This window comes from Pseudomonas phoenicis (genome assembly GCF_047302395.1).
In the GTDB taxonomy this organism is placed as follows: domain Bacteria; phylum Pseudomonadota; class Gammaproteobacteria; order Pseudomonadales; family Pseudomonadaceae; genus Aquipseudomonas.
Window position 1 is genome coordinate 2806858 of the sequence record NZ_CP154852.1, and the last position, 55160, is coordinate 2862017.

55 protein-coding genes (2 of these 55 only partly in view) are annotated in these 55160 nt (G+C 65.3%); 24 read left to right on the plus strand and 31 right to left on the minus strand.

Annotation, left to right across the window (positions count from 1 at the left end; all coding sequences use genetic code 11):
* From rapZ to AA0Z93_RS12630, 9 genes are all read right to left on the minus strand, one after another.
* Positions 1 to 364: the beginning of an RNase adapter RapZ gene (rapZ, locus tag AA0Z93_RS12590; RefSeq protein WP_413048631.1), read on the minus strand. It extends 491 nt beyond the left edge of the window; 364 of the gene's 855 nt are visible here — the first part of the coding sequence; the start codon lies at positions 362 to 364; its stop codon lies beyond the left edge, outside the window.
* Positions 365 to 366: 2 nt separating this feature from the next.
* Complete coding sequence (gene ptsN / locus AA0Z93_RS12595; RefSeq protein ID WP_413048630.1) at positions 367 to 831, minus strand: PTS IIA-like nitrogen regulatory protein PtsN; 465 nt, start codon at positions 829 to 831, stop codon at positions 367 to 369.
* A gap of 12 nt (positions 832 to 843) precedes the next feature.
* On the minus strand, positions 844 to 1152 hold the full coding sequence (gene hpf / locus AA0Z93_RS12600; protein WP_296263151.1) for a ribosome hibernation-promoting factor, HPF/YfiA family: 309 nt from the start codon (positions 1150 to 1152) through the stop codon (positions 844 to 846).
* Positions 1153 to 1228: 76 nt separating this feature from the next.
* Positions 1229 to 2722 carry an RNA polymerase factor sigma-54 gene (locus tag AA0Z93_RS12605; protein WP_413048629.1) on the minus strand — a complete coding sequence of 498 codons (1494 nt, stop codon included), beginning with the start codon at positions 2720 to 2722 and terminating at the stop codon, positions 1229 to 1231.
* Between the two features lie 176 nt (positions 2723 to 2898).
* Complete coding sequence (gene lptB, locus AA0Z93_RS12610) at positions 2899 to 3624, minus strand: LPS export ABC transporter ATP-binding protein (protein WP_296263155.1); 726 nt, start codon at positions 3622 to 3624, stop codon at positions 2899 to 2901.
* A complete protein-coding gene (gene lptA, locus AA0Z93_RS12615; protein ID WP_296263156.1) occupies positions 3624 to 4148 on the minus strand; it encodes a lipopolysaccharide transport periplasmic protein LptA in 525 nt (174 codons plus the stop codon). Before lptA ends, lptB begins: the two co-directional genes overlap by 1 nt.
* Positions 4135 to 4710 (minus strand): LPS export ABC transporter periplasmic protein LptC, encoded by a 576-nt coding sequence (gene lptC, locus AA0Z93_RS12620; RefSeq protein ID WP_413048628.1) that lies wholly within the window; start codon positions 4708 to 4710, stop codon positions 4135 to 4137. Before lptC ends, lptA begins: the two co-directional genes overlap by 14 nt.
* Before the next feature lie 8 nt (positions 4711 to 4718).
* Positions 4719 to 5243 carry a KdsC family phosphatase gene (locus tag AA0Z93_RS12625; RefSeq protein WP_413048627.1) on the minus strand — a complete coding sequence of 175 codons (525 nt, stop codon included), beginning with the start codon at positions 5241 to 5243 and terminating at the stop codon, positions 4719 to 4721.
* The gene (locus AA0Z93_RS12630; RefSeq protein WP_413048626.1) at positions 5243 to 6217 is read right to left on the minus strand and encodes a KpsF/GutQ family sugar-phosphate isomerase; all 975 of its coding nucleotides are present in this window, start codon (positions 6215 to 6217) and stop codon (positions 5243 to 5245) included. Before AA0Z93_RS12630 ends, AA0Z93_RS12625 begins: the two co-directional genes overlap by 1 nt.
* 242 nt (positions 6218 to 6459) lie before the next feature.
* Here AA0Z93_RS12630 and AA0Z93_RS12635 point away from each other — a divergent pair, with 242 nt between their 5' ends.
* From AA0Z93_RS12635 to AA0Z93_RS12695, 13 genes are all read left to right on the plus strand, one after another.
* Positions 6460 to 7269: an ATP-binding cassette domain-containing protein gene (locus tag AA0Z93_RS12635; RefSeq protein WP_413048625.1), complete on the plus strand. Its 810-nt coding sequence runs from the start codon at positions 6460 to 6462 to the stop codon at positions 7267 to 7269.
* Positions 7269 to 8063: a lipid asymmetry maintenance ABC transporter permease subunit MlaE gene (mlaE, locus tag AA0Z93_RS12640; protein WP_413048624.1), complete on the plus strand. Its 795-nt coding sequence runs from the start codon at positions 7269 to 7271 to the stop codon at positions 8061 to 8063. The genes AA0Z93_RS12635 and mlaE overlap by 1 nt, the downstream gene beginning before the upstream one ends.
* Complete coding sequence (mlaD, locus tag AA0Z93_RS12645; protein WP_296263167.1) at positions 8063 to 8548, plus strand: outer membrane lipid asymmetry maintenance protein MlaD; 486 nt, start codon at positions 8063 to 8065, stop codon at positions 8546 to 8548. The genes mlaE and mlaD overlap by 1 nt, the downstream gene beginning before the upstream one ends.
* 9 nt (positions 8549 to 8557) lie before the next feature.
* On the plus strand, positions 8558 to 9211 hold the full coding sequence (locus AA0Z93_RS12650; RefSeq protein WP_413048623.1) for a phospholipid-binding protein MlaC: 654 nt from the start codon (positions 8558 to 8560) through the stop codon (positions 9209 to 9211).
* Positions 9208 to 9513 (plus strand): lipid asymmetry maintenance protein MlaB, encoded by a 306-nt coding sequence (locus AA0Z93_RS12655; protein WP_413048622.1) that lies wholly within the window; start codon positions 9208 to 9210, stop codon positions 9511 to 9513. Before AA0Z93_RS12650 ends, AA0Z93_RS12655 begins: the two co-directional genes overlap by 4 nt.
* 114 nt (positions 9514 to 9627) lie before the next feature.
* Positions 9628 to 9867 carry a BolA family protein gene (locus AA0Z93_RS12660; protein ID WP_296263173.1) on the plus strand — a complete coding sequence of 80 codons (240 nt, stop codon included), beginning with the start codon at positions 9628 to 9630 and terminating at the stop codon, positions 9865 to 9867.
* Between the two features lie 23 nt (positions 9868 to 9890).
* Positions 9891 to 11156 (plus strand): UDP-N-acetylglucosamine 1-carboxyvinyltransferase, encoded by a 1266-nt coding sequence (murA, locus tag AA0Z93_RS12665; RefSeq protein WP_314488059.1) that lies wholly within the window; start codon positions 9891 to 9893, stop codon positions 11154 to 11156.
* Between the two features lie 92 nt (positions 11157 to 11248).
* Positions 11249 to 11884, plus strand: coding sequence for an ATP phosphoribosyltransferase (gene hisG, locus AA0Z93_RS12670; RefSeq protein ID WP_314488061.1), 636 nt, complete (start codon positions 11249 to 11251; stop codon positions 11882 to 11884).
* A 123-nt stretch (positions 11885 to 12007) separates the two neighbouring features.
* A complete protein-coding gene (hisD, locus tag AA0Z93_RS12675; RefSeq protein WP_413048621.1) occupies positions 12008 to 13333 on the plus strand; it encodes a histidinol dehydrogenase in 1326 nt (441 codons plus the stop codon).
* A gap of 2 nt (positions 13334 to 13335) precedes the next feature.
* Complete coding sequence (hisC, locus tag AA0Z93_RS12680) at positions 13336 to 14382, plus strand: histidinol-phosphate transaminase (RefSeq protein ID WP_413048620.1); 1047 nt, start codon at positions 13336 to 13338, stop codon at positions 14380 to 14382.
* 412 nt (positions 14383 to 14794) lie between these two features.
* Positions 14795 to 15442 carry a FadR/GntR family transcriptional regulator gene (locus AA0Z93_RS12685; RefSeq protein ID WP_413048619.1) on the plus strand — a complete coding sequence of 216 codons (648 nt, stop codon included), beginning with the start codon at positions 14795 to 14797 and terminating at the stop codon, positions 15440 to 15442.
* Positions 15443 to 15454: 12 nt separating this feature from the next.
* On the plus strand, positions 15455 to 16735 hold the full coding sequence (locus tag AA0Z93_RS12690; RefSeq protein ID WP_413048618.1) for a CynX/NimT family MFS transporter: 1281 nt from the start codon (positions 15455 to 15457) through the stop codon (positions 16733 to 16735).
* Between the two features lie 84 nt (positions 16736 to 16819).
* Positions 16820 to 17287, plus strand: coding sequence for a nuclear transport factor 2 family protein (locus AA0Z93_RS12695; protein ID WP_413048617.1), 468 nt, complete (start codon positions 16820 to 16822; stop codon positions 17285 to 17287).
* A gap of 6 nt (positions 17288 to 17293) precedes the next feature.
* On the opposite strand, the gene AA0Z93_RS12700 is transcribed toward AA0Z93_RS12695, so the two are convergent.
* The gene (locus AA0Z93_RS12700) at positions 17294 to 18166 is read right to left on the minus strand and encodes a hypothetical protein (RefSeq protein ID WP_413048616.1); all 873 of its coding nucleotides are present in this window, start codon (positions 18164 to 18166) and stop codon (positions 17294 to 17296) included.
* 55 nt (positions 18167 to 18221) lie between these two features.
* Here AA0Z93_RS12700 and AA0Z93_RS12705 point away from each other — a divergent pair, with 55 nt between their 5' ends.
* The gene (locus AA0Z93_RS12705) at positions 18222 to 18527 is read left to right on the plus strand and encodes a GIY-YIG nuclease family protein (protein ID WP_413048615.1); all 306 of its coding nucleotides are present in this window, start codon (positions 18222 to 18224) and stop codon (positions 18525 to 18527) included.
* On the opposite strand, the gene yejK is transcribed toward AA0Z93_RS12705, so the two are convergent.
* A complete protein-coding gene (gene yejK / locus AA0Z93_RS12710; RefSeq protein WP_413048614.1) occupies positions 18508 to 19515 on the minus strand; it encodes a nucleoid-associated protein YejK in 1008 nt (335 codons plus the stop codon). The two genes, AA0Z93_RS12705 and yejK, sit on opposite strands and share 20 nt — an antisense overlap.
* 389 nt (positions 19516 to 19904) lie before the next feature.
* Here yejK and AA0Z93_RS12715 point away from each other — a divergent pair, with 389 nt between their 5' ends.
* Positions 19905 to 20186 carry an HU family DNA-binding protein gene (locus AA0Z93_RS12715; RefSeq protein WP_296263191.1) on the plus strand — a complete coding sequence of 94 codons (282 nt, stop codon included), beginning with the start codon at positions 19905 to 19907 and terminating at the stop codon, positions 20184 to 20186.
* 46 nt (positions 20187 to 20232) lie between these two features.
* Here AA0Z93_RS12715 and rlmF read toward each other — a convergent pair whose 3' ends face one another.
* The 9 genes from rlmF to AA0Z93_RS12760 form a co-directional block, all read right to left on the minus strand.
* Complete coding sequence (gene rlmF / locus AA0Z93_RS12720; RefSeq protein WP_413048613.1) at positions 20233 to 21186, minus strand: 23S rRNA (adenine(1618)-N(6))-methyltransferase RlmF; 954 nt, start codon at positions 21184 to 21186, stop codon at positions 20233 to 20235.
* 123 nt (positions 21187 to 21309) lie between these two features.
* Positions 21310 to 24156, minus strand: a complete 2847-nt coding sequence (locus AA0Z93_RS12725; RefSeq protein ID WP_413048612.1) for a valine--tRNA ligase — start codon at positions 24154 to 24156, stop codon at positions 21310 to 21312.
* A gap of 255 nt (positions 24157 to 24411) precedes the next feature.
* Positions 24412 to 25509: a DUF1513 domain-containing protein gene (locus AA0Z93_RS12730; protein ID WP_413048611.1), complete on the minus strand. Its 1098-nt coding sequence runs from the start codon at positions 25507 to 25509 to the stop codon at positions 24412 to 24414.
* A gap of 2 nt (positions 25510 to 25511) precedes the next feature.
* The gene (locus AA0Z93_RS12735) at positions 25512 to 26576 is read right to left on the minus strand and encodes an imelysin family protein (protein ID WP_413048610.1); all 1065 of its coding nucleotides are present in this window, start codon (positions 26574 to 26576) and stop codon (positions 25512 to 25514) included.
* A gap of 20 nt (positions 26577 to 26596) precedes the next feature.
* Positions 26597 to 28018 carry a di-heme oxidoredictase family protein gene (locus tag AA0Z93_RS12740; protein WP_413048609.1) on the minus strand — a complete coding sequence of 474 codons (1422 nt, stop codon included), beginning with the start codon at positions 28016 to 28018 and terminating at the stop codon, positions 26597 to 26599.
* A 350-nt stretch (positions 28019 to 28368) separates the two neighbouring features.
* The gene (locus AA0Z93_RS12745) at positions 28369 to 29709 is read right to left on the minus strand and encodes an imelysin family protein (RefSeq protein ID WP_413048608.1); all 1341 of its coding nucleotides are present in this window, start codon (positions 29707 to 29709) and stop codon (positions 28369 to 28371) included.
* Positions 29710 to 29855: 146 nt separating this feature from the next.
* A complete protein-coding gene (locus AA0Z93_RS12750) occupies positions 29856 to 31907 on the minus strand; it encodes a putative bifunctional diguanylate cyclase/phosphodiesterase (RefSeq protein ID WP_413048607.1) in 2052 nt (683 codons plus the stop codon).
* Between the two features lie 275 nt (positions 31908 to 32182).
* A complete protein-coding gene (locus tag AA0Z93_RS12755; RefSeq protein ID WP_413048606.1) occupies positions 32183 to 32779 on the minus strand; it encodes a superoxide dismutase in 597 nt (198 codons plus the stop codon).
* A gap of 192 nt (positions 32780 to 32971) precedes the next feature.
* Positions 32972 to 33571: a LysE/ArgO family amino acid transporter gene (locus tag AA0Z93_RS12760; RefSeq protein ID WP_413048605.1), complete on the minus strand. Its 600-nt coding sequence runs from the start codon at positions 33569 to 33571 to the stop codon at positions 32972 to 32974.
* 126 nt (positions 33572 to 33697) lie between these two features.
* Between AA0Z93_RS12760 and AA0Z93_RS12765 the strand changes: the two genes are divergently transcribed.
* From AA0Z93_RS12765 to AA0Z93_RS12775, 3 genes are all read left to right on the plus strand, one after another.
* Positions 33698 to 34588, plus strand: coding sequence for a LysR family transcriptional regulator ArgP (locus AA0Z93_RS12765; protein ID WP_413048604.1), 891 nt, complete (start codon positions 33698 to 33700; stop codon positions 34586 to 34588).
* A 49-nt stretch (positions 34589 to 34637) separates the two neighbouring features.
* Positions 34638 to 35624 carry an NAD-dependent epimerase/dehydratase family protein gene (locus tag AA0Z93_RS12770; RefSeq protein ID WP_413048603.1) on the plus strand — a complete coding sequence of 329 codons (987 nt, stop codon included), beginning with the start codon at positions 34638 to 34640 and terminating at the stop codon, positions 35622 to 35624.
* 145 nt (positions 35625 to 35769) lie between these two features.
* Entirely contained in the window at positions 35770 to 36591 is an 822-nt protein-coding gene (locus tag AA0Z93_RS12775) for an ATPase (protein WP_413048602.1), read from the plus strand.
* A 138-nt stretch (positions 36592 to 36729) separates the two neighbouring features.
* Here AA0Z93_RS12775 and AA0Z93_RS12780 read toward each other — a convergent pair whose 3' ends face one another.
* From AA0Z93_RS12780 to AA0Z93_RS12805, 6 genes are all read right to left on the minus strand, one after another.
* Complete coding sequence (locus tag AA0Z93_RS12780; protein ID WP_413048601.1) at positions 36730 to 37764, minus strand: HlyD family secretion protein; 1035 nt, start codon at positions 37762 to 37764, stop codon at positions 36730 to 36732.
* Positions 37761 to 39857: a hypothetical protein gene (locus tag AA0Z93_RS12785; RefSeq protein WP_413048600.1), complete on the minus strand. Its 2097-nt coding sequence runs from the start codon at positions 39855 to 39857 to the stop codon at positions 37761 to 37763. Before AA0Z93_RS12785 ends, AA0Z93_RS12780 begins: the two co-directional genes overlap by 4 nt.
* A gap of 16 nt (positions 39858 to 39873) precedes the next feature.
* Complete coding sequence (locus AA0Z93_RS12790) at positions 39874 to 41202, minus strand: glycosyltransferase (RefSeq protein WP_413048599.1); 1329 nt, start codon at positions 41200 to 41202, stop codon at positions 39874 to 39876.
* Positions 41199 to 42584: a diguanylate cyclase domain-containing protein gene (locus AA0Z93_RS12795; RefSeq protein WP_413048598.1), complete on the minus strand. Its 1386-nt coding sequence runs from the start codon at positions 42582 to 42584 to the stop codon at positions 41199 to 41201. Before AA0Z93_RS12795 ends, AA0Z93_RS12790 begins: the two co-directional genes overlap by 4 nt.
* 292 nt (positions 42585 to 42876) lie before the next feature.
* On the minus strand, positions 42877 to 43926 hold the full coding sequence (locus AA0Z93_RS12800) for an alkene reductase (RefSeq protein WP_413048597.1): 1050 nt from the start codon (positions 43924 to 43926) through the stop codon (positions 42877 to 42879).
* Positions 43927 to 43968: 42 nt separating this feature from the next.
* Positions 43969 to 44271: an ArsR/SmtB family transcription factor gene (locus tag AA0Z93_RS12805; protein ID WP_413048596.1), complete on the minus strand. Its 303-nt coding sequence runs from the start codon at positions 44269 to 44271 to the stop codon at positions 43969 to 43971.
* A 146-nt stretch (positions 44272 to 44417) separates the two neighbouring features.
* Here AA0Z93_RS12805 and AA0Z93_RS12810 point away from each other — a divergent pair, with 146 nt between their 5' ends.
* Positions 44418 to 45002: an ACP phosphodiesterase gene (locus AA0Z93_RS12810; protein WP_413048595.1), complete on the plus strand. Its 585-nt coding sequence runs from the start codon at positions 44418 to 44420 to the stop codon at positions 45000 to 45002.
* A 47-nt stretch (positions 45003 to 45049) separates the two neighbouring features.
* Here AA0Z93_RS12810 and AA0Z93_RS12815 read toward each other — a convergent pair whose 3' ends face one another.
* Positions 45050 to 45838, minus strand: coding sequence for a lysophospholipid acyltransferase family protein (locus tag AA0Z93_RS12815; RefSeq protein WP_413048594.1), 789 nt, complete (start codon positions 45836 to 45838; stop codon positions 45050 to 45052).
* Positions 45838 to 46593 carry an L-ornithine N(alpha)-acyltransferase gene (olsB, locus tag AA0Z93_RS12820; protein WP_413048593.1) on the minus strand — a complete coding sequence of 252 codons (756 nt, stop codon included), beginning with the start codon at positions 46591 to 46593 and terminating at the stop codon, positions 45838 to 45840. Before olsB ends, AA0Z93_RS12815 begins: the two co-directional genes overlap by 1 nt.
* Before the next feature lie 248 nt (positions 46594 to 46841).
* Between olsB and AA0Z93_RS12825 the strand changes: the two genes are divergently transcribed.
* On the plus strand, positions 46842 to 47423 hold the full coding sequence (locus AA0Z93_RS12825; RefSeq protein WP_413048592.1) for a YceI family protein: 582 nt from the start codon (positions 46842 to 46844) through the stop codon (positions 47421 to 47423).
* A 1-nt stretch (position 47424) separates the two neighbouring features.
* Complete coding sequence (locus AA0Z93_RS12830) at positions 47425 to 48576, plus strand: phospholipase D-like domain-containing protein (RefSeq protein WP_413048591.1); 1152 nt, start codon at positions 47425 to 47427, stop codon at positions 48574 to 48576.
* A 14-nt stretch (positions 48577 to 48590) separates the two neighbouring features.
* On the opposite strand, the gene AA0Z93_RS12835 is transcribed toward AA0Z93_RS12830, so the two are convergent.
* Positions 48591 to 48989 (minus strand): ketosteroid isomerase-related protein, encoded by a 399-nt coding sequence (locus tag AA0Z93_RS12835; RefSeq protein ID WP_413048590.1) that lies wholly within the window; start codon positions 48987 to 48989, stop codon positions 48591 to 48593.
* A gap of 115 nt (positions 48990 to 49104) precedes the next feature.
* On the opposite strand from AA0Z93_RS12835, the gene AA0Z93_RS12840 reads away from it, so the two are divergent.
* Entirely contained in the window at positions 49105 to 49695 is a 591-nt protein-coding gene (locus AA0Z93_RS12840; RefSeq protein WP_413048589.1) for a GNAT family acetyltransferase, read from the plus strand.
* Between the two features lie 401 nt (positions 49696 to 50096).
* On the opposite strand, the gene AA0Z93_RS12845 is transcribed toward AA0Z93_RS12840, so the two are convergent.
* Complete coding sequence (locus tag AA0Z93_RS12845; protein ID WP_413048588.1) at positions 50097 to 51620, minus strand: fumarate hydratase; 1524 nt, start codon at positions 51618 to 51620, stop codon at positions 50097 to 50099.
* A gap of 229 nt (positions 51621 to 51849) precedes the next feature.
* On the opposite strand from AA0Z93_RS12845, the gene AA0Z93_RS12850 reads away from it, so the two are divergent.
* On the plus strand, positions 51850 to 52770 hold the full coding sequence (locus AA0Z93_RS12850) for an iron-sulfur-binding ferredoxin reductase (RefSeq protein ID WP_413048587.1): 921 nt from the start codon (positions 51850 to 51852) through the stop codon (positions 52768 to 52770).
* Between the two features lie 582 nt (positions 52771 to 53352).
* On the opposite strand, the gene pyk is transcribed toward AA0Z93_RS12850, so the two are convergent.
* Positions 53353 to 54807: a pyruvate kinase gene (pyk, locus tag AA0Z93_RS12855; RefSeq protein WP_413048586.1), complete on the minus strand. Its 1455-nt coding sequence runs from the start codon at positions 54805 to 54807 to the stop codon at positions 53353 to 53355.
* A 232-nt stretch (positions 54808 to 55039) separates the two neighbouring features.
* Here pyk and AA0Z93_RS12860 point away from each other — a divergent pair, with 232 nt between their 5' ends.
* Positions 55040 to 55160: the 5' portion of a tetratricopeptide repeat protein gene (locus AA0Z93_RS12860; RefSeq protein ID WP_413048585.1), read on the plus strand. It continues 266 nt past the right edge of the window; the window shows 121 of its 387 coding nt (coding positions 1-121); its start codon is at positions 55040 to 55042; its stop codon lies beyond the right edge, outside the window.

Sequence of the window (55160 nt, forward strand, 5' to 3'; positions counted from 1 at the left end):
GAATGGCTTCGGCCAGCGAGCGGTCCGCGGTGGTCAGCGGGTGGCGGCGACGGGTCTCGGAAAAGCGCTTGAGCAGGATGTCTTCGTCGGCATCCAGGTACACGACGTTGCACTGGATGTGCTTCGAACGCGCATCCTCGAGCAAGGCGGGGAAGCGCGACAGGTGGCCCGGCAGGTTGCGCGCGTCGATGGAGACGGCAACTTTGGGCTGCTGCAGTTCGGCCTTGAGCAGGACGTTTTCCGTCAACTGCGGCAATAGGCCGGCTGGCAGGTTGTCGATACAGTAAAAGCCGTGGTCTTCCAATACATCCAGGGCGGTGCTCTTGCCGGAGCCGGAGCGACCGCTGACGATGATCAGGCGCATGGTCAGGCCTCGTTCTGAACGTCCAGGACAACCTGGTACAGGGCCTCGCTGGTGGTGGCCGCGCGCAGGCGTTCGCGCACTTCTCTACGGTCCAGCATGCTGGCGATCTGGCGCAGCAGCTCGAGGTGGGCATCGGTGGCCGCTTCCGGGACCAGCAGGACGAACAGCAGATCCACCGGAGCGCCGTCGATGGCATCGTAGTCGATGGGCGCGTCGAGGTGCAGCAGGGCACTGACCGGTGCGGTACAACCGGGCAGGCGACAATGGGGAATGGCGATACCGTTGCCGAAACCGGTGGAGCCCAGCTTTTCACGGGCCACCAGCTTTTCGAAGATGTCGTGCATCTCCAGTTCCGGCACCTGTTCGGCGATGAGTGTGGCGACCTTTTCCAGGGCGCGCTTCTTGCTGCCGCCCGGCACGTTCGCGAGCGAGCGGCCGGGGGTCAGGATGGTTTCAAGTCGGATCATGGATGGGGGGTGTCAGCGGGCCGCTGCGCCTTGCAGCAGGCTTTGCTGTTTTTCCTTGTGTTTTTTCAGTTGGCGATCAAGCTTGTCAGCCAGCGCATCGATCGCTGCATACATGTCTTCGTGTTCGGCGTTGGCAACCACTTCACCACCAGGAATCTGCAGCGTCGCTTCGACTTTTTGCTGCAGCTTCTCGACTTTCATAATGACCTGCACGTTGGTGATCTTGTCGAAATGACCTTCCAGACGTTTGAGCTTCTGCTCCACGTAATCGCGCAGGGGTGGGGTGACTTCTACATGGTGTCCACTGATGTTGACTTGCATACAGCTTCTCCTTATTGCCGTGCATAAAGAGGCAGGTGTTGCACCTGCCACTGAAACGCTGTGGCACATCCAGGCATTACATCAGCCGCTTGCGTTCGCTGGAGGGCGCAATGCCCAGCGACTCGCGGTACTTGGCGACGGTACGACGTGCTACCTGGATGCCTTGAGCCTCCAGTAAACCAGCGATCTTGCTGTCACTCAATGGCTTTTTCTGATTTTCCGCCGCCACCAGTTTCTTGATGATCGCGCGGATTGCGGTGGACGAGCATTCCCCACCTTCGGCCGTGCTGACGTGACTGGAGAAGAAATATTTCAGCTCGTAGATACCGCGTGGCGTATGCATGTATTTCTGCGTGGTGACCCGGGAGATGGTCGACTCGTGCATGCCCACGGCTTCGGCGATGTCGTGCAGGACCAATGGCTTCATGGCCTCGTCGCCCAGGTCGAGGAAACCGCGCTGGTGCTCGACGATCTGCGTGGCCACCTTCATCAGCGTTTCGTTGCGGCTTTGCAGGCTTTTGATGAACCAGCGCGCTTCCTGCAACTGGTTGCGCATGAAGGTGTTGTCGGCACTGGTGTCGGCGCGGCGCACGAAGCCCGCGTACTGGGCGTTGACCCGCAGGCGCGGCACCGCTTCCTGGTTCAGTTCCACCAGCCAGCGCTCGTTGTCCTTGCGTACGATGACGTCGGGCACCACGTATTCGGGTTCGCTCGATTCGATCTGCGAGCCTGGGCGTGGGTTGAGGCTCTGCACCAGCTCGATGACCTGGCGCAGTTCGTCTTCCTTGAGCTTCATGCGGCGCATCAGCTGGCTGTAGTCGCGGCTGCCGAGCAGGTCGATAAAGTCGCTGACCAGACGCTGCGCTTGCGCCATCCACGGTGTGTTGGTCGGCAACTGGCGCAGTTGCAGCAACAGGCATTCGCCCAGGCTCGTGGCACCGACGCCGGCAGGTTCGAATTGCTGGATGCGGTGCAGCACCGCCTGCACTTCGTCGAGTTCGATGTCCAGTTCCGGGTCGAACCCTTCGCAGATCTCTTCGACGGTGTCTTCCAGGTAACCCTGAGGGTTGATGCTATCGATCAGGGTGACGGCGATCATGCGATCGACATCCGACATCGGTACCAGGTTGAGTTGCCACAGCAGATGGCTTTGCAGGCTTTCCCCTACCGACGTGCGGGTGGTGAAGTCCCACTCATCGTCATCGTTGCTGGGCAGGCTGCTGGCGCTGGTCTGATAGATGTCTTCCCAGGCCGTGTCGACCGGCAGCTCGTTGGGAATACGCTCGCCCCAATCACCTTCTTCGAGGTTCTCGACCGTGCTGGTGGTTTCCTGGAAGGAGGTGTCGTGCGCTTCGCTGGCAGGCTTGCTCTCGGCGTTGTCGGCCATCGGATCGCTGTTGTCGAAGTCTTCGCCTTCTTCCTGGCGCTCGAGCATCGGGTTGGATTCCAGGGCCTCCTGGATTTCCTGCTGAAGATCCAGAGTGGAAAGCTGGAGCAGACGAATGGCCTGTTGCAACTGCGGGGTCATCGTCAGTTGCTGGCCCATTTTTAGGACGAGCGATGGTTTCATGGCTGGGGCTGATTACCTTGTTCGCCGGCGCGTGAGCGCCATCCACTACACGAGGGCGCCGCGGCGCCAATTTTAAGCAAGTTATATGCCTGAAACTGTAACGTTTGCCTAGGGCGCTGTGTCAAATAAAGTGCGATCCAGCCTCGAGCGCTGCGGCGGGCACGCCCGCCGAACATTCAGAGCCTGAATTCGTGGCCCAGGTAGACCTCTTTCACCAGATCGTTGGCCAGGATGGTAGCCGAATCGCCCTCGGCGATCAGCTGACCGTCGTTGACGATGTATGCCGTTTCGCAGATGTCGAGCGTTTCACGCACGTTGTGGTCGGTGATCAGCACACCGATGCCCTTGGCCTTGAGGTGATGGATGATCTGTTTGATGTCGCCCACGGAAATCGGGTCGACCCCGGCGAAGGGTTCATCGAGCAGTATGAATTTCGGCGCGGTCGCCAGCGCGCGGGCGATCTCCACGCGGCGACGCTCACCGCCCGACAGGCTCATGCCGAGGTTGTCGCGGATGTGGGTGATGTGGAATTCCTGCAACAGGCTTTCCAGCGCCTGGCGCCGGCCGTCGCTGTCGAGTTCCTTGCGGGTCTCGAGGATGGCCATGATGTTGTCGGCCACCGACAGCTTGCGGAAGATCGAGGCTTCCTGCGGAAGGTAGCCGATGCCGGCCTTGGCGCGACCGTGCATGGGCTGATGGCTGACGTCGAGGTCGTCGATCAGTACGCGGCCCTGGTCGGCCTGGACCAGGCCGACGATCATGTAGAAGCAGGTGGTCTTGCCCGCGCCGTTGGGCCCGAGCAGGCCGACGATCTGACCGCTGTCGATGGACAGGCTGACGTCGCGCACGACCTGCCGGCTTTTGTAGCTCTTGGCCAGATGTTGGGCTTTGAGGGTTGCCATCACTCGGCCTTCTTCTTCGGCTGGATCACCATGTCGATACGCTGGCGCGGTGCGGTGACGTTGCCGCCGCGGCCGGCTGTGGCGATCTGCGACTTGGTGTTGTAGACGATCTTCTCGCCTTCGGTGGTGTTGCCTTCGTTTTCCACCTTGGCGCGATCGGTGAGCACGACCAGGTCTTTCTGCGCCTGGTACTGGATGGTCACCGCCCAGCCTTTCATCTTGTCGGGCTTGGCGGCGCTCTGTTGCTGCTCGAAATACGCCAGGTTGCCCACCGAGGTGAGCACGTCGATGTCGCCGGACGCCGCCCGGGTGATGGTCACGGTATTGCCTTTGATCATCATCGAACCCTGGGTGATGATGACATCGCCGGTGTAGGTGGCCACGCCTTGCTTGTCGTCCAGGTGCGCGTTGTCGGCCTGGATGCGGATCGGCTTGTCGCGATCGGTCGGCAGGGCCCAAGCGCTCGCGCTACCCAGTGCTGCGCTCAGGCTGAGCAAAAGGGGAAGGGTTTTAACGAGCCTCATACTGTCCTCTTACGTTGGACAGCAGGTCCATCCTGCCGTCTTTCAAGTACGCCTTCATGCCTGTGCCCGTAGTGGTGCCACCGGCGCCGTCGATTCTAACGGCTTGCTCGGTCTGCGCATATTGCTTCTGCGGGAACACGGTCATGCGGCTGCTGGTGATCAGCGTGTCGCGGTTCTTTTCATCGGTGCGGGCGATCCTGACCGAATCGATCAGCTCCACCTCGGTGCCATCGGGATTGACCTCGGCGCGCTCGCTCTGGATGTGCCAGGGAAAGGCGGTACCGCGGTACATCTGCAGGTCCGGCTGGGCGACCAGCGTGACTTCGCTGGCCTTGACGTGCTCGATCTTGTCAGCGGTCATTTCGTACTGGCGCTTGCCGTCGGGCAGAAACTGCACGCTGTGGGCATTGATCGCATAGTAGTCGATCGCGTCCTCGTCGACCTGGGCCTGCGGCGTGTCGTCGAGAAAACTTTCCGGGCTCAGGTTCCAGTAGCCCACGGCGCCCAGCAGGGCGGCGATCACGCTGAACAGAACGATGTTCTTGGCTTTTTTGCTAAACATGTGCAGCTCTACAGGTAATGGGCGTGGGCGGTGTCCAACGTGTCCTGAGCCTGCATGATGAGTTCGCAGAACTCCCTTGCGGCGCCTTCGCCGCCGCGCGCGAGCGTGATGCCGCGCGCGTGCTGGCGCACGAACGGCGAGGCGTTGGCCACCGCCATGCCGAGGCCGACGCGACGAATCGGCGGCAGGTCGGGCAGATCGTCTCCCAGGTAGGCAACCTGTTCGTAGTTCAGGTTCAGTTCCGCTAGCAAACCGTCGAGCACCACCAGTTTGTCTTCGCGGCCTTGGAACAGGTGGTCGATACCCAGGTTGCGGGCGCGCCGTTCCACGACCGGGCTGGAGCGACCGGTGATGATCGCGGTCATCACGCCGCTGGCACGCAGCATCTTGATGCCTTGCCCGTCGAGGGTGCTGAACGACTTGAACTCGCTGCCGTCGGCGAGGAAATACAGGCGACCGTCGGTCAGCACGCCATCGACATCGAAGACAGCCAGCTTGATCGCTTTACCGCGTTGCAGCAGATCCGGGTTCATCACATTACTCCAGCGCGCAGCAGGTCGTGCATGTTGAGGGCGCCGACGGGGCGGTCGTGAGCGTCCACCACCACCAGCGCATTGATTTTGTAGTCTTCCATGAGCTTGAGCGCCTGGGCCGCGAGCATCTGTGCGGTGACGGTCTTGCTGTGGGTGGTCATCACCGCCTCGATGGGCGTGGCATGCACGTCGATGTTGCGGTCCAGCGCACGGCGCAGGTCGCCGTCGGTGAAGATGCCGGCCAGGGTGCCGTCGGCTTCCAGCACCACGGTCATGCCCAGGCCCTTGCGCGACATTTCCAGCAGCGCGTCCTTGAGCGGGGTGGAGCGTTCTACCACCGGCAGCGCGCTGTCGCCATGCATCACGTCTTCGACCTTGACCAGCAGGCGACGGCCCAAGGCGCCACCTGGATGCGAGAAGGCGAAGTCTTCGGCGGTGAAGCCACGTGCTTCGAGCAGCGCGATGGCCAGGGCGTCGCCCAGCACCAGGGCTGCGGTGGTGGAAGACGTCGGCGCCAGGTTGAGCGGGCAGGCTTCGTGCTCGACGCGGGCGTCGAGCCTGGCGGCTGCGGCCAGGGCCAGGGTCGATTGCGGATTGCCGGTCAGGCTCACCAGGGGCGTGCCGAGGCGCTTGATCAGCGGCAGCAGCATGACGATTTCGGCCGTGGTACCGGAGTTGGACAGGGCCAGGATCACGTCGTCGCGGGTGATCATGCCCATGTCGCCATGGCTGGCTTCGGCCGGGTGTACGAAGAACGCAGGCGTGCCGGTGCTGGCGAGGGTGGCGGCGATCTTGCTGCCGATGTGCCCTGACTTGCCCATGCCCAACACGATCACGCGGCCCTTGCTGGCCAGGATCAGTTCGCACGCACGCACGAATTCGCCATCGATACGGGCTTGCAGGCCCTGTACGGCTTCAAGCTCGAGACGCAACGTGCGCTGGGCGGAATGGATTAGCTCGCTGGATTGGCTCATGGTCGAACGTATGGCTTGCGGGAAAGGCGGCGATTATAGCCGCAATGCACAAAACCCTCACCTTTGATCGTCAAACTGAAACTTTCCTTTACTGTCGATAGCCTGAATGCTCGGGCAGTAGCCTTGGGAAGGGCTTCGGCGCGATGGTATAGTTCGCGGCTAACCGGCCCGCCCGTGATGCTTGTGTCTTCCTGATGAGGACGCGCGTCCATGAACACTGGGCTGTATCGCAAGGAGTCTAGATGAGTGGGGATAGCGCCTACGCGGTCGAGTTGAAGGGCCTGTCCTTCCAGCGCGGCTCGCGCAATATTTTCAGCAACGTCGACATACGCATTCCCCGTGGCAAGGTGACCGGCATCATGGGCCCTTCGGGCTGCGGCAAGACCACGCTGCTGCGGCTGATGGGCGCACAGCTGCGCCCGGCCAAAGGCGAGGTGTGGGTGGCTGGACAGAACCTGCCGAGCCTGTCGCGCGCCGACCTGTTCGATGCGCGCAAGCAGATGGGTGTGCTGTTCCAGAGCGGTGCGCTGTTCACCGATCTCGACGTGTTCGAGAACGTCGCGTTTCCATTGCGTGTGCATACCGAACTGCCCGAAGAGATGATTCGCGACATCGTGTTGATGAAGCTGCAGGCCGTCGGTCTGCGCGGCGCCATCGGCCTGCGCCCGGACGAGCTGTCCGGCGGCATGAAGCGCCGTGTGGCGCTGGCCAGGGCCATCGCCCTGGACCCGCAAATCCTCATGTACGACGAACCCTTCGTCGGCCAGGACCCGATCGCCATGGGCGTGCTGGTACGCCTGATCCGTCTGCTCAACGACGCGCTGGGCATCACCAGCATCGTGGTTTCCCACGACCTGGCGGAAACCGCCAGCATCGCCGACTACATCTATGTCGTGGGCGACGGCCAGGTGCTCGGCCAGGGCACCCCGGACGAACTGATGAACTCCGACAATCCGCGCATTCGCCAATTCATGAAGGGCGATCCGGACGGCCCGGTGCCTTTCCATTTTCCTGCGTCCGACTATCGCGCCGCTCTGCTGGGAGCGCGTTGATGCGCAAGACATCCATTCTCGAACGTATTCGCCTGTTCGGGCGTGCGGCCATCGACATCGTCGCCATCCTCGGGCGTTCCTGCCTGTTCCTCGGCAACGCGCTGATCGGCCGTGGCACGGGTGGCAGCTTCCAGTTGCTGGTCAAGCAGCTGTATTCGGTGGGCGTCATGTCCCTGGCGATCATCGCCGTGTCGGGCGTGTTCATCGGCATGGTGCTGTCGTTGCAGGGTTACAGCATCCTCACCAAGTACGGCTCCGAGCAGGCAGTGGGGCAGATGATCGCCCTGACCTTGCTGCGCGAACTGGGGCCGGTGGTCACCGCCTTGCTGTTCGCCGGGCGCGCGGGTTCGGCGCTGACCGCCGAAATCGGCAACATGAAATCCACCGAGCAGCTGTCGAGTCTGGAAATGATCGGCGTCGACCCGCTCAAGTACATCGTCGCACCACGGTTGTGGGCCGGTTTCATTTCCCTGCCGCTGCTGGCGCTGATCTTCAGCGTCGTAGGCATCTGGGGCGGCTCGTGGGTCGCCGTGGACTGGCTCGGCGTCTACGAGGGCTCGTTCTGGGCCAACATGCAAAACAGCGTGTCGTTCACCGACGACGTGCTCAACGGGGTGATCAAAAGCCTGGTGTTCGCCTTCGTGGTCACCTGGATCGCCGTGTTCCAAGGCTATGACTGCGAGCCCACGTCCGAGGGGATCAGCCGTGCCACGACCAAGACCGTAGTGTATGCCTCGCTGGCAGTCCTGGGTCTGGACTTCATCCTGACCGCCCTGATGTTTGGAGACTTCTGATGCAAAACCGCACCCTGGAAATCGGTGTCGGCCTGTTCTTGCTGGCCGGGATTCTGGCATTGTTGCTCCTCGCCCTGCGTGTGAGCGGCTTGTCGGCCAGCCCCGCGAGCGATACGTACAAGGTCTACGCCTACTTCGACAACATCGCCGGCCTCACCGTACGTGCCAAGGTCACCATGGCCGGCGTCGCCATCGGCAAGGTCACCGCCATCGACCTGGACCGCGACAGCTTCACCGGCCGCGTCACCCTCGAACTGGAGCAGGGTGTGAACAACCTGCCGACCGACTCCACCGCTTCGATCCTCACCGCCGGCCTGCTGGGCGAAAAATACATCGGCATCAGTGTCGGTGGCGAAGACCAAGTGCTCAAGGACGGCGGAACCATCCATGACACCCAGTCGTCATTGGTGTTGGAAGACTTGATCGGCAAGTTCCTGCTCAATTCGGTTGGTAAAGACGCTAAAGAAGCCGCCCCGGCTAATTAAGGAGTTTCCATGATTTCGATGCTGCGACGTGGCCTGCTGGTCATCCTGGCCTGTCTGCCGATGCTGGCGACGGCCGCCCCCGGACAGTCGGCCCATGATGTGATCAAGAGCACCACCGACGCGCTGCTCTCGGACCTGCAAGCCAACAAGGCGCGTTACAAGTCCGACCCGCAGGCGTTCTACAACGCCCTCAACGGCATTCTGGGGCCGGTGGTGGATGCCGACGGCATCTCCAAGAGCATCATGACCGTCAAGTATTCGCGCAAGGCCAGCCCTGCGCAGATGCAGCGCTTCCAGGAAAACTTCAAGCGCAGCCTGATGCAGTTCTATGGCAACGCGTTGCTCGAGTACAACAACCAAGGCATCACCGTCGATCCTGCGCGCAGCGAAGACGGCGACCGTGCCAGCGTCGGCATGAAGGTGTCGGGCAACAACGGTGCGGTATTCCCGGTGCAGTACACCCTGGTCAAGCTCGGTGGCGAATGGAAAGTGCGTAACGTCATCGTCAACGGCATCAACATCGGCAAACTGTTCCGCGATCAGTTCGCCGACGCCATGCAGCGCAACGGCAACGATCTGGACAAGACCATCGACGGTTGGGCGGGCGAAGTGGCCAAGGCCAAGCAGACCGCCGACAGCTCGCCGGACAAGGCCGTCAAATGACCGAAGCCGCCGTCAGCATGAACGAGCCGGGCGTGCTGCGCGTCAGTGGCGTGCTCGACTACACCACGGGCGCTGCCTTGCGCAGCCAGGGCAAAGCCTTGATCGCCGCCAGCCGCGAATCGCGCATGGTGCTCGATTGCTCGGCCGTCACTCGTTCCAGCAGCGTGGGCCTGGCCCTGCTGTTGAGCTTCATGCGCGACGCCGAGGCCGCCGGCAAATTCTGGGAGCTGCGCGGGCTGCCCCAGGAAATGCGCGAAATCGCCGAGGTCTATGACCTGGGTGAGGTGCTCAGCGGCGATTGACGGCGAACGCGACAAAGCCCCTCGGTCAGCGTGTCCCTTGTTGGGCTTCGCAGGCGAGGGGCTTTTTTGTATGATGGCCGACCCCCGCGCACTGGGCGCCGATTGAGGTTGAGCATGCAGGCCGTAGACGTTAAGAGCTTCCTTGAACAGAAATTGCCCGGAACCCTGGTGGAAGTGGAAGGCCAGGGCTGCAACTTTCAGCTGAACGTGATCAGCGACGAGCTGGCCGGCCAGAGCCCGGTCAAGCGTCAGCAAGCGATTTACGCTCACCTGAACCCCTGGATCGCCGACGGCAGCATCCACGCGGTCACCATGAAATTTTTCAGCAGCGCAGCCTGGGCTGAGCGCACCTGAGCCAACTTGGCGGCGAGACACCAATGGACAAACTGATTATCACTGGCGGCACTCGCATCGATGGCGAGATCCGCATTTCCGGGGCGAAGAACGCTGCCCTGCCGATTCTGGCCGCGACGCTGCTGGCCGATGGGCCCGTCACGGTCGGCAACCTGCCGCACCTGCACGACATCACCACCATGATCGAGCTGTTCGGGCGCATGGGCATCGAGCCGGTGATCGACGAAAAGCTGGCCGTGCAGATCGACCCGCGCACCATCAAGACCCTGGTCGCGCCCTACGAGCTGGTCAAGACCATGCGCGCCTCGATCCTGGTGCTCGGTCCCATGGTCGCGCGTTTCGGCGAGGCCGAAGTGGCGCTGCCGGGCGGCTGCGCCATCGGTTCGCGTCCGGTCGACCTGCATATCCGCGGCCTCGAAGCCATGGGCGCCACCATCGAAGTCGAAGGCGGCTACATCAAGGCCAAGGCGCCGGAAGGCGGTCTGCGCGGCGCGCACTTCTTCTTCGACACCGTGAGCGTCACCGGCACCGAGAACATCATGATGGCCGCCGCACTGGCGCGCGGTCGCAGCGTGCTGCAGAACTCGGCGCGCGAGCCGGAAGTGGTCGATCTGGCCAACTTCCTCAATGCCATGGGCGCCAACGTCCAGGGCGCCGGCACCGACACCATCACCATCGATGGCGTCGAACGCCTGCACTCGGCCACTTATCGCGTCATGCCCGACCGTATCGAGACCGGCACCTACCTGGTCGCCGCTGCCGTGACCGGCGGCCGCGTCAAGCTCAAGGACACCGATCCGACCATCCTCGAAGCGGTGCTGGAAAAGCTCAAGGAAGCGGGCGCCGAAATCGAAACCGGTGCCGACTGGATCAGCCTCGACATGCACGGCAAGCGGCCCAAGGCCGTCAACCTGCGGACCGCGCCGTACCCGGCGTTCCCGACCGACATGCAGGCGCAGTTCATCTCGCTCAACGCCATCGCCGAAGGTACCGGCGCGGTGATCGAGACGATCTTCGAAAACCGTTTCATGCACGTCTACGAAATGCACCGCATGGGCGCGCAGATCCAGGTCGAAGGCAACACCGCCATCGTCACCGGCACGCCGCAGCTCAAGGGTGCGCCGGTCATGGCCACCGACCTGCGCGCTTCGGCCAGCCTGGTGCTGTCGGCGCTGGTCGCCGAGGGCGACACGTTGATCGACCGCATCTACCACATCGACCGTGGTTACGAGTGCATCGAAGAAAAACTGCAGATGCTGGGCGCGAAGATCCGTCGCGTGCCGGGCTAGTCTGTCTTGGCGCAGGGACGCGCCAGCCGAATCGAAGACGGTCGGGCCTGAGGGCCTGGCCGGCAGCAGCCGCTTAAGGAACGACGTTTTCCATGCTGACCATCGCGCTATCCAAAGGCCGTATCCTCGACGACACCCTGCCATTGCTGGCAGAGGCCGGCATCGTGCCGACCGAGAATCCGGACAAGAGCCGCAAGCTGATCATTCCCACCACCCAGGACGACGTGCGCCTGCTCATCGTGCGCGCCACCGACGTGCCGACCTACGTCGAACATGGCGCGGCCGATCTGGGCGTGGCCGGCAAGGACGTGCTGATGGAATACGGCGGGCAGGGCCTGTACGAACCGCTCGACCTGCAGATCGCCCAGTGCAAGCTGATGACCGCAGGCGCCGTGGGCGCCGCCGAACCCAAAGGGCGCCTGCGCGTGGCCACCAAGTTCGTCAACGTCGCCAAGCGCTACTACGCCGAGCAGGGCCGCCAGGTCGACATCATCAAGCTGTACGGTTCCATGGAGCTGGCACCCTTGATCAACCTCGCCGACAAGATCATCGACGTGGTCGATACCGGTAATACGCTGCGCGCCAATGGCCTGGAGCCACAGGAGTTGATCGCAACCATCAGCTCGCGTCTGGTGGTCAACAAAGCCTCCATGAAGATGCAGCACGGGCGCATCCAGAGCCTGATCGACGCCCTGCGTCAGGCGGTCGAGTCGCGACACCGCGGCTGATCGCCGCGCGACTTGCAGGTCGCGCCCGTCCCTGCGCGTCAACGTCCTTTTCGTCAGGCGCCCGCGTGGAGGGACGGTAGCGTTGGGCGCCTGACCATCCGTCACTCACTCGAGGTCCACGTCATGACCGTGTCTACTGCAATTGCCCGTCTCAACGCTGCCGATGCCGACTTCGCTCGCCATCTGGACCATCTGCTGAGCTGGGAAAGTGTTTCCGATGACGCGGTCAACCAGCGCGTTCTGGACATCATCAAAGGCGTACGCGAGCGCGGCGACGCGGCGCTGGTGGAATATACCCAGCGCTTCGACGGTGTGCAGGCGCAGCACATGGCCGACCTGATCCTCGACCGCGCGCGCCTGGAACTGGCGCTGACGCGCATTTCCCCCGCCCAACGCACCGCCCTGGAGAAAGCCGCCGAGCGCGTGCGCCTCTACCACGAGCGGCAGAAGCAGGACTCCTGGCAGTACACCGAGGCCGACGGCACGGTGCTGGGGCAGAAAGTCACGCCGTTGGACCGCGCCGGGCTGTACGTGCCCGGCGGCAAGGCGTCCTATCCGTCTTCGGTGCTGATGAACGCCATTCCGGCCAAGGTGGCGGGTGTGGGTGAAGTGGTGATGGTGGTGCCGACGCCGCGCGGCGAAGTCAACGAGCTGGTCCTGGCCGCTGCCTGCATCGCCGGTGTCGACCGCGTGTTCACCATCGGGGGTGCCCAGGCCGTGGCTGCCCTGGCCTATGGCACCGAAAGCGTGCCGCAGGTGGACAAGGTGGTCGGCCCCGGCAACATCTACGTCGCCACCGCCAAGCGTCACGTGTTCGGCCAGGTCGGCATCGACATGATCGCCGGGCCTTCGGAGATCCTCGTGCTGTGCGATGGCCAGACCGACCCGGACTGGATCGCCATGGACCTGTTCTCCCAGGCCGAGCACGACGAAGACGCCCAGGCCATTCTGGTCAGCCCCGATGGCGATTTCCTCGATCGGGTGGCCGCCAGCATCGACAAGCTGATGCCTACCATGGAACGCGCCGAGATCATCGAAAAGTCCATCAACGGCCGTGGCGCCTTGATCCAGGTGCGCGACATGCAGCAGGCCATCGACGTGGCCAACCGCATTGCCCCGGAACACCTGGAATTGTCGGTGGCTGACCCACAGGCCTGGCTGCCGCAGATTCGCCACGCCGGCGCGATCTTCATGGGCCGCCACACCAGCGAGGCCTTGGGCGACTACTGCGCAGGCCCCAACCACGTCCTGCCCACCTCGGGCACGGCGCGCTTTTCCTCGCCGCTGGGTGTCTATGACTTCCAGAAGCGTTCTTCGATCATCTTCTGTTCCGAGCAGGGCGCGTCCGAACTCGGCCAGACCGCTTCGGTCCTGGCCCGTGGCGAGTCGCTGACCGCCCACGCGCGCAGCGCCGAATACCGCATCCTCGACCAAGCCAAGGGGAACTGAACATGAGTCGATTCTGGAGCCCCTTCGTCAAGGACCTGGTGCCTTACGTGCCGGGCGAGCAGCCCAAGCTGACCCGCCTGGTCAAGCTCAACACCAACGAAAACCCCTACGGCCCGTCGCCCAAGGCCCTGGCTGCCATGACCGCCGAGCTGAACGACGACCTGCGCCTGTACCCCGACCCGAACAGCGACCGCCTCAAGCGAGCGGTGGCCGACCACTACGGTGTCGAGACCGCGCAGGTGTTCGTCGGCAACGGCTCGGACGAGGTGCTGGCGCACATCTTCCACGGCCTGTTGCAGCACGACGCGCCGTTGCTGTTCCCCGACATCAGCTACAGCTTCTACCCGGTGTACTGCGGGTTGTATGGTATCGCTTACGAGCAGGTGCCGCTGGACGAGCAGTTCCAGATCCGCATCGCCGACTACGCCCGGCCCAATGGCGGCATCATCTTCCCTAACCCAAACGCGCCGACCGGTTGCCTGCTGCCGCTGGACGCCGTGGAAGCGCTGCTCACCGCGCATCCCGATTCGCTGGTTGTGGTGGACGAGGCCTACATCGATTTCGGCGGCGACAGCGCCATCGGTCTGGTGTCGCGCTTCGACAACCTGCTGGTGACCCAGACCCTGTCCAAATCCCGTTCGCTGGCCGGGTTGCGAGTAGGGTTGGCGGTGGGGCACCCCGACCTGATCGAGGCCTTGGAGCGGATCAAGAACAGCTTCAATTCCTACCCTCTGGACCGTGTCGCCATCGCCGGCGCCAGCGCCGCCTTCGACGACCGCGAATACTTCGATGCCACCCGGCAGAAGGTCATCGACAGCCGCGAACACCTGGCAGCGCAACTCGAGGCCAAGGGCTTCGAGGTGTTGCCCTCGGCGGCCAACTTCATCTTCGTGCGCCATCCGCAGCAGGATGCCGCAGAGCTGGCCGCGCGTCTGCGCGAGCAGGGCGTGATCGTGCGGCACTTCAAGCAAGCGCGGATCGCCCAGTTCCTGCGCATCACTGTCGGCACCCCGGAGATGAACGAGGCGTTGCTCGACGCTCTGGTCTGACGTGCGCGTGGGCCCAGTTCAGATCACCGCTTTCCTGGCATACCGCAGCGCCTGACACGGCTACCGCGATTTATCCGAAGAAACGCAGCGCCCGTGCTGGGCCTGCGTTGCAGGCCATCGCGGCTGAAGCCGCTCCTACAGGAAATCGCGAACCCATATAGAAGCGGCTTCAACAGGGAATCGCAGCCCCATGTAGGAGCGGCTTAAGCCGCGATGGCCTGCGACGCAGGCCCAATCCAGACGCTGCGTTTTTGAAGCGGGAATGGTTGGTCTGGATCAGAGCGGCTGCGCCAGCCCTGCGGCTGCCCGAGAGCCTCGGCTGGCCGCCCTACAGGTAATCAGCGCTTGCCTACCCAGTCACAAACATCTATCGTGCCGCTTACGAAAATTCATCCGATGACTGGTTGACCCTATGTCTTTGATCGTCAAACGCTCCCTGGTCCTGCAAGCCGTCGAGCAACTACGGGCCCGCATCGCCGCTGGCGACTGGTCCGTGGGCGAGCGCCTGCCCACCGAGCCGGAGCTGGCCCAAGAGCTGGGCATCAGCCGCAACACGGTGCGCGAAGCCATGCGCGTACTGGCCTTCAGCGGCCTGATCGAGATACGCCAGGGGGACGGCAGCTACCTTCGCACCGTGCAAGACCCGCTGCAGGCGGTCCTGGCGTTGTCGCGTTGCTCCGTTGACCACGCCCGCGAAGCGCGGCACATCCTCGAAGCCGAGGCCATCGGTCTGGCCGCGCAGCGTTGCACCGAGGCCGATCTGCAAGGGCTTCGACAAGCCTTGACCCAGAGCGGCGCGCATTTTCATGGCGACCTGCAGGCGTACCTGGAGGCCGACATGGTCTTCCACCAGCGTCTGGTGGACGCCGCGCACAACCCGGCGTTGAGCGAGCTGTACCGTTACTTCTCCGGCCTGGTGCGCGCTGCCGTCGAGCACAACATGAGCCATACCGCGCGCTGCCAACACACCTTCGATCTGCACGAGCAGATTCTCGACGCGCTCACCCAGCGCGACCCGGAGCGGGCCAAGCGCCTGAGCCGCGATCTGATCGAATCCTGAGCGAGTACCGCCATGAACACCGCAACGACCGCTGCAAACGTTCGCCACCCCGGCGAGCTCGACGACCTGCTGATCGACGCCGAAGTCGACGACGCCCAGGTGCAACAGGCTCCACCCCCCACACAGCGCGCCTGGCTGCTGTTGTTGGGCCTGGTGCTGGTGGCGCTGAACCTGCGACCGGCGCTGTCGAGCCTGTCGCCGCTGCTGGGCCAGGTGAGCGAGCGCCTGGGCCTGAGCGCCTCGTCCGCCGGGCTGCTGACCACCTTGCCGGTACTCTGCCTGGGCCTGTTCGCGCCGTTGGCGCCGCGCCTGGCCCGGCGCTTCGGCGCCGAACGGGTGATTCTCGGCATCCTGCTGACCTTGGCCATCGGCATCCTGCTGCGCAGCACGTTGGGCGTGGCCGGTCTGTTCGTCGGCAGCCTGCTGGCCGGCGCCAGTATCGGCATCATCGGCGTCTTGTTACCGGGTATCGTCAAACGCGACTTTCCCAAGCAGGCCGGCACTCTGATGGGCGTCTACACCATGGCCCTGTGCCTGGGCGCGGCCCTGGCGGCGGGTGCGAGCGTGCCGATCAGCCATTATTTCGCCGACAGCTGGGCAGTCGGCCTGGGCATATGGCTGGTGCCGGCGCTGGTGGCCATGCTGGTCTGGTCGCCCCAGGCACGCCATGGGCACGGCCTGCACAAGGTCGCCTATCGTGTGCGCGGGCTGTGGCGCGATCCCTTGGCCTGGCAGGTCACGTTGTACATGGGCTTGCAGTCGTCGCTGGCCTACATCGTGTTCGGCTGGTTGCCGTCGATCCTCATCGGGCGCGGGCTGAGCCCGACCCAGGCGGGCCTGGTGCTGTCCGGTTCGGTCATCGTGCAACTGGTCAGCTCGCTCGGCGCACCCTGGTTGGCGACCCGTGGCAAGGATCAGCGTCTGGCCATCGTGCTGGTGATGCTGATGACCCTGGGCGGGCTGTTCGGCTGCCTGTACGCGCCGCTGTCCGGGCTGTGGAGCTGGGCCGTGCTGCTGGGCCTGGGGCAGGGCGGTACCTTCGCCCTGGCACTGACGTTGATCGTACTGCGTTCCAAGGACGCTCACGTGGCGTCGAACCTGTCGAGCATGTCCCAGGGGGTGGGCTACACCTTGGCGTCGATGGGCCCGTTCGCCGTAGGCCTGGTGCACGATTTCACCGACGGCTGGGCCGCCGTCGGCTGGATCTTCGCGGGCCTGGGCCTGGGCGCGATCGGCTTCGGCCTCAAGGCCGGGCGGGCGTTGCACGTGCAGGCGGTCAGCGAGCGCGTGTAGCGTGGCCGGCCGCTGCACAGGGGCATGGCATCGGCGCGCACGAGGGATTATCGTGCGCTTCCCGAGCCCCGCCAGGACCTTGCCATGACCGACACCCACCGCGCCCTGATCGAGCGCTTCTACCAGGCCTTCGAGCGTTGCGACGCCGAGGCCATGATCGCCTGTTACAGCGATGACGTCGTGTTCGACGACCCGGTGTTCGGCCGCTTGCAGGGCCAGGACGCCGGGGACATGTGGCGCATGCTGGTAGGCCGCGCCGAACAGCTGCAGGTGAGCGTCGATCAGGTCGCTGCCGATGCCGAGCAGGGCCAGGCCCATTGGCTGGCGCGCTATCGATTCGGGCCGAAACGGCGCCTGGTGGTCAACGATTGCCAAGCACGCTTCAGCTTCCGCGACGGTTTGATCTGCCGACACCAAGACAGCTTCGATTTCTGGCGTTGGTCGCGCCAGGCCTTGGGGGCGCCCGGCTGGCTGCTGGGATGGTCGCCCATGTTGCGTGACAAAGTGCGCGCGCAGGCCTTGCGAGGCCTGCGCGCCTTTCAGGTGAGGTAAGCGTGCTCAACGCGCAGCGACGGCCTGGTCGGCGTCTTTGTAACTGAAGCGGGTGTATTGCGCCGTCGAACGAGCCAGCTCGATTCTGATCACGGGAATGACTTGCCCGTACGTGGCATGCCAATCCCGTTGATCGGCCTGGGCTTGCTCCAGTGCGTCGGGCATGTCGGCGATGTAGAAGAAGGACTGGATCGGCAGCCGGTCCGCTTCCTCCTCCTTCCAGGCGTTGAGGATCAACTCGTTCCAGGCGAACGGCAGTTCACGGGCGTACAGGTGCTGAGTGCGCAGGCTCTGGTTGAAGGCCTCGTCGCGACCGGGGACGCGGGTATAACGTGTGTCGAACGCGCACTGCTGCTTGTAGTCGCCGGTCTGACGGAAGCGCGCGATCCAATCCTCGGCGGTGTGCACGCCCTGTTCGTGACAGGCCTGCTCGCGATGGGTGGTCTGCTCGTTGTCGCCGCAGCCATTGCCGTTGCGGGTCCAGCTGTCGCCGTCGGTGGGCCATGCGCAGAGCACGCTGTAGGGCAGCGTGTGTTCGGGGCGTTGGGCTTGCGGGTATAGAGTGAAGCCACTGCGCGCATCGGCCGCCAGCGCCGTCACGGGCAGGTCGGCTCGCAGGTAGGAGAACGACAAGCCGCCCTTGAGCTTGGTGTTGGGGCTGTGGTGCCAGGTGTGGTAGCTCGGCGACGGTTTGGTGGCGCGGATCAGCACGCCGGAACAGACATGGGCCGGAACGGCGTTGCCGTCGCAGCGTGCCGGCGTGGCGTCGAAGTTGTTCTGCATGCGTTCGGCCACTTGCGCACCGGATTCGGCGTGCGCGCCGACGGCAAGGGTGGACAGGCCGGCGCAGGCGATCCATCGGGATACTGTACGGAACATGGTGAAGCCCTCTTGTGGTGGGCTCACCAAACTAATGATGGGAAGAACGAGCGTCGTGAGTGAACAATTGCCTGTACCGGCAAGCAAACCCTGGTACGTCTATCTGGTCCGCGCCGCCAACGGCTCGTTGTATTGCGGCATCAGCGACGACCCCCAGCGGCGCTTTCTGCGCCACCAGAAAGGGCAGGGCGCGCGCTACTTCAAGACCAGCCCGGCGCAGGCGCTGGTGTATGTCGAGCGATGGCCCGACAAGTCCGAAGCCCTGCGCCAAGAACGCCTGGTGAAGAAGCTGCGCAAGTCGGCCAAGGAAACCCTGGTCGCCAGCTACCAGGGTGTGGCGCTCACTCCTTGCGACGCTTGAGCTGATCGATAAGCTGCGTCGGCAGGCCCTTGATCACCAGGGTGCCGGCTTCTTCGTCGTATTCCACCTTCGAACCCAGCAAGTGCGCTTCGAAGCTGATCGACAGCCCCTCGGCACGGCCAGTGAAGCGGCGGAACTGGTTGAGCGTGCGTTTATCGGCAGGAATCTCCGGCGACAGGCCGTAGTCCTTGTTGCGGATGTGCTCGAAGAAGGCCCGCGGGCGATCTTCGTCGATCAGGCTGGACAGCTCGTCGAGGGTGACCGGCTCGCCTTGCTTGGTCTGGCTGGTGGCGTACTCGACCAGGGTCTGGGTCTTCTCCCGCGCCACTTCCTCGGCCATGTCCTCGCTTTCCACGAAATCGCTGAAGGCCTTGAGCAGGGTGCGGGTTTCGCCGGGGCCGTCGACGCCTTCCTGGCAGCCGATGAAGTCGCGGAAGTAGTCGGACACCTTCTTGCCGTTCTTGCCCTTGATGAACGAGATGTACTGCTTGGAGTTGGGGTTGTTGCGCCACTCCGACAGGTTGATCCGCGCGGCCAGGTGCAGTTGGCTCAGATCCAGATGGCGCGAGGGGGTGACGTCGAGTTCGGCGTTCACCGCCACGCCTTCGCTGTGGTGCAGCAGGGCGATGGCCAGGTAGTCGGTCATGCCTTGTTGGTAGTGGGCGAACAGCACGTGGCCGCCGGTGGAGAGGTTGGACTCTTCCATCAGCTTCTGCAGGTGTTCGACCGCCGTGCGGGTGAAGGCGGTGAAGTCCTGCTCGTCGTCCAGGTAGCCTTTGAGCCAGCCGCTGAACGGGTAGGCGCCGGATTCGCCGTGGAACAACCCCCAGGCTTTGCCTTGCTTGGCGTTGTAGCTGTCGTTGAGGTCGCTCAACAGGTGTTCGATGGCCTCCGAGGCGCTGAGCTCGGCCTCTCGGGCATGGAGCACGGCGGGCGTGCCATCGGGCTTCTTGTCGATCAGGTGAACGATGCAGTGTCGGATTGGCATGAAACTCTCGATGTGAAGGGGCAGGCTGTGCCTGCGCGACAAAGGGGTGAGTTTAACCCAGGGACGCCGTGACGCAGTGGCCGCAGGCTGGCGTAAATGGCCTCTGTACATTTTTTACGCAAAACGCCTGTTTTTTCACGCAAACCCCTGAAAAACCTGAGCAAAACCTACCTCTCCAGGGGAATTTGACGACAGCCTGTGTTAGTTTTGCGCGTTCTTGCGCCCCATAGGCTGGCGCATTGCTGGCAGTCAGCGCGCGGCGTGTCGAACCAATCGCTTTTTCGTGTATCTACATACCCGATTGGCGCTGCCCTCGAGACTGTCTGCAGCAGCTGGATACGTACCTGCCACGCTGCTCAACCATTGATTTTTTAGTTAAGGAATCCACCATGGCTTTGACCAAAGACCAACTGATTGCCGACATCGCCGAAGCGATCGATGCGCCGAAAACCACCGCCAAGCACGCACTGGAGCAACTGGGCCAGATCGTTGCCGACCAACTGGAAAACGGCGCCGAAATCACCCTGCCAGGCATCGGCAAGCTGAAAGTCTCCGAGCGTCCTGCCCGTACCGGTCGTAACCCATCGACTGGCAAGGCCATCGAAATCGCGGCCAAGAAAGTCGTCAAGTTCGTACCTGCCAAAGGCCTGACCGACGCCGTCAACAAGTAATTGTCGACGCCATGAGAGCCGCGCCCGGCTGCCGGGCGCGGCTTTTTCATGCCTGGGATTTGCCAGGCCGACCGAGCCAGGCCCGCCGCGCCGGTGCGTCATGGAAACTCCACGCCACCATGCGGCTGCGCTTCTGCCCCTGGCCCATCTCCACCATCTGGCGAGCCGCCACGCCCGCCTTGTTCAGCGCCGCTTCGATGGCAGGCAGATTGCTGGCCTTGGACACCAGGGTGGTGAACCACAGCACCTGAGCCGCGCACGCCTTGCTCTCGTCGATCAACTGAGTCACGAAGCGGATTTCGCCACCCGTGCACCACAGCTCGTTGTTCTGCCCGCCGAAGTTGAGCACCGGCAGGGTGCGTTTGGGGTCCTGCTTGCCCAGGCTTTTCCACTTGCGCGCACTGCCGCGCGTGGCCTCCTCACGCGAGCTGTGGAACGGTGGGTTGCACAGCGTCAGCTCGAAACGCTCGTCGGCGTGCAACAGCCCGCCGAGGATGGCCTTGGCGTCCTTCTGCGCGCGCAGGCTGATGGCTTTGCCCAATCCGTTGGCCTGGACGATGGCCTTGGCCGAGGCCAGCGCCACCGGGTCGATGTCCGAGCCGACGAAGCGCCAGCGGTAGTCGCTGTGGCCCAGCAACGGGTAGATGCAGTTGGCGCCGACGCCGATGTCCAGCGCGCGGACCTGCGCGCCGCGGGGTATCTCGCCACCCAGGTCGCCGGTCAGGAGATCGGCGGCCACATGCACGTAGTCGGCGCGGCCGGGGATCGGCGGGCATAGGTACTGCGCGGGGATGTCCCAGTGCTGGATGCCGTACTGGGCCTTGAGCAGCGCGCGGTTGAACACCCGCACCGCCTCAGGGTTGGCGAAGTCGATGCTCGGCTTGCCGTACGGGTTGGTCAGGGTGAAGCGCGCCAGGTCCGGGTGGGCCTCGATCAGCGCCGGGAAGTCGTAACGGCCCTGGTGGCGGTTGCGCGGGTGCAGCGTGGGTCTGTCGGTCATGGTCGGTCCTGTGAAACAGCGCGGGGCAAGCCGGCTGCCGCGCCCGGAAGGGCAACGACAGCGGGCTTGCCCCGCGTGTGCGATAAGGCGCTGCCTAGGCGGCGCCCAGCACGTCGGTGAGCGTTACAGCGCGGCGATGCGTGCGTGCTGCTCGGTGAAGTTGGCCAGGGCCTGTTCGGCTTCGGCCAGCTTCGCGCGTTCCTTGTCGATCACCGCCGGTGGCGCCTTGTCGACGAAGGCGGCGTTGGACAGCTTGCCGCCCACGCGCTGCACTTCGCCTTGCAGGCGCTGGATTTCCTTGTTCAGGCGCGCCAGTTCTGCGTCCTTGTCGATCAGCCCGGCCATCGGCACCAGCACTTGCAGGTCGCCTACCAGCGCAGTGGCCGACAGCGGCGCCTCGTCGGCCTCGCCGAGTACGGTGAAGGACTCGACCTTGGCCAGCTTCTTGAGCAGCGCTTCGTTTTCCTGCAAACGGCGCTGGTCGTCGGCGTTGGCGTTCTTGAGGAACAACGGCAGCGGCTTGCCAGGGCCGATGTTCATTTCCGCGCGGATGTTGCGCAGGCCGACCATCAGTTCCTTGAGCCACTCGATGTCGCCTTCGGCGGCGCTGTCGATACGCTCATCGACCGCCACCGGCCAGGGTTGCAGCATGATGGTCTTGCCTTGCACGCCGGCCAGCGGCGCGATGCGCTGCCAGATTTCTTCGGTGATGAACGGCATGAACGGATGCGCCAGGCGCAACGCGACTTCGAGTACCCGCACCAGTGTGCGACGCGTGCCGCGGGCGCGCTCGGCCGGGGCGTTTTCGTCCCACAGCACCGGTTTGGACAGCTCCAGGTACCAGTCGCAATACTGGTTCCAGATGAACTCGTACAGGGCCTGGCTGGCCAGGTCGAAGCGGAACTGCTCCAGCTGGCGGGTCACTTCGGCTTCGGTGCGCTGCAGCTGCGAGATGATCCAGCGGTCTGCCAGCGACAACTCGTAGGCTTCGCCGTTCTGGCCGCAGTCCTCGCCTTTGTCGAGCACGTAGCGGGCGGCGTTCCAGATCTTGTTGCAGAAGTTGCGGTAGCCCTCGACACGGCCCATGTCGAACTTGATGTCGCGGCCGGTGGAGGCCAGCGAGCAGAAGGTGAAACGCAGCGCGTCGGTGCCGTAGCTGGCGATGCCCTCGGGGAACTCGGCCTTGGTCTGCTTGGCGATCTTCTCGGCGAGCTTGGGCTGCATCAGGCCGCTGGTGCGTTTTTCCAGCAGGGCGTCGAGGGTGATGCCGTCGACGATGTCCAGCGGGTCGAGCACGTTGCCCTTGGACTTGGACATCTTCTGGCCCTGGCCGTCGCGCACCAGGCCGTGCACGTACACGGTCTTGAACGGCACCTGCGGGGTGCCGTCTTCGTTCTTCACCAGATGCATCGTCAGCATGATCATCCGGGCGACCCAGAAGAAGATGATGTCGAAGCCTGTGACCAGCACATCGGTGGAATGGAATTTCTTCAGGAATTCGGTCTGCTCCGGCCAGCCGAGGGTGGAGAAGGTCCACAGCCCCGAGCTGAACCAGGTGTCGAGCACGTCGTCGTCCTGGCGCAGCGCGATGTCGCTGCCCAGGTTGTGCTTGGCCCGCACTTCGGCTTCGTCGCGGCCGACGTAGACGCGGCCCGACTCGTCGTACCAGGCCGGGATGCGGTGGCCCCACCACAGCTGGCGGCTGATGCACCAGTCCTGGATGTCGCGCATCCAGGAGAAGTACATGTTCTCGTATTGCTTGGGCACGAACTCGATACGCCCGTCTTCCACGGCGGCGATGGCAGGCTCTGCCAGCGGTTTGGTGGAAACGTACCACTGGTCAGTCAGCCACGGCTCGATGACGGTGCCGGAGCGGTCGCCCTTGGGCACTTTCAAGGCGTGGTCGTCGACGCCGACCAGCAGGCCCTGGGCGTCGAGGTCGGCGACGATCTGCTTGCGCGCGGCGAAGCGGTCGAGGCCGGCGTAGGCGGCGGGCAGGGCGGTATCGACCGTTTCGTTGAGACGACCGTCGAGGTTGAAGGCCTGGGCGGCGGCGAGCACGCAGGCGTTCTTGTCGAAGATGTTGAGCAGCGGCAGGTTGTGCCGCTTGCCGACCTCATAGTCGTTGAAGTCGTGGGCCGGGGTGATCTTCACGCAGCCGGTGCCGAACGCAGGGTCGCAGTAGTCGTCGGCGACGATCGGGATCCGGCGCCCGACCAGGGGCAGCTCGACGAATTTGCCGATCAGCGCCTGATAGCGTTCGTCGTGCGGGTTGACCGCCACGGCGGCGTCGCCCAGCAGGGTTTCCGGACGGGTGGTGGCGACCACCAGGTAGGCGTTGCCGTCGGCGGTGGTGGCACCGTCGGCCAGCGGGTAGCGCAGGTTCCACAGGTGGCCCTTCTCGTCGTGGTTTTCCACTTCGAGGTCGGAGATCGCCGTGTGCAGCTTGGTGTCCCAGTTCACCAGGCGCTTGCCGCGGTAGATCAGGCCGTCTTCGTGCAGGCGCACGAAGGCTTCCTTGACCGCTTCGGACAGGCCGTCGTCCATGGTGAAGCGCTCGCGGCTCCAGTCCACGGACGAACCCAGACGACGGATCTGCCGGCTGATGTTGCCACCGGACTGCGCTTTCCATTCCCAGATCTTGTCGAGGAAGGCTTCGCGGCCGAGGTCGTGACGGTTCTGCCCTTGGGCCTCGATCTGACGCTCCACCAGCATTTGCGTGGCGATGCCGGCGTGGTCGGTGCCGGGCTGCCACAGGGTGTCGCGACCCTGCATGCGGCGGAAGCGGATCAGGGCGTCCATGATGGCGTTGTTGAAACCGTGACCCATGTGCAGGCTGCCGGTGACGTTCGGCGGCGGGATCATGATGGTGTACGACTCGCCTGCACCTTGCGGGGCGAAGTAGTTTTCGGATTCCCAGGTGGTGTACCAGGAAGATTCGATGGCGTGCGGCTGGTAGGTCTTATCCATGCGCGGCGGGACCCTTAGGCATTCGTTCGGGAAAGCCGGGCAGTATAACCAACGCAGGCCATGGTGCGACAGGGTGTAGGGGCGACCGGTTCGGCGCTCCGATGAGTCGTGCAGGAGTGGCCGCCGGAGCGCCGGCCGCTCCTGCAGGGACCTTGTGGGAGCGACTTTAGTCGCGATGGGCGGCGAAGCCGGCCCAGTGGCCGCCACGCAAACAACCCAGGATCGATGCGTGCCGAACCATCCCGTCAACGAACGCTAGACCAAGTGCAAATGGTTGTCCCACAACCCCGACGGCAACTCCAGCGGCTGGCCCACCAGGGTCGGCTTGCGGCAATCGTACAGCCGGCAGCGGCCCTGCCCCGAGGTGACCACGAAGCCGTCGGGCACCGCGCCCACGCCAGCGCAGTCGGGCATCGGCGCGTCCAGGCGCACCGCTGCGGTGTCCAGGTCCCAGATGAACAGACGGTTGGCCCGCGGCGCGGTCAGCGCCACCAGGCGCAGCTCATCGTGGATGGCCACGCTGGCGGTGTACTGCGCCATGTTCTGCAACTGCGCCTCCGGCACCGGGAAAGCCTGGAAAGGCTGGCCCGGACGCTTGATCGCCAGCAGCTCGGCGGTTTCCTCGCTGCCGCCCATGAATTGCTGGCAGGCGACGATGGTGCCGTCCTGGCCGATGGCCAGGTGGCGCACGCTGTTCATCGACTGGCTCAGGGTCTCCTGGCTGAGCAGGGTACCGTCGCGGCGCATCAGCACCAGGCTCGGCTGCATGGCGTCGAGGTTCATCTCGACCCGGCTTTCGGCCTCGGTACGGATGCCGCCATTGGCCACCACCAGGGTCTCCCCGTCGGGCATCCAGGCCAGCTCGTGCGGCCCGATGCCGTGGGTCGACAGCTCGCCGCTGTGCACCAGACGCTCGCCCTCGAAACGGTAGACACCGAGCACGCCACGACCGGGGTCGGTGGTGTCGTTCTCGGTGGCGTACAGCCACTCGCCGTCCTTGTGCAGCACCGCGTGGCCGTAGAAATGCCGGTTGGGTTGCGACGTGACGGTCTGCACCAGACGCCCGTCACGCAGGTCGATCAGGTAGCTCTCGGTGCCGGGCCTGCGGGCGACGAACAGTGCCAGCGGCCGGGTCGGGTGGTTGAGGATCGCATGGCAACGCTGGCCCACGGGGGTGGCGAACACCTGGCTGCCGTCGAGCCGATAGCCGACGGCGTAGTGCTTGCCATCGCCGTCGTCGCGGGCCGACAGCAGCAGCGCCGGGCTGCCGCGGCGGCGCGACAGGCTCCAGCCGCTCAGGTTGAGGGCGCCGAGCAGGGCGCTACCGAGTTTCAGGGCCTGGCGTCGCAACATGGTCAGTCACCGTCGTTGGCATTGAAGCCGAGTTGAATGTTCAGCGCTTTGGCCAGCTCGCCTTCGTGCAGGCGATGGACCACGTTGAGGCTGTCGTAGATCTGGTTCAAGGTCTGCTTGCCGGCGTCGTCGGCGAGCAGTTCGTCGAGGTTCTTCTGGTTGGCTTCGAGCAGCTTGATCGAATTGGCGTAGGCCTCGTCGATCCGTTTGGCCAAGGCGTCCTGGTCTTTGCCCAACAGACCGCGCAGGCCTTTGTTGTCGACCCCTTGCCAGACCGCCTGGGCCGCCTTGAGGCTGGCCTCCAGGCTCTTCATCGAAGCGTGGCTGCGCCAGGCTTCGGCCTGCATCGGTTGCACGTAACCCTTGCTCTGCCGGCCCATCGGCGCGCCGAGCTTCTTCTTCAGGGTGTCCAGCGCGGTGACCTGGGCGCGCAGCAGGTCGGCGATGGCCTCGTGGGAGTCGGCGTAGCGCTGGTTGGGGAACTTGGTCATCTGCGAGAGCATGCCGTCGGTGCTGTTCCAGCCCTTGAGGATCTCTTCGGCCAACCCCTTCTGGTGCTCGCCGATGGCCACCAGCAGCGGGCAGTAGCGGGCCTTCTGTTCGGCGCTGGCAACGTCCGGCTTGCTGTCGAAGAGAATGTACTCGTAGGCCGACAGACCGCGCACCACGACGCTGGATTTGCCCAGGGTCTGCGCGTCGACCGGCTTGTCGCCGTTGACCAGCTGCTCGACCTGACGCCCGACCAGGTTCTTCTTGTCGGGCCAGAACTGCACCTGCCATGGGCGGTTGCCTTCGGCCAGAGGACCGACCAGCAGCGGTTGCAGCTCGGCCCAGGCCTTCTGTGCGCTGAGGAAGTCGGTACGGGCCTTGTCCAGCGATTCCTTGCCTTCGCAGAAGGCCAGGGCACTGGCGGCCAGCTGGCGGTCGGCTTCGACCCAGCGGCTGTAGGTCGGCAGGATCACCTGCTTGGCGATGGCCGCCGAAGTGACGGCTTGCGGATCCTGCGGGGCGCAGGCTCCGAGGGCGAGTGCGGCGAGGCTGGTGAACAACAGTTTGGGTCGGAACATGCCCGGCTCCTTGCGCGTGTTTAGAGTGAGTTGAGAAACGCCAGCAGCGCGGCGCGCTGCTCGGCATCGAAGGTCAGTACATGCCGGCGTGCCGACGCCGCTTCGCCGTCGTGCCAGAGCACGGCTTCGAGCAGGTTGCGGGCGCGCCCGTCATGCAGGAACTGGGTGTGGCCGCTGACCGCTTCGGTCAGGCCGATGCCCCACAGTGGCGGGGTGCGCCAGTCCTGGCCACCGGCGGCGAACTCGCTGCGGTCGTCGGCCAGGCCCGGCCCCATGTCGTGCAACAGCAGATCGCTGTAGGGGCGGATCGTCTGGCCGGCGAGTTCGGGCTCGTCGGCGTTGGCGGCAGTGGTGAACTGCGGAGTGTGGCAAGCCTGGCAGCCGGCTTCGAAGAACAGGTTCTTGCCGGCCAGCACCTGCGCCGAGCCGACCTCGCGCCGGGCCGGCACGCCCAGGTTGCGGGTATAGAAGGTGACCAGGCGCAGGATGTTGTCGCTGACCTCCTTTTCGCCCTCGGCGCCGTCGCCGTTGGGCGCGTTGTGGCAGTCGGTCTGCGCCTGGGTGCAGTCGTCGACCGGTTGCAGGGTGGTGGTCAGGCCCATGTCGCCGGCGAAGGCATGCACGTTCTGCTGCTCGACCGTGGGCTGCCCGGCCTTCCAGCCGAAGCGGCCGAGCACGGTCTTCTGCTGCGCCTGGTCCCATACCCGGTTGGGCCGGCCACGGATGCCGTCGCCGTTGCGGTCGTCCGGGTCGGCGTTGGCCAGGATGTCGGCCTCGGGAATGGCCTCGAGCAGGCCCAGGCCGATCATCGGCGGGGCGATGCGCGCCGAGAAGCGCGTGTCGGGGTGCATCGGGCCATAGCCGAGCTGGGTGATCTGTAGCTGCGGCGTGCGCAGCTCCACGCTGTGGCCGTCGGCGAAGGCGACGCTGTGCGTGGCATAGCGGACCCGCACCTTGCCCTCGGGGCGCACACCGGGGATGGCCATGTCTTGCAACTGCGTGCCATAGACCGGCTCGGGCACCACGCCCAAACGCTCGATTTCCTTCATGAACGGCGGCTGGTCGGGGATCGACAGGCGCACCAGCATCGAGACGGCGTTGCTGGCATCGGCTTCGGGCGGGTGGCCGCGGCCGTCACGCAGGTGGCAGTTGACGCAGGCGTTGGTGTTGAACAACGGCCCCAGGCCATCGCGCGCGGTGGTGGTGGAGGGCGCGATGACCCAGGGGTTGCGGAAGAAACTGTTACCCACGGCAAAATCCAGCCGCCGCTCGGGCGAGAGGTTTGCCGAAGGCAAGGAAAAAGCACTGCGATCGTTGCGCGACACCGTGGTCTTGCCACCGGACAACGCCTCGCCCGGCTCGGCCTGGGTGAACCGCGGCGCGTCGTCACAGGCGGCCAGAAAGGTGGCCAGCAGCAGGGGAGAAAGACGGAGCAGGGACATCCACGATCCTGGGTTCAGGCTGAAAACCGGCGGGCAAGCTTAGCAGGATGGGGGTGCTTGAATAAGAGCAATTTGCAATTGGCAGATGAAACTGGTGTTAACGAGGTAGGGCGCTGCGCAGCAAAAAGCGGTCCGAAGGCTAATGCCGACCTGTTAAGCGATCAGGGCCGCTTTGCGCCCCATCGCGGCTAAAGCCGCTCCTACAGGGCCTGTGATAGTCGCTTCTATTAGAGTCTCTGTAGGAGCGGCTTTAGCCGCGATGGGCTGCAAAGCAGCCCCATTTGACACCATCTCGGCTCAACGGACCGGCACTGGCCCGAAGGCCGTTTCGCCGCAGCGCTAACGCCGGATCAGAACTCGTGATCGGCCGTATCCGGATTCAGGTTGGTGATGCCCAGCTTGCCCGCAGCCTGCTCGATGGCACCGGTCTGCTTGACCAGCGCAGCGATGGCGTCACGGACAATCTGGTTGCCGGCGGTGTTGTCCGCGGCGATCAGTTGGTCGTAGTGCTCACCTTTCAGGGCGTGGTCGACGATCACCTGGATCTTCGCCTCGGTCGCCGCCAGGTCGGCCTTGAGCGTGGCGTCGGTGGCCGGGTCGGCCTTGGCGACCAGCGAAGACAGGCTCGGGCCGGTCAGCTTGCTGCCGTCGGGGCGGGTGTACTCGCCCAGGTAGACGTTGCGAATGCCCTTGGCGTCGTAGAAGTGCGACCAGTGGGTGTTGTCGCTGAAGCAGTCGTGCTCGTCTTCCGGCGAGTTGGCTTCCAGCGAAACCTTCATGCGCTCGCCGGCCAGTTCGCCCAGCGAGAGGCTACCCATGCCGAACAGCATCTTGCGCAGGCCGTCGTTGGCAGGCTCGGCTTCCAGGGTGGCGCGGTAGTTGCCTTGCACACCCGGTGCCCAGTTGCCGACCATCTCTTCCAGGTCGCTGACCAGCAGGTCGGTCACGGCCTTGAGGTAGGCGCGGCGGCGGTCGTTGTGGCCGCCGGTGGCGCCTTCGCCTTCGAGGTAGTCCGACGCCGGACGGTTACCGGCACCTGGGCCGGTGCCGTTGAGGTCCTGGCCCCAGAGCAGGAATTCGATGGCGTGGTAGCCGGTGGCGACGTTGGCTTCCGAACCGCCCAGCTCGTTGAGGCTGGCCAGTTTCTCGGGGGTGATGTCCTTGACGTCGATCTTCTCTTCGCCCACCTGGATCTCTGGGTTGGCGATGATGTTGGCGCTGGCGGCCGGGTTGCCCAGGGCGTGTTCGTAGCCGGGGTCGACGTAGTCGATCAGGCCTTCGTCCAGGGGCCAGGCGTTAACCTGGCCTTCCCAGTCGTCGATGATGGTGTTGCCGAAGCGGAAGGCTTCGCTCTGCAGGTAAGGCACGCGTGCGGCGAACCAGGCTTCACGGGCGGCCTTGAGGGTGGCGTCGTTGGGCGTGGCGAGGAAGGCGTCGATGGCGCTCTGCAAGGTCTTGGCGGTGCTCAACGAGTCGCTGTAGACGGCGTGGACCATGTCGGCGTAGTGCTTGACCACGGCCTGGGCCGCCGCTTCGTCGACCGCGCCGGGCGCGGCGGCAGGCGTGCTGGCCGCCGCAGCAGGCGCCTGGGCTTGGGGCGCTGAGGCCTTCTCGTCTTTGCTTTCACCGCAACCGGCCAGCGCGATGGCCATGGCCAACAGACTGGCGGAGGCCAGAGGCATACGAATCATTATCGGTCTTCCTGCGTCGTGGGTTGGACAGGTGTGCCGGTGCTGTGCGAAACAGGCCCTGGCGCACGCGAAAACGCGACATCATGCGAAAGATTTGCATTCACTGTAAAGGGGCGGTGCGTAATTGCCGGTAATGGTCGGCGCGGTCAGGGCTGCGTCGCCCGCTGGCGCTGCCGCTGGCGCAGGAAGACGGTCAGCTCGCGGGCGGGCAGGGGTTTGCTGTAGTGGTAGCCCTGACCTTCGTGGCAGCCCTGGGCAATGATGTAGGCCTCCTGCTCGGCGGTCTCCACGCCCTCGGCGATCACCTGCATGCCCAAGCTCTTGCCGAGCTGGATGATGGCGCGAACGATGGTGGCGTCGTCATCGTCGTCGAGCAGATCCTGCACGAAGCTCTTGTCGATCTTGATCTTGTCCAGCGGCAAGGATTTGAGGTAGCTCAGCGACGAATAGCCGGTGCCGAAATCGTCGATGGCGATCATCGCGCCGGAGCGGCGCAGGCTCAGCAGGTGCGTGGCGGCGGTGCCGATGTCTTCCATCAGGCCGGTTTCGGTGACTTCCAGTTCCAGGCTGCGCGGTGGCAGGCGGTAGCGCTGCAACAGGTTGTTGACCACCCGCGGCAGCTCGTTGTGGTGCAGCTGTACGGTCGACAGGTTGACGGCCATGCGCAGCTCGGCAAAGCCTTGGTCGTGCCATTCGCGCAGTTGCTGGCAGGCCTGGTCGAGCACCCACTCGCCGATGGCGATGATCGAGCCGTTCTGTTCGGCCAGCGGAATGAACTGGTCGGGCGGCACCAACCCCAGTTGCGGGTGCTGCCAGCGCAGCAACGCTTCGACGCCGACCACTTGATGGTCGAGGTAACTGATCTGCGGCTGATAGACGAGGAACAACTGCTGACGCGGCAGTGCCTCGCGCAGGTCCTTTTCCAGTTCGCGGCGCCGACGCATCTCGCTGTCGATGCTGGCGACGTAGAACTGGTAGCGGTTGCGCGAGCGGGCCTTGGCCAGGGTCATGGTCTGCTCGGCCTTTTGCAACAGCTTCTCCGTGCTGTCGCCGTCTTCCGGGAACAGGGTGATGCCGACCGTGGCGCGCAGGCGGATCGGCTGCTGATCGAGCTCGAAGAGCTGCTCCAGGTCGTCGAGAATCGACTGCGCCAGTTCGGCCGCCTCATAGGGCTGCTCGATGTTGGCCTGGACCAGGGCGAACTGGTCGCCACCCAAGCGGGCCAGGGCGCCGAGCCGGCCGCTGTGGGCACGCAGGCGGTCGGCCAGGGCCAGCAGCAGTTGGTCGCCGACTTGATAGCCGAACTGCTCGTTGATGCTCTTGAAGTCGTCCAGGCCGACGCAGAGTACCGCCACGCGATGCTGCAAGCGGCTGCCGTCGACCAGGATCTTGTCCAGTTGCTGTTGCAGTTGCAGGCGGTTGGGCAGGCCGGTGAGAAAGTCGTACTGGGCCATGCGTTGCAGGCTGTTCTCGGCTTCATGGCGCAAGTGGGTGTTGCGCTCGATCGAGGCCAGCAACTGGTTGGCCGTATCGACCCAGATCCCCAATTCGTTCTTCTCGTGGCCCTTGAGCGGCGGGATCTGGTGCTGGCTGGGGCGGTCGGGGTTGATCTGCGTGAGGTGCTCGATGATCTTCGACAGCGGTTTGGTCAGCAGCCAGTGGTAGACCAGGTACAGCACCAGCCCCATGGCCAGCGCGCGCAATACGCCGGCGATGAAGATGATGACGGCATTGACCAGAAAGGCCTCGCCGTAGGCGGCGGTGTCGAGGGTGATGTTGAGGTCGCCGTAGTATTCGCTGTACGGTCCGCGGCCTACCAACTGCGTGCTGAACGAACGCTCCTGGCCCAGGATCGGGTCGGTGAGCCAGCGCATCGACATGTCGCGTAGTGGGCGGCTCTTTTCGGCGAGCAGGGTTTCGTTGGGATGGCCGATGGAGGCGATGCGCATGGACTTGTCCTGGAACAACCCTTCCATGACCTGCATGCCCATCTCGCGGTCCAGGCTGTACACCGCCTGGGTGGACGGGTCGCGGAACATGTCGAGGATGCGCTGCGCGTCGTCGCTGACGGCCTGGCGCATCTTGTAGGCGTCGTAGACGATCTGCGCACAGCTGAGCACCACGCCCACGCCCAGCGCCGAGAGCAAGACGACCCTGAGCAACTTGATGGTCAAGCTGTGCCGAAATTCCAGCTTCAATGGGGTTTCCTTAGTCCGTGCGCCTGGCGGCATTCTGCCATCAACCAGGGTGGCGCACTATTGGCTCCGTGCAGTACCGATTACGACCTTGATGGCAGGGAATCGTCCCGTACTTTATCGGTTGCGCAGCGTCGAAACTTGAATGCATTCGCAAATACGTCCAGCCCTCTCATCGTAGCGCTGCCTATCCAAGGAGCAAGCGGGGGCACCCTTTTGAATAGGCGAAAAAAAACCCGGCGTTGGCCGGGTTCTTTCGTTCAAGGTGGGCCGAGGGCTCAGGCCTTGAAGGTGTTGCCTTCGAACTGCTGGGCGACGAAGTCCCAGTTGACCACGTTCCAGAACGCCTCGACGTACTTCGGACGGACGTTGCGGTAGTCGATGTAGTAGGCGTGCTCCCAGACGTCGCAGGTCAGCAGCGGGGTGTCGCCGCTGGTCAGCGGGCAGCCGGCGCCGATGGTGCTGGCCAGGGCCAGGGAACCGTCAGCCTTCTTTACCAGCCAGCCCCAGCCGGAGCCGAAGGTGCCGACGCTGGTTTTGGTGAAGGCGTCCTTGAACTCGGCGAACGAGCCGAATGCCTGGTTGATCGCGTCAGCCAGGGCGCCGGTTGGCTCGCCGCCGCCGTTGGGCGACAGGCATTCCCAGTAGAAGGAGTGGTTCCAGATTTGCGCAGCGTTATTGAACACGCCACCGGAGGAAGCTTTGATGATCTCTTCCAGGGACTTGTTTTCGAATTCGGTGCCCGGGATCAGGTTGTTCAGGTTCACGACATAGGTGTTGTGGTGTTTGTCGTGGTGGAACTCCAGGGTTTCCTTGGAGATGTGCGGCTGCAGGGCATCGTGGGCGTAGGGCAGCGGCGGCAATTCAAAAGCCATGGTTGATTCTCCTCATTCGGGTCTGGTTTGCGATGGACGCAAGGCCGATCACGGGCGGCCTCATCACGCCGGCGGGTCTTTACCCTTTGCGACGCAAGCGGTCGATCATAGCACCGGCCCCCACGCATAACCACGCGACAAGTATAGGGAATAGAGGTTGCGCGGCCCTGGCCCGGGCGCGATCGATGGGCCTCAGGTGAAGATCAGTTGCGCAGCCACGCTGAACATCATCACCGCCACCATCAGGTCGAGCAGCCGCCAGGTGGTCGGGCGCGCCAGCCATGGGGCCAACCAGGCCGCGCCCAGAGCCAGGCTCGAGAACCACAGCAGCGACGCGCTCGCCGCCCCCGCCACATAGGCGCCGGGCACCGTTTGCTGCGCGCCCAGCGAGCCAATCAGCAAGACCGTGTCGAGGTACACATGCGGATTGAGCAGGGTCACCGCCAGCGCGCTCAACAGCACCGCGCGCCGCGACCGGCTGCCCTGGCCCTTCTGGCGCTCCAGGCTCTGCGCCGAGCAGGCGCTGCGCAGTGCCTTGAGGCCATACCAGAGCAGAAACGCCGCGCCGCCCCAGCGCGCCACCGCCAGCAGGGTAGGGCTGCCGAGCAGGACCGTGGCCAGACCGAACACGCCCGCCGCTACCAACAACGCATCGCACACGATGCACAGCGCCGCAACCGGCAGGTGATGCTCGCGGCGCAAGCTCTGCGCCAGCACGAAAGCGTTCTGCGTGCCGATGGCCATGATAAGGCCCAAAGCCACCAACATGCCGTTCACATAGCTTTGCCACATCGCGATCGCTCTCCACGGGCGCGCAGGCAGGCTGCGCGCGGATTTATTCAAAGGAAGGCTGGCGATTGTGCGCAGCGGCGCGGTATAAGCAAAACAAATAATGCTGATCAGTCATTAGGTAAATCGATGTTCGACTACAAGCTGTTGTCCGCTTTGGCGGCGGTGATCGAACAGGCCGGTTTCGAACGCGCCGCGCAAGTGCTTGGCCTGTCGCAATCGGCGGTTTCCCAGCGCATCAAGCTGCTCGAAGCGCGGGTCGGGCAACCGGTGCTCATCCGTGCCTTGCCGCCCGAGCCCACCGAAGTCGGCCGGCAACTGCTCAACCATGTGCAGCAGGTGCGCCTGCTGGAGCGCGACCTGCAACGCCAGGTGCCGGCACTGGACGAGCACGGCCTGCCCGAACGCCTGCGCATCGCGCTCAACGCCGACAGCCTGGCGACCTGGTGGGCCGAGGCGGTGGGTGCCTTCAGCGTGGAGCAGCGGGTGTTGTTCGACTTGGTGGTGGAGGACCAGGAGGTGGGCCTCAAACGCATGCGTGCGGGCGAGGTGGCCGCCAGCCTGTGCAGCAGCGAGCGACCGGTGGCCGGTGCGCGCAGCCTGGCCCTGGGGGCGATGCGCTACCGCGCATTGGCCAGCCCCGACTTCATGGCCCGGCACTTTGCCCAGGGCTTTGAGGCTGAGCGGCTGGCCCGCACGCCCGGCATCGTCTTTGGTCCTGACGATTTCCTGCAACACCGCTACCTGGCTTCGCTGGGCATCGAAGGCGGTTTCCTGCACCACTTGTGCCCTTCTTCGGAGGGTTTCTTGCGTCTGCTCGAAGCCGGCATGGGCTGGGGCCTGGTGCCGGAACTGCAGGCCAGCGCGCAACTGGCGCAGGGCGCGCTGGTGGAAATCTGCGCCGACACGCCCATCGATGTGCCGCTCTACTGGCATCATTGGCGCACCGGCGGGCAACTGCTCGGCCAACTGACCGAACACCTGCGCCGCTCGGCGTCGGTCTGGCTGGTGCCCTTGTAGGCCCGGGCAGCGTCAGTTGCATCTGAAATCTGGCAAGGCGGAGTCTTACATGCGAATTCTGGTCACGGGCGCGAGCGGTTTCATCGGCGGACGCTTCGCCCGCTTTGCCTTGGAACAGGGCCTGGACGTGCGCATCAACGGGCGTCGCGCCGACGCCGTGGCACACCTGGTCAAGCGCGGCGCGCAATTCATTCCCGGCGACCTGAGCAATGCCGAAGTGGCCCGCCGTGTCTGCCAGGGCGTCGACATCGTGGTGCATTGCGCGGGCGCGGTCGGTACCTGGGGGCACTACCAGGACTTCCACCAAGGCAACGTGGTGCTGACCGAAAACATCGTCGAAGGCTGCCTGAAAGAGCACGTGCGGCGTCTGGTGCACCTTTCGTCCGCAGCCTTGTACGGCGACAGGCCGGGACTGTTGGACGTGCGCGAAGCGCCGCTGCCGCGGCGTTTCCACGACCACTATGCGGCGACCCGGCAAGTGGCCGAGCAGAAAGTCTTCGGTGCCGGCGAGTTCGGCCTGGAAGTGCTCGTGCTGCGCCCCAGCCCCGTGGTCGGTGCAGGCGATACGCGGTTGTTTCCGGCCTGGATCGAGCGCCAGCGCCAGGGCCGTCTGGCGATCATCGGCAACGGCTTGAACAAGGTCGACTTCACCAGCGTGCACAACCTCAACGAAGCCTTTCTGAGCGCGCTGTCCGTCGACGCCCAGGCGCTGGGCCAGGCCTACAACATCAGCAACGGCCAGCCCGTGCCGCTGTGGGACGCGATCAACTACGTCATGCGCCGGCTGCAACTGCCTCAGGCCACGCGCTATCGCGCGCCCGCTCCGGCCTACGCCCGGGCCGTGCTCGCCGAGGCGGCGTGCCTGGCCTGGCCGGGACAGCCCGAGCCGCGTAGCACGCGTGCTGCGGTCAAGCGCGACTGCCGCGACTTCACCCTCGACATCGGCCGCGCCCGCCAACATTTGGAGTATCGGCCCAGGACCAGCCTATGGAGCGCGCTGGACGAGTTCTGCGCCTGGTGGCAAGCCAGCACCTGACGCACCGCGATGGGCGTGCGCGGCCTGTGCGCCTTGGCAGGTCGCCGCCTATCCCCCGCCCATACGGGCGCCCGCGGTTCGCAACGGATCGGGCGCTGCGGTTTATACTCTCGCCTCCATGCCTCCACCCCAGTTGAAACCGCCCATGCGCAACGACGAACCCGACACCCTAGACCACGTCCCGAGCCTGCGTGCCGGCACTCGCGACGACGACGAACTGCTGCCCGCCCGCGTGGCCCGCAGCCGCCAGAAGGCCGCACGCCCGGCCGGCAACGGCCTGCTCTGGACACTGCTGTGCGCGGCCTTCATCGCCCTGGCGGGCCTGGGTTGGTGGAGCGCGCAGCAGATTTCGCTGCTCGAACGGCAGTTGGTCGCCACCCAGGAGTCCTTCGCGCGCATCAGTGAGGAGGCGGCCGGGCGCCTGCAAGCGATCAGCGGCAAGGTCGCGGCCAGCGAGTCGACCGCCAGCTCCGGAAACGAGAGCTTGCAGCAGCAGCTGCGTCAGTTGCAGGCCAGCCTCGCCGAACAGAACAAGCAACAGCAGGGCGTCGCCGGTCAGACGGGCGATCTGGACAAGCGTTTGGAGCAGGTGCTGGCCGATGCGCGCCAGCAGCAACAGGCCGCCAGCGCGCTACAGGACCAGCTGGCCGCCCAGCTCAAGACGATCGACGCCCAGCTGAGTGCGCTCAAGGCCGGGCAGGCCGACACGGGCAAGCTGGAAGGGCAGTTGAAGAGCCTGAGTGGCGAAGTCGCCGCGCTCAAGCAGCAGGGCGACCAGCAGGCCGCCATCGACAGCCTGACGCAAGACGTGCTGGTGCTCAAAAGCCAGGCCGACAACCGGCCCGCCTCGAGCGGCGGTGCTTCGGTACAGGAGTTCGATGCGTTCCGTGGGCAGACCACCCGCTCGCTCAATACCTTGCAGAGTCAGGTGCAGAACCTTCAACAGCAGATCAACGCACGGCCTTGAAGCCCGGCACCGATACGCGACAGGCCGTTTTGCAGCCGGGCGCCGGTGCTCGGCGCCATCGACCCCTGAAGCGCCGATACGCTGGCGTCGACCGCTGAGCACCCAGCTGCCTGCCTGGCGAACCACCTCCACGCCGCGTCAGGCGTCCAGGCCGAACCAGCTTCTCCAGTCGTCACGGGCAAAGCTTACGCGGACCGGCAGGGAGTCGATCCGCCAGGCCGAGTCGAGCGCCGTGTCGAAACTGGCCGGGACCATCAGGCCGCGGGTCGGGCTGCTGAACGGCTTGCGCAGATCGCTCGGCAAAGGGTTGGCGCTTTCGGCCGGGTTGATCACCGTGGCATGTGTCCAGCTGCCGTCGGGCAAGCGCACGTCCAGTGGCGTACCGGGTGTGGAGTAGCGCACATCCTTCGGGTCGAGATAGACCCAAAGCTGCGCGGGACCGGTACGTTCCAGGCGCATCAGCAACGTGCCGGGGCCGACGTTCTCGCCGGGTGCGGCCACCACTTCGGCGACCCGCGCCGCCTCTGCCGCCGTGACCTGCATCTGTTGCAGGCGCTGTTGTAGCCAATGCGCTTCGCGGCGCTGCTGCTGTTGGTAACGCAGGTCGCTACTGCCGCCGCTCACGCTGCGCTCCCAGGCCAGGCGCTCGGCTTCGCGGTTGTCCAGTTGGTTCTGCGCGTCGAGCAGTTCGCCCTGGGTCGCGGCCTGGCGGGCGAGCAAACCACGGACGTCGCGCACCCGTTGCGCCGCACGCTCGACCAGGCGTTGCAGCACCTGGCGGTTGCGCGCGATGACCTCGGGCGAACCTGCCACGAGCGCCTCGTCCTGGCCTTGCAGCAGGTTCAGGCGCAGGCGCCATTCGGGGTTGTCCATCTGCAGCAGCGGCGCACCGGGCTGCACATGGTCGCCCACCTGCACGTTGAGTTCGGCGATCTGCCCAGGCTGCATGGCGCGCACCTCCAGCGTCGGCAGGCGCACCAAGGCCGGCGCTTCGACGCGGATCAGGTCCAGACCGTAGCGCCCGGCCAGCCATGCCGGCGGGATCAGGATCAGCAGCACGATCAGGTACCAGCGCAGGCGGAAGGCCAGGCGTTTGCCGGGCGCGTACAGCACCTGCATGCCGTTGTCCTGGGTGGGGTGGTGCTCCTTGGGGCTATCGAATCGGATTTTCATCGGTTTCTCGGAAAGTCGGTCCAGGATTGCCAGTCGATGCCGCTCAGGCCCGCCGGTTGCAGCGCTTGGCGCCAGTGCGCCGTCTGCTGGCGCAGGTCTGCGGCCGAACTGCCGGCCCAGCTGATGCGGGGCGATTGATCGATTTCGACGCTCTGCGCCAGGCGCAGCTTGAGGGCGGGCCAGCGCTGGGCGATGTCCAGTGCGCGCTGGGTGCTCTTGTCGGCGGCGCGGGTGTAGATCATCAGGCTGACCTGGGCCACACCCAGGTGCTGCAAGGCACAAGGCACACAGTCGGCGCCTTCGCGCGGGCCTTCGAACCAGCGCGGGTGGCTCGACAGCATCAGCGGCCAGGGGCTGGCCGCCTTGGCCTCGCGCAGGGTCGACAACCACTCGCGCACGCGGGCATCGGGCACCGGCCAACCCAACTGCTCGACCTCCAGATCCAGGTGCAGGCCGTCGAAGGGCAGGTCGGCGTACCGGCCGATCAGGGCGATCAGGCCGGGCCGGTGCGCCGCTTGAATCCAACTTGGATCGCCCAGCAGCAGATTGACCCGCAGGCCGTGGCCGTGGGCTGCCTCGAGCAATGCCTGCAACTGCCCGTGGGTGGCCGCCGCCGCGACTTGACGGCCGGCGAGGCCGACGTTCAGCTCGCGCAAGCCGGCGCTGCGCAGTTGCGCGAGTTCCTGCGCCCGGCGGGCGGGGTCGAGCAGCGCCTGGCTGTCCCAGATGTATACGCCTTGGCGCCAGGCAGGACGGGCCGAATCGGCACGCTCGCCGCTGGCCTGCCAGTGCGCGCGGCTGCTGCCCAGCAGCGCCTCGAAGGCCGGACTGTCGTCGCCGAACAGGCGCAGCGCCGACTCCTGCAACCACACCCGGTGCCAGGCGGCGATCTGCGCGAAACGGGCGTTGTAGTCGTCGATCTGCGCCTGTTGCAGGGCCATCGTGGCCTGGTCTGCATCGAAATCGCGGCGCTGGCGGCGCTCGTCGAGCAGCGTGCCCAGCCCCTGGCGGCGCTGGCTGAGGCGTTGGTATTCGTTGACGCTGCGGCGCTGCTGGGCGATCACCTTGCCCACTTCGCGCAGCAGCTCGCCCTGTGCCTGTTCGCGTGCTTGCAGCGCCGCCTGATAGCGCGCTTCGCCTTCGCGCTGGCGTGCCGAGCCGTAGTCGAGCAGGTCGACCGGCGCCGAGAACGTCACGCCCACGGACAGGCCGCTGCCGTTGTCGGCTGCGCCGCTGCGTTGCTCGAACGACTGCGACAGGTTGAAGTAGGCGTCGACCGCGCTGTACCACGGCTGCTTACGGCGCTGCTCGGCACTGGCAAGCTCCGTGTCGCGCCCGGCGATGCGCGGGTTGTGCTGCAGTTGCGGCTGCCAGGCTTGCAGCGGCTCGGGCCGGTCGGCCAGCGCCTGGGCCTGCGGCGTATCGCCGGCCTGCAGCGGTACGCCGAGGCTGGCGAGGCTGGCGCGCACGTCTTCGATGAGGTCGCGCTGCAAGGCGCAACGGTCGCCGATCGCCTGCCATTGGCTGCGCACCAACTGCGCATCGGAAGGCAGGACCCAGTGCTGGGCCAGGCGTTGCGCCATCTGTGCATTGGCCTCGCGGGCCACCGCGTCGACACCCGCGCACACGCGCTGTTCTGCATGGGCACGCCACCAGTCGGCATAGGCGCTGCGCACCGCCAGGCGTTGCTGTGCGCGGCGGTAGCCCTGTTCGATCTGCGCCAGGCTGGCGTCGCGCGCGCTGTCGTGCACGGCGTCGAGACGCTTGCGCAGGCTGCCCAACAGCGGGTAGCGCACGCCCACGGCCAGGCTGCGGCCGTAGTAGTTGTTGCGCACGTCTTCGGTGACCAGTTCGTGGTAGCGGCCCACCGTGGCGTTGCCGAACATTTCCCAGCCGCTTTCGCTCTGGCGTTGTTCGTGGGCGGCGTAGCGTGCTTGCAGTTGTTCGCTGGCCGACTGCACGCCGGCGCCGTCGCCGGCGCGTTGCAGGGCCTGTTCGAGGGTCAGCGGCTGGGCTGCGGCCAGCGCGGGGCAGGCCAGTAGCGCCAGGCAGCAGGCCAGCGGCCTGGCGGCAGGGATACGGATCGAAGTCATGTGAGGAGTCGTCTTGTCAGAAGCGTCTGGCACGCTTGAGCACCCACCAGGGCGCCATGCTGGATTCTTCGTGGCCACGACGCAGCAGCTCGTTGAGCAGTGCCACCACGCTCCAGCAGCGCAGCAGGTACATGGCCAATGGATACACCGGCAGGATCCAGGCCAGGCGCAGGTCCTGGCGTGGCCGTTCGCTGACCATCAACAGCATGGCCAGGTACAGCGCGCTGGCCATGACCAGGTACAGGCCATAGATCAGCAGCGAGAAGAACACGAAGGCCGTGGTCGGCAGGATGAGCAGGCCCACCACGCTGTAGCCGACGATGATCAGCGGCAGCATCAGCTGGAAGAACAAGCCGCTGACCAGCAGCATGAGGAAATTCGGCCAGCCGACCAGTTGCGGATTGAAGGCGTGACGGTGCTTGCGGGCGTAGATGAAGAACAGGTCGCCGTCCCAGCGCAGTCGCTGGTGCAGAAAGCCCTTCCAGGTGGCCGGCGCGTCGGTATGGCCGATCGCGCGTGGCTCGAAGGGAATGCGCAGCCCGTAGCGGCGGAAATAGCTCTTGATGCGCAGGGTCAGGTCCAGGTCCTCGGCCGTGTGGGTATCCCAGCCGCCGATCTGTTCGAGGAAACTGCGGCGAAACGCGCCGAACGCACCGGAGACGTTGTTCACCAGGTTCCACTCGGCCAACCCGATCTTGCTCATGTGGATCGATAGCAGATACTCCAGTGCCTGGATACGCGCCACCAGCGACTGCGCGGCGTTGCGCACCCGCAGGCTGCCGGCCACGGCGGGCACGGCCGGATCGCGGAAGTGCGCCACCATGTGCGTGACCATGTCGTTGTCGAACGAAGTGTCGCCATCGACGTTGATGACGATTTCGCCCTGGCTGAAGCTCAAACCGGTGTTGAGCGACGACACCCGCCCGCCGCGCTGCCATTTGGCGATGGGACGCAGCAGGCGGTTGCCGGGCAGGCGCTGGGTGCGCTTGTAGCGGCGCACGGTCTCGGTGGTCAGGGTGTTGGCGCTGGCGCCGTCGATCACCGGAATGATCTCGATCACCCCGGGGTAGGTCTGCTCGATCAGGCTGCGCAAGGTCAGCTCGACGTCCTTGCCCTCGCTGTAGCAGGTGATGATGATCGACACGCGCGGGTGCCAGGGTGTGAGTACCGGTACGACGCTGCGCTGACGCACGAACCAGCGCAGGGTGCCGAGCAGCACCAGCAGGTTCAGCGGCACTTCCAACAGCAGGAAGTAGGGGAACACCATCAGCAACAGTCGCCAGTGGCCGTCGGGCCCCTGCATCTCGGCGAACCAGGTCTGCCAGTGTTCGGCCAGGGCGTTCATCCAAGCTCCCCGGCCAGACGCGCCATCAACAGCTGGGCGTTCTCTTTCTCCAGCACGCCCTCGGGCGCCAGGCAGGCCGTGGTGCGCAATTCGATGTCCTGCAGGTCGTGGCCGACGAACAGGTCGCTGATGGCGTTGAGCCTTTCGACCACCCGTTGCAGGCCAGGGGCGTCGGTGTACATCAGCAGCAACCAGAGCTGTTCTTCGCTGGTGCGGGTGCAGCGATCGGTATCGCGAATGGCCACCTGGATACGCTCGATCAGTGCATCGAGCAGCGCATGGCCGCGTTGCGGGCCGAGCCGCTCGATGACGCGGCTCAGGTGCTTGAAGCGCATGCCGAGCAAGGCGAAGCGCGGCGCCTGGTGCCGCTCGATCAATTCCAGTTGCCAGTCGAGCAGGGTGCGGAAAGCCTGGTCGCCGATCATCGCGATGCCGTCCAGCAGCGCTGGGGCATTGCGCTCAAGGCCTTGGCGCGCGGCGAGACGGCCGTTTTCCGACAACTGATAGGCGTGCAGCTCGCGCACCTGCAAGGCATCCGGCGCATGCTGCTCGCCGCAATCGAGGCAGCGGGCCTGCACGTCGGCGTCGATGAAGAACGCCTGGCACTGGTTGCAGGTGTAGTTCTCCAACGGACGGTCGTAGTCGCTGCCGATGTGCCGCAGACGGCTCAGGCAGTTGGGGCAGACCAGCGCGCCGTCCTTGAGGAAGTCGCCCTGCCGGCCGATGTGGCCACAGGTGAAGCAGTGCAGCGAGGCCAGGCGTTGGATGTCCAGCGCGGCGCATTCAGTGCACACATCGACGTAGTTGAGCATGCCGCTGCCGCAGCGTCGGCACAGGCGGATGCGGTCGCACAGGCTCACGCTCTGCAACCAGCCGCGCTGGGCCAGGGTGCGCACCAGCGCCTGGCTGTTGAGCGCCTCACCGCCCAGTGCACGGGCCAGCGGGTAGTCGTAATGCTGGGGGTTGCCTGGGTCGCGTAGGGGTTCGAGCCGGCCGGGCGTGCGCAGCCACAGGTAAGCGAGCAACAGCGCTTCGGCACCTTGCGCAGGCCGTCCCTGGTTGAACAGCGCCAGGCGTTCGCGGTGCAAACGCACCTGCTCGTCGAGCACGCGCTGCTGGCCCGGCACAGGGCCGTCGGCCAAGGCCCTTACCCCGGCATCATCGGGATGCAAGGTGTAGATCGGGGTCAGCGCATAGGGGCTGTCGGGGGTGCGCAAGGTGCGCAGCATGCCCCGGGTCTCATCCAGTCCGGCCGTGAGCACCAGTGCCTCGAATAAGGGGGCCTGAAGCAGGGCGGCGAGATCGTCGAAGCGGGTGGCAGGGAAAGGCAGTGGAGCGTGTCCGTAGCCTACTTGAGCGACGTTTGCATTGGCGTAGGTCATGGTCGGTCCATTACTAAAGTAGGGGGTCCGACTAGGCCTTTCCGGTAAAGTTCTACAAATAATGGCAGTTTGTACAAGTCTGAACGAATGTGCCAGTTGCGCTTGTTTGCGCTAGATCGATGCTGATGGATGTTTTTTTGGCTTTTTTTATACGAGTGAAACGTTTCATTCACAAAAGCCACCCTCCCGGTGCACGAGAGGATGGCTTGGTCGTTTCGATGACCTCAGGCGCCGCTCGCCGGCAAACGGCGAGGGTCAGGCAAGCGTTCGTCGGGTGCCTGCGGGATGTGCCTTACAGTCGCGGGTAATCGATGTAACCCACGGGCCCGTGGCTGTAGAACGTATCGCCATGTGGCTCGTTGAGCCGCGCGTCCTTGGCCATGCGCTCGGGCAGGTCGGGGTTGGCGATGTAGGGCACGCCAAAGGCCACCGCGTCGGCGGTGCCGGCCGCCAGGGCGGCGTTGGCGCTGGCTTTGTCGAACTTCTCGTTGACGATGTAGGGGCCGCCGAAGGCTTGCTTGAGCTGTGGGCCGAGGCTGTCGGCGGCTTCTTTTTCCCGCGAGCAGATGAACGCCAGGCCACGCTTGCCCAGCTCGCGTGCCACGTAGGTGAAGGTTTCGCTGCGGTCGGCGTCGCCCATGTCGTGCAGGTCGGCCCGTGGCGACAGGTGCATGCCCACACGGCCCGCGCCCCATATGCCGATGACCGCATCGGTCACTTCCAGCAGCAGCCGTGCGCGGTTTTCCAGCGAGCCGCCGTAGGCGTCGGTGCGCTGGTTGGTGCTCGATTGCAGGAACTGGTCGAGCAGGTAGCCGTTGGCGCCGTGGATTTCCACACCATCGAAACCGGCGGCCTTGGCGTTCTCGGCGCCGATGCGGTAGGCCTCGACGATGTCGGCGATCTCCTCGGTTTCAAGCGCGCGTGGGGTCGGGAAGTCGGCATAGGGGCGAACCAGGCTGACGTGCCCGGCCGGCTGAATGGCGCTCGGCGCCACCGGCAGCTCGCCATTGAGGTACAGCGGGTGCGAGATGCGCCCTACGTGCCACAGTTGCAGGAAGATGCGGCCGCCGGCGGCGTGCAGCGCGCTGGTCACGTTGCTCCAGCCGCGCACCTGCTCGTCGTTCCAGATGCCGGGGGTCTGCGGGTAGCCGACGCCCATGGGCGTGACCGACGTCGCTTCGCTGAGGATCAGGCCGGCGCTGGCGCGCTGCACGTAGTACTCGGCCATCAACGCGTTGGGCACCCGATTTTCGTCGGCGCGGCAGCGGGTCAGGGGGGCCATGATGATGCGGTTGGGCAACTCGAGGTCGCCTAGGGTGATGGGGTCGAACAGCGTGGTCATGGGATTACCTTCGAGGCGTGGGAGAGGGTGGATATGTAGGCGTCAAAGCTGCTCGGCCAGGGCTTGCAGAAAGGCCTGGATCGTCGCTTCGTCGCGTTGGAAGAAGTGCCATTGGCCGACCTTGCGGCTGCGGACCAGGCCCGCGCGCTGCAAGGTGGCCAGGTGTGCCGAGACGGTCGACTGCGACAGCCCGCAACGCTGGTCGATCTGCCCGGCGCACACGCCGTGCTCGATGCTGTGGTACTGGTCGGGAAACTGCGTGGCCGGGTCCTTGAGCCAGGCGAGGATGTCGCGGCGCAGCGGATGGGCCAGGGCTTTGATGATGTCGTCGAGATCGAGGGGCACGGCAACGGACTCGTATCGGCTTTACTGAATATCGGAATTCAACGAAATATAAATCGTCGTATACCGATATGGAAATATCAATGCGCACCAAGTTCCAAATAAATCGCTATATCGGGTTATAACGATACAAATGCTAAGCTGCCGGCATGAATTATCTTGCCCATCTTCACCTTGGCGGCGACGCGCCCGAGCAATTGCTCGGCAGCCTGTACGGAGATTTCGTCAAAGGCGATCTGCACGGACGCTTCCCGCCAGCGCTGGAACGGGCGATCCGCCTGCATCGGCGCATCGATTCGTTCACCGACAGCCACCCTCTGGTGCTCACTGCGCTGGGTCGTTTCCCACGCGAGCGGCGGCGGTTCGCTGGCATCGCCCTGGACGTGTTCTTCGACCATTGCCTGGCGCGGCACTGGGCCGATTACGCCGACCGGCCCCTTGGCGACTTCACCCGGCAGGTGTATGGGGTGCTGCTCGCAGAACCCGCGTTGCCCGAACGGCTAGCGCGCATGACGCCGTTCATGGCGGCGGACGACTGGCTGGGCAGTTATGCGGATTTCTCGGTGTTGGAGCAGGTGTTCAGGGGCATCGCCCGGCGCTTGTCGCGGCCTGAAGGGCTGTTGGGTATCAGCGCCGAGTTGCAGGCGCTGTACACGCCCTTGAGCAACGATTTCCGCGCGTTCTACCCGCAGTTGCAGGCGTTCGCGGCGCAGGTGCGGGCCGAAACGCCCTGAGCCTGGCGGCGAGGGCGGTGCGCCCGTGGTCCGTCCGCGCGTGCCGCTCAGGCCGCGCAAGCCTGCCGGCGCTTTCCGACGGCACCCGACGGCCGTCCGAACAGCGCCTGCTGTATCGCCTGTTGGGTCTGCCAAGCCAGCACGGCACGTTCCATGCCGGCACTGGCGATCGGTTCGAGCAGGTGGATGCGCACCTGTCCGCGCGGCAGGGCCAACAGCCGCAAGAGGTGCCTGAGCAGGTCGTCTTCGCCCACGAACGGCGCCACGTCGTCTGGCGCGCCGTCGCGTCGGTATTCGATGGCGACCGGCTGCAGCGGTGTGCCGGTGTCGATCGCGCCCGCCAGCAGACGGCCATGGAACGGCCGCAACGCCCGGCCCGTGCCGGTGGTGCCTTCCGGGAAGATCAGCAGCGGGCGTTCGGCGCTCAGTTGCCCGCCGATCTGCTCGCGCAGGCACTGCGCGTCGCCCGCGCCACGGCGGATGAACAGGGTCCCGGCCTGATTCGCCAGCCAGCCCGCCACCGGCCACTGGCGCACTTCGGCTTTGGACAGGAACGACAGCGGCATGAGCATGCCCAGCAAGGGGATGTCGGTCCACGACACATGGTTGCTCAGCCACAGCATGGGCCGGTTGGGCAACTGGCCCGTGACCTGCACGTCGAAGGGCAGGGCTGCGGCCAGGCGCCGCATGAAGGCCTGGGTCCAGCGCTGGCGGCGGGCGAGCGAGGGCCGCAGGCCCAGGCGTTCGGCCAGGGCGATGGCACCGGCCATGGTCCCGCCCAGGGCCAGCACCGGCAGCAGACGCGTCAGACGTACGGCGATGCGCAAGCGGCCCATCACACGGCGGCCTTGAAATGGCGGGCGTAGCGTGGGCAGAGGTCGTCGCGCTTGAGCAGGATGAACACGTCGGCGACTTGGAAGTCTTCGTCCCAGCAGGGTTCGCCGCAGATCTTCGCGCCCAGGCGCATGTAGGCCTTGAGCAGCGGCGGCAGCTCGGCGATGACGTTGCCCGGCACGGCCAGGCACGGCAGCGGCTTCTTCGGTTCGGCGCGCAGGTGTTCGGTGCACAGGTAGCGCTCGCGCAGGCGCTGCATCACCGCGTGGGCCTGGAGGCCGCCGTCCTGCATGGAAATGCTGGCGCAGCCCATCAGGTAGCGGTAACCGCCTTCGTTGAGCGCTTCGGCCAATTCGCCCCAGAGGACGGCGATGGTGCCGCCGTTGCGGTAGGCCGGGTGCACGCAGGTGCGGCCCAGCTCCAGGATCGGCCCCTGCAACTCACGCAGCCCGTGCAGGCTGAATTCCTCTTCGCTGTAGAAGCGGCCCAGGCTGCTGGCGGCCCGGTGATCGAGCAGGCGCGTAGTGGCGACCAGTTTGCCGCTGGCCAGATCGCGTACACCGATGTGTTGGCAGTGGGGGTCGTAGGCGTCGCTGTCCAGGCCGTGCTCCGCACCTTGCAGGCGCGCCGCGAAGGCTTGGCTGAAGACCTCGAAACGCAGGGCCTGGGCCTCGGCGAGGGCGGCCGCGCCGATCAGGCGCTCGGCGTGCAGGCGACGTTCGGGAGTGGTATCGGCGCAACGGGCGATGCAGGTCATGACGCGTCTCCATGTGCCAGCCAAGCGGCCGGTCGAGCGGCGGTGTAGTGGGCGAGGTCAGGCTAGGCAGAGGGGGTGTCACGGCCGTGAAGCTTTGTTGATGCTTGCGTGACAGGTCGGCGCGGTGCCGAGCCCTGGCGCAGGGAGAAGGCCGCAGCGTTTGCGGGAGCTGCGCAGGGGAGCGGGGAGTGCGGCTTGCTGCCCTGTGGATGGCCGGGTAATGTTGCGATCTTTTGCAGAGATTCCACATGTTCAGATCGTCGCGTCTGCTTCCCGCCCTGTGCCTGCTGCTCTGCCTGCCCGCCTACGCCAATTGGCACCTGGACGGCGAGTCGTCGCGGGTGTCGTTCGTGACCGGCAAGAACGGCGAGCAGGTCGACGTGCACCGCTTTCTGGTGCTGCACGGTGCGGTCGATCGCAAAGGCGTGGCCGGCCTGCGCATCGAGATGGATTCGGTCAGCAGCGGTACGCCGCTGCTCGACGAGCAGATGCGCGGCAGCCTGTTCGAGGTAAAGCAATTCGCCGATGCCACGGTGAAGACGCAGATCGACCTGCAACCGCTCAACGATCTGGCCAACGGCGCACAGATCGAGCTGCGCCTGCCGGTAACGGTGAACCTGCACGGCAAGTCGCACACCTATGACGCCCCGCTGTTGGCCACGCGTCTGGACGAGCGCCGCTTCCAGGTGGTGACCCTCGAACCGCTGGTGCTGAACGCGGCCGACTACGACCTGTTGCCTGGCCTGGAACGCCTGCGCACCTTCGCCAAGCTCAAGGCCATCAACCCGTCGGTGCCGGTCAATGCGGTGCTGATCTTCACGGCGCGCTGACATGCCGGGCCCGGTGTTTCCCTGGCGCGAAGGCAACCAGTTCGAACTGCTGATCGACGGTCCGGCATTCTTTCCACCCATGCTCGACGCCATCGCCGGTGCGCAGGCCCAGGTCGATCTGGAGCTGTACCTGGTCGAGGCGGGCGCCTGCGCCGAAGCGGTGGTGCAGGCGCTGGAAGCGGCGGCGCGGCGCGGGGTGCGGGTGCGTTGCCTGTTCGACGGCTATGGCGCCCAGGCCTTCGGCCGCCCGCTGCGCCAGCGCCTGCTGACGGCCGGGGTCGACCTGCGCGAGTACAACCCCATCCATTGGCGCCGCGGCGTGCGCAATCTGTACCGCGACCACCGCAAGCTGCTGCTGGTCGACCAGGTCTGGGCGGTGGTGGGCGGCACCGGGGTGACGGACGAATTCTGGGTGCCGAGCGAAGCCGCCAGCGAATGGCACGAAGTGATGGTGACCTTGCAAGGCCCCATCGTCAGCGACTGGCAGGCCCTGTTCGACCGCCAATGGCAGGCCAACCAGCGACGCACCGCCTGGCGCCCGGAGCAGGGCTTGCCGCGCATGCCGCGTACGCCGCCGGTGGGGCATGGCTTGGGCCGGGTGGCCTACGCCGATTCCCGGCAGCACCGTGACATCCTGCGTTCGCTGGTGCGAGAGCTGAATACCGGCGAGCGGCGCATCTGGCTGGCCACGCCGTATTTCCTGCCCACCTGGGGCGTGCGCCGCTCGTTGCGCCGCGCCGCCCAGCGTGGGGTCGACGTGCGCCTGCTGCTGACCGGGCCGCGCACCGACCACCCGGCGGTGCGCTATGCCGGCCACCGCTACTACCCGCGGCTGCTGCGCGCAGGGGTGAAGATCTTCGAATACCAGCCGTGCTTCCTGCACTTGAAGATGGTGCTGGTGGACGACTGGGTCAGCGTCGGCTCCTGCAACTTCGACCACTGGAACCTGCGTTTCAACCTCGAAGCCAACCTCGAAAGCCTGGACCCATTGCTCACCGCCCAGGTGGCGGCCAGTTTCCAGCGCGATTTCGCCCTGAGCCAGGAGGTCGACCTGGCCGGCTGGCGCGCCCGGCCCTTGTGGCGGCGCGTCAAGCAGCGGCTGTGGGGCTGGCTCGACCGCTTGGTCGCCAATCTGTTCGACCGACGCAGCTGAGGCCGGCCACTGCGTCAGCTCACCTGCTCGAGCCAGTCGTTGAGGTTACGGTAGGAGCTGACCCGCGCGATCTTGCCGCAGTGCAGATAGAAGAACGCACCGGCCGCCAGTACGTAGGTCTGGTCCTTGGCCGCCGGCAGGCCTTCGTCGTCCTCCAGGTACTGGCCGTGCACGGTGAATTCGGCGGCGGCGCGGTTGCCCTCGGCGTTGTGCATCACCACCAGGTCGTCCAGACGCTCGCGGTAGCAGCGGCCCATCCTGTCCATGTAGGCGGCGAACGCACGTTTGCCCATCTGCCGTTCGCCTTGGTTGATGTCGTGGATCACGTCTTCGTTGAGCAGGGCGAGCAGGCCGGGCATGTCGCCGGCGTCGAGCGCGGCGTAGTAGGCGTAGACGAGTTCCGTAGCGGTCATGGCAAAGTTCCTGTCGTGTAGGGGAAAGGGCGGGGCAAGGGCCGGATGATAGGGTTTCCCCTCAAGCCCGGCTTAGCCGCGCGCGCCATCCACATCGGGAAAACCACCAACTCGCATGGAAATCCGCCTGCTGCATGGCGCTGCGATCGCGCCCTATATCGATGACCTCGCTCGCCTGCGCCTGACGGTGTTTCGCGAGTTTCCCTACCTCTACGACAGCTCCATGGCATACGAGGCCGACTACCTCGCCGGCTATGCCCGCTCGGGCCGCAGCCTGCTGGTGCTGGCCCTGGATCGGGGACAGGTGGTGGGCGCCTCCACCGGGCTGCCGTTGGTGGACCATTCGGCCGAGTTCCAGCAACCGTTTCTCGAACACGGCCGCGACCCGAACGCGGTGTACTACTTCGGCGGGTCGCTGGTGCTGCCCGAGTACCGCAACCAGGGTCTGGGCGTGCGCTTCTTCATCGAGCGCGAGTCCTACGCGCACAAGCTGGCCGAATTCGACTACTGCGCCTTCTGCGCGGTCGAGCGGCCCTCGGGCCATCCGTTACGGCCCACCGACTACAAGCCCCTGCATGGTTTCTGGCGCAACCGCGGTTTCCTCCACGAACCCTCGCTGCGCACCCGCTATGCCTGGCGCGACCTGGACGAAGCGCAGGCGTCGGACAAGATCATGTCGTTCTGGGTCAAGGCGTTGCCATGCTGATCTATCGTCATGAGCGACGGCCGATGTTGGTCCGGTAGCCGGGCGCACGCGGCGGTGTTCCGAGCGTTTTCAGCTGGTGGTTGGCGTGCGTACGCCAAGCGCGCGAGCAGGGCCGGGTGCTCACCCGCCGCGACTGGCCGATGGCGCTTTTGCGCCGAACGGGGCTTACAGGCGAAAAAAACGCGCCACCGGGGCTGGTGCCGTCAGTCAAGCAATTGGGGCCGCTTGGCGGCCCATCGCGGCTAATCGGAGCGCCGAACCGGCCGCTCCCACACAAGACGCATTTCCTGTGGGAGCGGCTTTAGCCGCGATGGGCTGCAAAGCAGCCCCAATCGACACTATTTCGCCTTGACTGACCGGTATTGGCCACCGAGGGCGCAGTTCTTTCGTGACACCTGCGCTTACTGCACTTCCACCGCCAGGCTCTGGGCGATCTTGCCCTGCCACAGCGCGGGCCCGGTGATGTGCACCGACTCGCCCTGGCTGTCCACGGCCACGGTCACCGGCATGTCCTTGACCTCGAACTCGTAGATCGCTTCCATGCCCAGCTCGGCGAAGGCCAGCACCTCGGACTTGCGGATGGCCTGGGCCACCAGGTAGGCGGCGCCGCCTACGGCCATCAGGTACACGGCCTTGTTGTCGCGGATCGCGTCGATGGCGGTCGGGCCACGCTCGGACTTGCCGATCATGCCCAGCAGGCCGGTCTGTTCGAGGATCTGCCGGGTGAACTTGTCCATCCGCGTGGCGGTGGTGGGGCCGGCTGGGCCCACCACTTCGTCACCGACCGGGTCGACGGGGCCGACGTAGTAGATGAAGCGGCCCTTGAGGTCGACCGGCAGTTCCTCACCGCGGTTGAGCATCTCGACCATGCGCTTGTGCGCCGCGTCGCGGCCGGTGAGCATCTTGCCGTTGAGCAGGATGGTCTCGCCTGGCTGCCAGCTGGCCACTTCTTCCGGGGTGATGCTGTCGAGGTCGACGCGGCGGGCGCTCGGGCCAGCTTCCCAGACGATTTCCGGGTAGGCGTCGAGCGACGGCGCTTCCAGCTCGGCAGGGCCGGAGCCGTCGAGCACGAAGTGCGCGTGGCGGGTGGCGGCGCAGTTGGGGATCATGCACACCGGCAGCGAGGCGGCGTGGGTCGGGTAGTCCATGATCTTGACGTCGAGCACGGTGGTCAGGCCGCCCAGGCCCTGGGCGCCGATGCCCAGTTGGTTGACCTTGTCGAACAGTTCCAGACGGATCTCTTCGATGCGGTTCTGTGGGCCGCGGGCCTTGAGCTCATGGATGTCGATGGATTCCATCAGCACTTCCTTGGCCATTACCGCAGCTTTCTCCGCGGTGCCGCCGATGCCGATGCCGAGCATGCCCGGCGGGCACCAGCCAGCGCCCATGGTCGGTACGGTCTTGAGCACCCAGTCGACGATCGAGTCGGACGGGTTGAGCATGGCCATCTTCGACTTGTTCTCCGAACCGCCGCCTTTGGCCGCCACGTCCACTTCGACCTTGTCGCCAGGGACGATGGAGTAGTGGATGACAGCCGGGGTGTTGTCCTTGGTGTTTTTGCGCGCGCCGGCCGGGTCGGCCAGGATCGAGGCGCGCAGGACGTTTTCCGGCAGGTTGTAGGCGCGGCGCACGCCCTCGTTGATCATGTCGTCGACGCTCAGGGTGGCGCCGTCCCAGCGCACGTCCATGCCCACGCGCACGAACACGGTGACGATGCCGGTGTCCTGGCAGATCGGCCGGTGGCCGGTGGCGCACATGCGCGAGTTGATCAGGATCTGGGCAATCGAGTCGCGCGCGGCGGGCGACTCTTCACGCAGGTAGGCCTCGTGCATCGCCTGGATGAAATCGACGGGGTGGTAGTACGAGATGAATTGCAGGGCATCGGCGACGCTCTGAATCAGGTCGTCCTGCTTGATCACGGTCATGCAGCGCGCTCCTTTCTAAGACGGGAACATTCGTTGAGGCCTTCGACGCTCGCATGGGACGGGCCGAAGCGCCTTGCAGGAAGTGTCGGCTGGTCGGGCCGCCACGGAAAAAGGCGCGGCATTATAGCGCACCTGCCAGTGTGAAACATCCGCGCCCATCGCCTCGCCGGGCAGCCTTTCGCACCCACTCGTGCCATGCTGTGCGCCTTGTCCCTGGAGACCCCTGGCCATGCCCGAACTCAGCGCAGGCACGCACCGCTGGTCCGTGCCCGACGGCAGCAATCTGCTCGATGCCCTCAACCAGCAGGGCCTGAACGTGCCCTATAGCTGTCGCGCCGGCAGCTGCCATGCCTGCCTGGTGCGTTGCCTCGAAGGCGAACCGGACGATGCTCGCCCCGATGCGCTGTCCGCCGCGCAGCGCCTGGACGGCTGGCGCCTGGCCTGCCAATGCCGAGTCATCGGCGATCTGCGCGTCGCCGCGTTCGACCCGGTACGCGACGGCCAGACCGCGCAGGTGCACTCGGCCGACTGGCTGGGCGATGTGTTGCGCTTGCGCCTGCGGCCCGAGCGGGCATTGCGCTATCGGGCCGGACAGCATCTGCTGTTGTGGCTGGGATCGGTGGCACGGCCTTATTCGCTCGCCAGCCTGCCGGGGGATGACGATGCGCTGGAGTTTCACATCGACTGTCGTCACCCGGGGGCCTTTCGCGACCGGGCACGGCGCTTGAGAACCGGCGATAGGGTAGGGCTGGGCGAGCTTGGCGGCGGCGCGCTGCACTACGACCCCGATTGGCAGGACAGGCCGCTCTGGCTGCTGGGCGCGGGTACCGGCCTTGCGCCTTTGTGGGCCGTAGCGCGAGAGGCCTTGCGCCAGGGGCATCAGGGGGGCATCAGGTTGCTGCATGTGGCGTACGACGCTGCGGGCCATTACCTGGCGCCTGCCTTGCAACGAATCTCTGGCATCGAGAGCATCTGCGTGCTGCACGCGGATCTCGAAGCGGCGCTGGCCGGTCTGCCCCCCGCTTCCCGGCAGACCATCGCCTTGCTGTGCGGAGCGCCGACCTTCGTCGAGCGCCTGGCACGCAGGCTGTTCATCGCAGGTGTGCCTAGAAACCAAGTGCTGGCCGATGTGTTCGTGGAGCCGGCCTGATGGCCGCAACAGGCTGGCCCACAGCGGTGGGTGGAGGTGGGAGGGGCGAGGCGACGGTTGCTGGTGTCGGCGAAAGGCCTTGGTGAAACCTGGGGCTCCAGGGTGGGCCGTTGGTGGAGATGTGGATCGACTCGCGAAAAGTTTGTTCGCGCGGGGATTTCTATTGTTCAGCTGGGGAAATGTTGGGAAGTGAACAAAAAAGACCGTTCCAGAAGGCTGATGCTGCCGTTTGAGCGACTAGGCTCTGTCTGAAAAGTTCTGAGACGAAGGCCAGGCAAGGCTGAAGGCGGCCCCGCGAAAATCGGCGAGGAAGCGGAGTGTACTGGAGTACATGAGCATTCCGAGCCGGTTTTCAACGCAGCATGGACGAGTATCAGGACTTTTCAGACAGAGCCTAGGGCCGCCTTGCGGCCCATCGCGGCTGAAGCCGCTCCTACAGGCTCACTATCCTTCAGGAGCGGCTTTAGCCGCGATGGGCCGCAAGGCGGCCCTGGTGATAGCCACTCAGTTTGACTGAGCAGCATCACACTCCCTGAAGCAGTCTTCGCTGCCGACAGGGACGCTGTCGTCACAACGCCTGCATCAGCCGACCAGCGGGTCGCCCACGTGCAGGATCTTCATGCCGTTGGTGCCGCCAATGGTGTGGTAGCTGTCGCCTTTGGTCAGGATCACCCAGTCGCCTTGCTGCACCAGCCCACGTTGCAGCAGCTCGTCCACGGCCGCCTGGCTGACCTTGTCGCCCGGCAGGGCGGCGGGGTCGAAGGCGATCGGGTACACACCGCGGAACATCGAGGTGCGCGCCTGGGTGGCGCGGTGCGGGGAAAGCGCGTAGACCGGCACGTGCGAGCGCAGGCGCGACATGATCAGCGGCGTGTAACCACTTTCGGTGAGGGCGATGATCGCCTTGACGCCGGGGAAGTGGTTGGCCGTGTACATCGCCGCCAGGGCGATGCTTTCGTCGCAACGCTCGAAGGTGGTGTGCAGACGGTGGCTGGACTTCTGGCTGGTCGGATGCTTCTCCGCGCCCAGGCAGATGCGCGCCATGGCCTTGACCGCTTCGATGGGGTAAGCACCGGCGGCGCTTTCGGCCGAGAGCATCACCGCGTCGGTGTTGTCCAGTACGGCGTTGGCCACGTCCGACACTTCCGCGCGGGTCGGCATCGGGTTCTGGATCATCGACTCCATCATCTGCGTGGCGACGATCACCGCTTTGTTGTTGCGCCGTGCGTGCTGGATGATCTTCTTCTGGATGGCGATCAGCTCGGCGTCGCCGATCTCCACGCCCAGGTCGCCACGGGCGACCATCACGGCATCGGAGGCGGCGATCAGGCCGTCGAGGGTCTCGTCGTCGGCCACCGCTTCGGCGCGTTCGATCTTGGCCACCAGCCAGGCGCTGCCACCGGATTCGTCACGCAGCGAGCGGGCGTATTCCATGTCCTTGGCGTCGCGTGGGAAGGACACGGCCAGGTAGTCGAGGTCCATTTGCGCAGCCAGCTTGATGTCGGCCTTGTCCTTCTCGGTCAGGGCCGGCGCCGTCAGGCCACCGCCGCGGCGGTTGATGCCCTTGTGGTCCGACAGCGGGCCACCGATCAGCACCACGCAATGCAGGGCATCGGCGGTCGCGGTTTCGACGCGCATGACCACGCGGCCGTCGTCGAGCAACAGCTCGTCGCCCACGCCGCAATCCTTGACCAGGTCGGGGTAGTCGATGCCGACGATGCTCTGGTTGCCTTCGGTCAGCGGATGCGCGGTGGAGAAGGTGAAGCGGTCACCTTCCTTGAGCTCGATGCGCTTGTCGCTGAACTTGGCGATACGGATCTTCGGCCCTTGCAAGTCACCGAGCAGTGCCACGTGGCGGCCGTTGCGGGCGGCGATTTCGCGGATCAGCCGCGCGCGAGCCTTGTGCTCGTCGGGCGTGCCGTGGGAGAAGTTCAGACGCGCCACGTCGAGGCCGGCGAGGATCAACTGTTCGATCACTTCCGGCGAGTTGCTGGCAGGGCCCAGGGTGGCGACGATTTTGGTACGGCGGATGGTCATGCATAGACTCCTATAGTGAAGCGCAGCGAGAGGCTACTCCTCAATCGGGTTGTAGTCATCGTTCGGTTGCACTACCTGCCGAGCGCCGATGCGTCGAGCGCCGCTGCGCCGAGCGCCGGTGCCGGTCAGTGCTACGGTCGTCGCATGCCGGGCGCGACACGCCCAGGGTGGCAGCGGCGTGTGAAGATTTGCCGGTACCCGCCGATACAGTGGCCATCAAAGGAGAATGCCCATGCGAACCCTGATCCTGCTGGCCGCGCTGGCCGGCCTTGGCGGTTGTACCCGCTGGTCGATGGACCATCACCTGGACAACGCCTACCGTGCCTACGACCGCGGCGACTGCGCGCGGGTGA

Coding starts and splice junctions, on each gene's coding strand:
- AA0Z93_RS12790 (WP_413048599.1), bottom strand. CDS start 41,202: ATGAACGCCCTGGCCGAACACTGGCAGACCTGGTTCGCCGAGATGCAG.
- hisD (WP_413048621.1), top strand. CDS start 12,008: ATGACCGTGTCTACTGCAATTGCCCGTCTCAACGCTGCCGATGCCGAC.
- AA0Z93_RS12715 (WP_296263191.1), top strand. CDS start 19,905: ATGGCTTTGACCAAAGACCAACTGATTGCCGACATCGCCGAAGCGATC.
- AA0Z93_RS12850 (WP_413048587.1), top strand. CDS start 51,850: ATGCCCGAACTCAGCGCAGGCACGCACCGCTGGTCCGTGCCCGACGGC.
- AA0Z93_RS12630 (WP_413048626.1), bottom strand. CDS start 6,217: ATGAGCCAATCCAGCGAGCTAATCCATTCCGCCCAGCGCACGTTGCGT.
- AA0Z93_RS12725 (WP_413048612.1), bottom strand. CDS start 24,156: ATGGATAAGACCTACCAGCCGCACGCCATCGAATCTTCCTGGTACACC.
- lptB (WP_296263155.1), bottom strand. CDS start 3,624: ATGGCAACCCTCAAAGCCCAACATCTGGCCAAGAGCTACAAAAGCCGG.
- olsB (WP_413048593.1), bottom strand. CDS start 46,593: ATGACCTGCATCGCCCGTTGCGCCGATACCACTCCCGAACGTCGCCTG.
- yejK (WP_413048614.1), bottom strand. CDS start 19,515: ATGCCAATCCGACACTGCATCGTTCACCTGATCGACAAGAAGCCCGAT.
- AA0Z93_RS12745 (WP_413048608.1), bottom strand. CDS start 29,709: ATGATTCGTATGCCTCTGGCCTCCGCCAGTCTGTTGGCCATGGCCATC.
- mlaD (WP_296263167.1), top strand. CDS start 8,063: ATGCAAAACCGCACCCTGGAAATCGGTGTCGGCCTGTTCTTGCTGGCC.
- AA0Z93_RS12765 (WP_413048604.1), top strand. CDS start 33,698: ATGTTCGACTACAAGCTGTTGTCCGCTTTGGCGGCGGTGATCGAACAG.
- AA0Z93_RS12830 (WP_413048591.1), top strand. CDS start 47,425: ATGCCGGGCCCGGTGTTTCCCTGGCGCGAAGGCAACCAGTTCGAACTG.
- hisC (WP_413048620.1), top strand. CDS start 13,336: ATGAGTCGATTCTGGAGCCCCTTCGTCAAGGACCTGGTGCCTTACGTG.
- AA0Z93_RS12700 (WP_413048616.1), bottom strand. CDS start 18,166: ATGTTCCGTACAGTATCCCGATGGATCGCCTGCGCCGGCCTGTCCACC.
- hisG (WP_314488061.1), top strand. CDS start 11,249: ATGCTGACCATCGCGCTATCCAAAGGCCGTATCCTCGACGACACCCTG.
- ptsN (WP_413048630.1), bottom strand. CDS start 831: ATGATCCGACTTGAAACCATCCTGACCCCCGGCCGCTCGCTCGCGAAC.
- AA0Z93_RS12775 (WP_413048602.1), top strand. CDS start 35,770: ATGCGCAACGACGAACCCGACACCCTAGACCACGTCCCGAGCCTGCGT.
- AA0Z93_RS12770 (WP_413048603.1), top strand. CDS start 34,638: ATGCGAATTCTGGTCACGGGCGCGAGCGGTTTCATCGGCGGACGCTTC.
- AA0Z93_RS12685 (WP_413048619.1), top strand. CDS start 14,795: ATGTCTTTGATCGTCAAACGCTCCCTGGTCCTGCAAGCCGTCGAGCAA.
- AA0Z93_RS12625 (WP_413048627.1), bottom strand. CDS start 5,243: ATGAACCCGGATCTGCTGCAACGCGGTAAAGCGATCAAGCTGGCTGTC.
- AA0Z93_RS12780 (WP_413048601.1), bottom strand. CDS start 37,764: ATGAAAATCCGATTCGATAGCCCCAAGGAGCACCACCCCACCCAGGAC.
- AA0Z93_RS12800 (WP_413048597.1), bottom strand. CDS start 43,926: ATGACCACGCTGTTCGACCCCATCACCCTAGGCGACCTCGAGTTGCCC.
- rlmF (WP_413048613.1), bottom strand. CDS start 21,186: ATGACCGACAGACCCACGCTGCACCCGCGCAACCGCCACCAGGGCCGT.
- AA0Z93_RS12605 (WP_413048629.1), bottom strand. CDS start 2,722: ATGAAACCATCGCTCGTCCTAAAAATGGGCCAGCAACTGACGATGACC.
- murA (WP_314488059.1), top strand. CDS start 9,891: ATGGACAAACTGATTATCACTGGCGGCACTCGCATCGATGGCGAGATC.
- AA0Z93_RS12835 (WP_413048590.1), bottom strand. CDS start 48,989: ATGACCGCTACGGAACTCGTCTACGCCTACTACGCCGCGCTCGACGCC.
- AA0Z93_RS12695 (WP_413048617.1), top strand. CDS start 16,820: ATGACCGACACCCACCGCGCCCTGATCGAGCGCTTCTACCAGGCCTTC.
- pyk (WP_413048586.1), bottom strand. CDS start 54,807: ATGACCATCCGCCGTACCAAAATCGTCGCCACCCTGGGCCCTGCCAGC.
- AA0Z93_RS12795 (WP_413048598.1), bottom strand. CDS start 42,584: ATGACCTACGCCAATGCAAACGTCGCTCAAGTAGGCTACGGACACGCT.
- AA0Z93_RS12655 (WP_413048622.1), top strand. CDS start 9,208: ATGACCGAAGCCGCCGTCAGCATGAACGAGCCGGGCGTGCTGCGCGTC.
- AA0Z93_RS12810 (WP_413048595.1), top strand. CDS start 44,418: ATGAATTATCTTGCCCATCTTCACCTTGGCGGCGACGCGCCCGAGCAA.
- AA0Z93_RS12840 (WP_413048589.1), top strand. CDS start 49,105: ATGGAAATCCGCCTGCTGCATGGCGCTGCGATCGCGCCCTATATCGAT.
- AA0Z93_RS12690 (WP_413048618.1), top strand. CDS start 15,455: ATGAACACCGCAACGACCGCTGCAAACGTTCGCCACCCCGGCGAGCTC.
- AA0Z93_RS12755 (WP_413048606.1), bottom strand. CDS start 32,779: ATGGCTTTTGAATTGCCGCCGCTGCCCTACGCCCACGATGCCCTGCAG.
- AA0Z93_RS12825 (WP_413048592.1), top strand. CDS start 46,842: ATGTTCAGATCGTCGCGTCTGCTTCCCGCCCTGTGCCTGCTGCTCTGC.
- AA0Z93_RS12650 (WP_413048623.1), top strand. CDS start 8,558: ATGATTTCGATGCTGCGACGTGGCCTGCTGGTCATCCTGGCCTGTCTG.
- mlaE (WP_413048624.1), top strand. CDS start 7,269: ATGCGCAAGACATCCATTCTCGAACGTATTCGCCTGTTCGGGCGTGCG.
- lptA (WP_296263156.1), bottom strand. CDS start 4,148: ATGAGGCTCGTTAAAACCCTTCCCCTTTTGCTCAGCCTGAGCGCAGCA.
- AA0Z93_RS12815 (WP_413048594.1), bottom strand. CDS start 45,838: ATGGGCCGCTTGCGCATCGCCGTACGTCTGACGCGTCTGCTGCCGGTG.
- hpf (WP_296263151.1), bottom strand. CDS start 1,152: ATGCAAGTCAACATCAGTGGACACCATGTAGAAGTCACCCCACCCCTG.
- AA0Z93_RS12845 (WP_413048588.1), bottom strand. CDS start 51,620: ATGACCGTGATCAAGCAGGACGACCTGATTCAGAGCGTCGCCGATGCC.
- AA0Z93_RS12735 (WP_413048610.1), bottom strand. CDS start 26,576: ATGTTCCGACCCAAACTGTTGTTCACCAGCCTCGCCGCACTCGCCCTC.
- AA0Z93_RS12660 (WP_296263173.1), top strand. CDS start 9,628: ATGCAGGCCGTAGACGTTAAGAGCTTCCTTGAACAGAAATTGCCCGGA.
- AA0Z93_RS12635 (WP_413048625.1), top strand. CDS start 6,460: ATGAGTGGGGATAGCGCCTACGCGGTCGAGTTGAAGGGCCTGTCCTTC.
- AA0Z93_RS12730 (WP_413048611.1), bottom strand. CDS start 25,509: ATGTTGCGACGCCAGGCCCTGAAACTCGGTAGCGCCCTGCTCGGCGCC.
- AA0Z93_RS12785 (WP_413048600.1), bottom strand. CDS start 39,857: ATGACTTCGATCCGTATCCCTGCCGCCAGGCCGCTGGCCTGCTGCCTG.
- lptC (WP_413048628.1), bottom strand. CDS start 4,710: ATGTTTAGCAAAAAAGCCAAGAACATCGTTCTGTTCAGCGTGATCGCC.
- AA0Z93_RS12740 (WP_413048609.1), bottom strand. CDS start 28,018: ATGTCCCTGCTCCGTCTTTCTCCCCTGCTGCTGGCCACCTTTCTGGCC.
- AA0Z93_RS12760 (WP_413048605.1), bottom strand. CDS start 33,571: ATGTGGCAAAGCTATGTGAACGGCATGTTGGTGGCTTTGGGCCTTATC.